The 57,671-nt window shown below is 62.5% G+C and carries 46 protein-coding genes and 3 pseudogenes (1 of these 49 running past the window's edge); 24 read left to right on the forward strand and 25 right to left on the reverse strand.

Annotated features, from left to right (window positions below; translation table 11 throughout):
* Positions 1 to 800 precede the first annotated feature (800 nt).
* From IB266_RS31190 to ubiE, 14 genes and pseudogenes are all read right to left on the reverse strand, one after another.
* On the reverse strand, positions 801 to 1,673 hold the full coding sequence (locus tag IB266_RS31190) for a methyl-accepting chemotaxis protein (protein WP_404942620.1): 873 nt from the start codon (positions 1,671 to 1,673) through the stop codon (positions 801 to 803).
* Positions 1,659 to 2,717, reverse strand: a pseudogene (locus tag IB266_RS31195) (methyl-accepting chemotaxis protein); the annotation flags it as partial. The pseudogene IB266_RS31195 and the gene IB266_RS31190, both read right to left, overlap by 15 nt.
* A 206-nt stretch (positions 2,718 to 2,923) precedes the next feature.
* Positions 2,924 to 3,787, reverse strand: a complete 864-nt coding sequence (locus tag IB266_RS31200) for a methyl-accepting chemotaxis protein (RefSeq protein WP_412548310.1) — start codon at positions 3,785 to 3,787, stop codon at positions 2,924 to 2,926.
* A pseudogene (locus IB266_RS31205) lies at positions 3,779 to 4,840 on the reverse strand (methyl-accepting chemotaxis protein); the annotation flags it as partial. The gene IB266_RS31200 and the pseudogene IB266_RS31205, both read right to left, overlap by 9 nt.
* A 209-nt stretch (positions 4,841 to 5,049) precedes the next feature.
* Positions 5,050 to 6,954: a methyl-accepting chemotaxis protein gene (locus IB266_RS17015; protein ID WP_192261868.1), complete on the reverse strand. Its 1,905-nt coding sequence runs from the start codon at positions 6,952 to 6,954 to the stop codon at positions 5,050 to 5,052.
* Between the two features lie 114 nt (positions 6,955 to 7,068).
* Positions 7,069 to 7,776, reverse strand: coding sequence for a 16S rRNA (uracil(1498)-N(3))-methyltransferase (locus IB266_RS17020; RefSeq protein ID WP_192261869.1), 708 nt, complete (start codon positions 7,774 to 7,776; stop codon positions 7,069 to 7,071).
* Positions 7,773 to 8,570 (reverse strand): twin-arginine translocase subunit TatC, encoded by a 798-nt coding sequence (gene tatC, locus IB266_RS17025; protein WP_192261870.1) that lies wholly within the window; start codon positions 8,568 to 8,570, stop codon positions 7,773 to 7,775. Before tatC ends, IB266_RS17020 begins: the two co-directional genes overlap by 4 nt.
* Positions 8,567 to 8,986: a Sec-independent protein translocase protein TatB gene (tatB, locus tag IB266_RS17030; RefSeq protein WP_092175263.1), complete on the reverse strand. Its 420-nt coding sequence runs from the start codon at positions 8,984 to 8,986 to the stop codon at positions 8,567 to 8,569. Before tatB ends, tatC begins: the two co-directional genes overlap by 4 nt.
* Positions 8,987 to 8,996: 10 nt before the next feature.
* The gene (locus IB266_RS17035) at positions 8,997 to 9,284 is read right to left on the reverse strand and encodes a twin-arginine translocase TatA/TatE family subunit (protein ID WP_192261871.1); all 288 of its coding nucleotides are present in this window, start codon (positions 9,282 to 9,284) and stop codon (positions 8,997 to 8,999) included.
* Positions 9,285 to 9,308: 24 nt separating this feature from the next.
* On the reverse strand, positions 9,309 to 9,641 hold the full coding sequence (locus IB266_RS17040) for a phosphoribosyl-ATP diphosphatase (RefSeq protein WP_003186671.1): 333 nt from the start codon (positions 9,639 to 9,641) through the stop codon (positions 9,309 to 9,311).
* On the reverse strand, positions 9,634 to 10,032 hold the full coding sequence (gene hisI / locus IB266_RS17045) for a phosphoribosyl-AMP cyclohydrolase (RefSeq protein WP_003196931.1): 399 nt from the start codon (positions 10,030 to 10,032) through the stop codon (positions 9,634 to 9,636). The genes IB266_RS17040 and hisI overlap by 8 nt, the downstream gene beginning before the upstream one ends.
* 81 nt (positions 10,033 to 10,113) lie before the next feature.
* Entirely contained in the window at positions 10,114 to 11,718 is a 1,605-nt protein-coding gene (ubiB, locus tag IB266_RS17050; protein ID WP_060739574.1) for a ubiquinone biosynthesis regulatory protein kinase UbiB, read from the reverse strand.
* Positions 11,715 to 12,339 (reverse strand): annotated as a pseudogene (locus IB266_RS17055) (SCP2 domain-containing protein). Before IB266_RS17055 ends, ubiB begins: the two are co-directional and overlap by 4 nt.
* Entirely contained in the window at positions 12,339 to 13,109 is a 771-nt protein-coding gene (gene ubiE, locus IB266_RS17060; protein WP_003196937.1) for a bifunctional demethylmenaquinone methyltransferase/2-methoxy-6-polyprenyl-1,4-benzoquinol methylase UbiE, read from the reverse strand. The pseudogene IB266_RS17055 and the gene ubiE overlap by 1 nt, the downstream one beginning before the upstream one ends.
* Before the next feature lie 155 nt (positions 13,110 to 13,264).
* Between ubiE and IB266_RS17065 the strand changes: the two genes are divergently transcribed.
* The 3 genes from IB266_RS17065 (at position 13,265) to IB266_RS17075 (ending at position 15,150) form a co-directional block, all read left to right on the forward strand.
* Positions 13,265 to 13,540, forward strand: coding sequence for a polyhydroxyalkanoic acid system family protein (locus tag IB266_RS17065; protein ID WP_060739573.1), 276 nt, complete (start codon positions 13,265 to 13,267; stop codon positions 13,538 to 13,540).
* A gap of 265 nt (positions 13,541 to 13,805) precedes the next feature.
* A complete protein-coding gene (locus IB266_RS17070) occupies positions 13,806 to 14,228 on the forward strand; it encodes a phasin family protein (RefSeq protein ID WP_060739572.1) in 423 nt (140 codons plus the stop codon).
* 10 nt (positions 14,229 to 14,238) lie between these two features.
* Positions 14,239 to 15,150 (forward strand): phasin family protein, encoded by a 912-nt coding sequence (locus IB266_RS17075; protein ID WP_192261987.1) that lies wholly within the window; start codon positions 14,239 to 14,241, stop codon positions 15,148 to 15,150.
* Between the two features lie 145 nt (positions 15,151 to 15,295).
* On the opposite strand, the gene IB266_RS17080 is transcribed toward IB266_RS17075, so the two are convergent.
* The 10 genes from IB266_RS17080 to IB266_RS17125 all read right to left on the reverse strand — a co-directional run bounded on the left by IB266_RS17080 (position 15,296) and on the right by IB266_RS17125 (position 28,481).
* The gene (locus IB266_RS17080; protein WP_060739570.1) at positions 15,296 to 15,916 is read right to left on the reverse strand and encodes a TetR/AcrR family transcriptional regulator; all 621 of its coding nucleotides are present in this window, start codon (positions 15,914 to 15,916) and stop codon (positions 15,296 to 15,298) included.
* A gap of 60 nt (positions 15,917 to 15,976) precedes the next feature.
* Positions 15,977 to 17,659, reverse strand: coding sequence for a class II poly(R)-hydroxyalkanoic acid synthase (phaC, locus tag IB266_RS17085; protein ID WP_192261872.1), 1,683 nt, complete (start codon positions 17,657 to 17,659; stop codon positions 15,977 to 15,979).
* Positions 17,660 to 17,771: 112 nt separating this feature from the next.
* On the reverse strand, positions 17,772 to 18,629 hold the full coding sequence (phaZ, locus tag IB266_RS17090; RefSeq protein ID WP_003186648.1) for a poly(3-hydroxyalkanoate) depolymerase: 858 nt from the start codon (positions 18,627 to 18,629) through the stop codon (positions 17,772 to 17,774).
* A gap of 260 nt (positions 18,630 to 18,889) precedes the next feature.
* Positions 18,890 to 20,569: a class II poly(R)-hydroxyalkanoic acid synthase gene (phaC, locus tag IB266_RS17095; RefSeq protein WP_072407362.1), complete on the reverse strand. Its 1,680-nt coding sequence runs from the start codon at positions 20,567 to 20,569 to the stop codon at positions 18,890 to 18,892.
* Positions 20,570 to 20,847: 278 nt separating this feature from the next.
* Positions 20,848 to 21,225: a gamma-butyrobetaine hydroxylase-like domain-containing protein gene (locus tag IB266_RS17100; RefSeq protein ID WP_060739567.1), complete on the reverse strand. Its 378-nt coding sequence runs from the start codon at positions 21,223 to 21,225 to the stop codon at positions 20,848 to 20,850.
* A 165-nt stretch (positions 21,226 to 21,390) separates the two neighbouring features.
* The gene (gene hslU, locus IB266_RS17105; protein WP_053117636.1) at positions 21,391 to 22,728 is read right to left on the reverse strand and encodes an ATP-dependent protease ATPase subunit HslU; all 1,338 of its coding nucleotides are present in this window, start codon (positions 22,726 to 22,728) and stop codon (positions 21,391 to 21,393) included.
* Between the two features lie 50 nt (positions 22,729 to 22,778).
* The gene (gene hslV, locus IB266_RS17110) at positions 22,779 to 23,309 is read right to left on the reverse strand and encodes an ATP-dependent protease subunit HslV (protein ID WP_003196958.1); all 531 of its coding nucleotides are present in this window, start codon (positions 23,307 to 23,309) and stop codon (positions 22,779 to 22,781) included.
* Between the two features lie 256 nt (positions 23,310 to 23,565).
* The gene (locus IB266_RS17115; RefSeq protein WP_003196959.1) at positions 23,566 to 24,261 is read right to left on the reverse strand and encodes an SPOR domain-containing protein; all 696 of its coding nucleotides are present in this window, start codon (positions 24,259 to 24,261) and stop codon (positions 23,566 to 23,568) included.
* 1 nt (position 24,262) lies between these two features.
* Positions 24,263 to 25,999 (reverse strand): arginine--tRNA ligase, encoded by a 1,737-nt coding sequence (gene argS / locus IB266_RS17120; protein WP_060739565.1) that lies wholly within the window; start codon positions 25,997 to 25,999, stop codon positions 24,263 to 24,265.
* A 262-nt stretch (positions 26,000 to 26,261) separates the two neighbouring features.
* A complete protein-coding gene (locus tag IB266_RS17125) occupies positions 26,262 to 28,481 on the reverse strand; it encodes a primosomal protein N' (protein ID WP_192261873.1) in 2,220 nt (739 codons plus the stop codon).
* Between the two features lie 289 nt (positions 28,482 to 28,770).
* Between IB266_RS17125 and rpmE the strand changes: the two genes are divergently transcribed.
* The 3 genes from rpmE (at position 28,771) to IB266_RS17140 (ending at position 31,273) form a co-directional block, all read left to right on the forward strand.
* Positions 28,771 to 28,995: a 50S ribosomal protein L31 gene (gene rpmE / locus IB266_RS17130; RefSeq protein WP_014336159.1), complete on the forward strand. Its 225-nt coding sequence runs from the start codon at positions 28,771 to 28,773 to the stop codon at positions 28,993 to 28,995.
* A gap of 41 nt (positions 28,996 to 29,036) precedes the next feature.
* Entirely contained in the window at positions 29,037 to 29,819 is a 783-nt protein-coding gene (locus IB266_RS17135) for a thermonuclease family protein (protein ID WP_192261874.1), read from the forward strand.
* A 185-nt stretch (positions 29,820 to 30,004) separates the two neighbouring features.
* The gene (locus IB266_RS17140; RefSeq protein WP_053117649.1) at positions 30,005 to 31,273 is read left to right on the forward strand and encodes a malic enzyme-like NAD(P)-binding protein; all 1,269 of its coding nucleotides are present in this window, start codon (positions 30,005 to 30,007) and stop codon (positions 31,271 to 31,273) included.
* A 247-nt stretch (positions 31,274 to 31,520) separates the two neighbouring features.
* Here the strand turns inward: IB266_RS17140 and IB266_RS17145 are convergent, their stop codons facing one another.
* A complete protein-coding gene (locus IB266_RS17145; RefSeq protein ID WP_412548311.1) occupies positions 31,521 to 33,965 on the reverse strand; it encodes a penicillin-binding protein 1A in 2,445 nt (814 codons plus the stop codon).
* Between the two features lie 207 nt (positions 33,966 to 34,172).
* On the opposite strand from IB266_RS17145, the gene IB266_RS17150 reads away from it, so the two are divergent.
* From IB266_RS17150 to gspG, 18 genes are all read left to right on the forward strand, one after another.
* Entirely contained in the window at positions 34,173 to 35,237 is a 1,065-nt protein-coding gene (locus tag IB266_RS17150) for a pilus assembly protein PilM (RefSeq protein WP_060739561.1), read from the forward strand.
* The gene (locus IB266_RS17155; protein WP_192261876.1) at positions 35,237 to 35,803 is read left to right on the forward strand and encodes a PilN domain-containing protein; all 567 of its coding nucleotides are present in this window, start codon (positions 35,237 to 35,239) and stop codon (positions 35,801 to 35,803) included. Before IB266_RS17150 ends, IB266_RS17155 begins: the two co-directional genes overlap by 1 nt.
* Entirely contained in the window at positions 35,800 to 36,423 is a 624-nt protein-coding gene (pilO, locus tag IB266_RS17160; RefSeq protein ID WP_192261877.1) for a type 4a pilus biogenesis protein PilO, read from the forward strand. Before IB266_RS17155 ends, pilO begins: the two co-directional genes overlap by 4 nt.
* Entirely contained in the window at positions 36,420 to 36,968 is a 549-nt protein-coding gene (locus IB266_RS17165; RefSeq protein WP_060739558.1) for a pilus assembly protein PilP, read from the forward strand. Before pilO ends, IB266_RS17165 begins: the two co-directional genes overlap by 4 nt.
* Positions 36,965 to 39,052: a type IV pilus secretin PilQ gene (gene pilQ, locus IB266_RS17170; protein ID WP_192261878.1), complete on the forward strand. Its 2,088-nt coding sequence runs from the start codon at positions 36,965 to 36,967 to the stop codon at positions 39,050 to 39,052. The genes IB266_RS17165 and pilQ overlap by 4 nt, the downstream gene beginning before the upstream one ends.
* A gap of 4 nt (positions 39,053 to 39,056) precedes the next feature.
* The gene (gene aroK / locus IB266_RS17175) at positions 39,057 to 39,575 is read left to right on the forward strand and encodes a shikimate kinase AroK (protein WP_060739556.1); all 519 of its coding nucleotides are present in this window, start codon (positions 39,057 to 39,059) and stop codon (positions 39,573 to 39,575) included.
* Between the two features lie 179 nt (positions 39,576 to 39,754).
* Positions 39,755 to 40,855 carry a 3-dehydroquinate synthase gene (gene aroB, locus IB266_RS17180; protein ID WP_046065075.1) on the forward strand — a complete coding sequence of 367 codons (1,101 nt, stop codon included), beginning with the start codon at positions 39,755 to 39,757 and terminating at the stop codon, positions 40,853 to 40,855.
* Between the two features lie 10 nt (positions 40,856 to 40,865).
* On the forward strand, positions 40,866 to 42,443 hold the full coding sequence (locus IB266_RS17185; RefSeq protein ID WP_192261879.1) for an AAA family ATPase: 1,578 nt from the start codon (positions 40,866 to 40,868) through the stop codon (positions 42,441 to 42,443).
* 350 nt (positions 42,444 to 42,793) lie between these two features.
* Entirely contained in the window at positions 42,794 to 47,242 is a 4,449-nt protein-coding gene (gene gltB / locus IB266_RS17190; protein ID WP_060739553.1) for a glutamate synthase large subunit, read from the forward strand.
* 33 nt (positions 47,243 to 47,275) lie between these two features.
* Entirely contained in the window at positions 47,276 to 48,694 is a 1,419-nt protein-coding gene (locus tag IB266_RS17195; protein ID WP_039592434.1) for an FAD-dependent oxidoreductase, read from the forward strand.
* A 266-nt stretch (positions 48,695 to 48,960) separates the two neighbouring features.
* Entirely contained in the window at positions 48,961 to 50,028 is a 1,068-nt protein-coding gene (hemE, locus tag IB266_RS17200; protein ID WP_092175181.1) for a uroporphyrinogen decarboxylase, read from the forward strand.
* 353 nt (positions 50,029 to 50,381) lie between these two features.
* Complete coding sequence (gene gbpA, locus IB266_RS17205) at positions 50,382 to 51,848, forward strand: N-acetylglucosamine-binding protein GbpA (protein WP_192261880.1); 1,467 nt, start codon at positions 50,382 to 50,384, stop codon at positions 51,846 to 51,848.
* Positions 51,849 to 51,914: 66 nt separating this feature from the next.
* Entirely contained in the window at positions 51,915 to 52,457 is a 543-nt protein-coding gene (locus tag IB266_RS17210; protein WP_192261881.1) for a cytochrome b, read from the forward strand.
* Positions 52,454 to 52,981: a type II secretion system protein N gene (locus IB266_RS17215; RefSeq protein ID WP_192261882.1), complete on the forward strand. Its 528-nt coding sequence runs from the start codon at positions 52,454 to 52,456 to the stop codon at positions 52,979 to 52,981. Before IB266_RS17210 ends, IB266_RS17215 begins: the two co-directional genes overlap by 4 nt.
* 8 nt (positions 52,982 to 52,989) lie before the next feature.
* On the forward strand, positions 52,990 to 54,915 hold the full coding sequence (gspD, locus tag IB266_RS17220) for a type II secretion system secretin GspD (protein WP_192261883.1): 1,926 nt from the start codon (positions 52,990 to 52,992) through the stop codon (positions 54,913 to 54,915).
* Positions 54,912 to 56,375 carry a type II secretion system ATPase GspE gene (gspE, locus tag IB266_RS17225; RefSeq protein WP_192261884.1) on the forward strand — a complete coding sequence of 488 codons (1,464 nt, stop codon included), beginning with the start codon at positions 54,912 to 54,914 and terminating at the stop codon, positions 56,373 to 56,375. Before gspD ends, gspE begins: the two co-directional genes overlap by 4 nt.
* A 4-nt stretch (positions 56,376 to 56,379) precedes the next feature.
* A complete protein-coding gene (gspF, locus tag IB266_RS17230) occupies positions 56,380 to 57,588 on the forward strand; it encodes a type II secretion system inner membrane protein GspF (protein ID WP_192261885.1) in 1,209 nt (402 codons plus the stop codon).
* 3 nt (positions 57,589 to 57,591) lie between these two features.
* A protein-coding gene (gspG, locus tag IB266_RS17235; protein ID WP_192261886.1) for a type II secretion system major pseudopilin GspG crosses the window boundary here: on the forward strand, positions 57,592 to 57,671 show its 5' portion. It continues 379 nt past the right edge of the window; 80 of the gene's 459 nt are visible here — the first part of the coding sequence; it begins with the start codon at positions 57,592 to 57,594; the stop codon falls past the right edge of the window.

Below are 57,671 nucleotides of genomic sequence, written 5' to 3' on the forward strand. Positions count from 1 at the left end.
CGGTGGACACAGATCCTGTAAACGACCAAAAACCTGTGTGGGAGCAAAGCTTGCTCGCGAAGACGGCGGTACATTCAGCATTGATGCAAGCAGGCCCACCGCTATCGCGAGCAAGCTCGGCTCCCACAGGGCTCGGCGGTGGACACAGATCTATAAGCGACCAAAAACCTGTGTGGGAGCGGGCTTGCTCGCGAAGACGGCGGTACATTCAGCATTGATGCAAGCAGACCCACCGCTATCGCGAGCAAGCTCGGCTCCCACGGGGCTCGGCGGTGGACGCTGATCCTGTAAACGACCAAAAACCTGTGTGGGAGCAAAGCTTGCTCGCGAAGACGGCGGTACATTCAGCATTGATGCAAGCAGGCCCACCGCTATCGCGAGCAAGCTCGGCTCCCACAGGGCTCGGCAGTGGACACAGATCCTATAAGTGACCAAAAACCTGTGTGGGAGCAAAGCTTGCTCGCGAGGCGGCCTGATAGTCGACCTGCTCTTACGGGTGTACCCAATCCAATTGTGGGAGCGAGCTTGCTCGCGAAGACGGCGGTACATTCAGCATTGATGCAAGCAGGCCCACCGCTATCGCGAGCAAGCTCGGCTCCCACAGGGCTCGGCGGTGGACACAGATCCTATAAGCGACCAAAAACCTGTGTGGGAGCGGGCTTGCTCGCGAAGACGGCGGTACATTCAGCATTGATGCAAGCAGACCCACCGCTATCGCGAGCAAGCCCGGCTCCCACAGGACTCGGCGGTGTGCAGGAATACTGTGCCCACTGAAGATCACGGGTATACCCACACCCAAGTTAAACCCGGAACCGTCCCACCAATGTCTGCAAATGAACCCCCAACCGTGCCAGCTCAGCACTGGAAGCCGCAGTCTCTTCACTGGACGAGGCCGTCTGCTCCGACACATCACGCACATTCAGTACGCTACGGTTGATCTCCTCAGCCACGGCACTCTGCTGCTCGGCGGCAGCCGCGATCTGCTGGTTCATCGATTGGATCGCCGAAACCGTGCGAGTAATGTTCTCCAACGAGCCTCCCGCGCGGCGGGTCAGTTCGACGCTGCTGTCGGTCAGGCTGCGGCTGTTGTCCATGATGGTCGCGACCTGTTCGGTGCCGCTTTGCAGGCCAACAATCAGTTCTGCGATTTCTTCGGTGGACTTCTGGGTGCGCTGGGCCAGGCTGCGGACTTCATCGGCCACCACAGCGAAGCCTCGTCCTGCCTCGCCGGCACGGGCTGCCTCGATGGCTGCGTTGAGCGCCAGCAGGTTGGTCTGCTGGGCCACGGACTTGATCACGTCCAGGACGCTGCCGATTTTGTCGCTTTCGCGCTTCAAATCGCCCATGGCCGCGGTGGAGTTGCCCACCTCCTTGGCCAGCCGCTCGATCTGGGCAATGGCCTCGCCCACTACTTTGTCGCCTTCGCGGGCCTGTTGGTCGGCAGCGAGGGCGGCTTCGGAGGCTTCCTCGGCGTTGCGGGCGACTTCCTGCACCGTGGCGGTCATTTCGTGCATGGCGGTGGCGACCTGATCGGTTTCCACTTTCTGGCTGTTGACCCCGGCGCTGGTCTGCTCGGTGACGGCGGAGAGTTGTTCGGCGGCGCTGGAGATCTGGGTCACACCTTCGCTGATGCCACCGATCAATTGTCGCAGGCCCACGGTCATGCTTTGCATGGCGCGTTGCAGTTGGCCCAGTTCGTCGCGACGGTCGGAGGTGAGGTTGTGGGTCAGGTCGCCGGCGGCGACGCGTTCGGCAACTTTCAAGGTCTGGCCGAGCGGGCCCACGATCTGCCGGGTGATGAATAGCGCGGCGATCACGCCAAACAGCAGCGCCAGGGCGGCCGCTACGATCAGGACCATCTTGGCTTGTGCGGCGTCGTGGTCACGCACGGCTGTCTGGGACACGGTCAGCTTCTGGCTGGCATCCATCAGTATCTGACCCTGCTCGCTCATGCGCTGGAGGGCAGCGGCGTTGTCGATTTGCGAGTCGCGGAACTGGGCGACCGCCGCGCGATAGAGGTTGAACGAGTCGCTGGCCTGCTGCAGGTTGGCGGCGTGTTCCTGGGGCAATTGGTCTGGCAGGCGCGCAAGCAGTTTGAGGACGGCGTCGATGGCATCGAGGGCGGGTTGCTGGGCGTCGCTCTTGCCGCTGTAGGTGTAGCCGCGAACCTGGTAGCGGGCTTGCTGGATGGCCTTGCTCAGGGTGACCACGTTGTTGAACGGGGTGACGTCGCCGGCTTGCAGCATCGACGTTTCAACTTCGGCGACGCGGGCCACGGCGTTGTCGGCGCTGGCGCCGAGTTTGCTGCGTGCATCTTCGCGGCTGACGGTGGCGCGGGTCATCTGGGCGAAGGCGCCTTTGTATTCGGCGACGGCGGCCAGTTGCTTGTCGATCAGCGCGACGTCGGCTGGCTGTTCGATCAATTCGCGAGCGGTTTTCAGCCCGGCCTCGAGCTTGCCAAGCAGATCGTTGACCGCTTGCGGTCCTTTCTCGCCCCGCGTGGTGTTGTAGTCGATGCTGGCCAGGTTCAAGTCTTTGCTCAAGTCGTTGAGACTGGCAATGAACCCCAGTTTGTCGCCCCGGCTGATGACATTGCCCAGGCCGGACCAACCGGTGAATGCAATCATCAAGGTGAGGAACAGCACCAGGCCGAAGCCTGCGCCGAGTTTGCGATTAACGCCTACGTTTCCCAGACCCTGGGCAAGCCACCGGAACATGCTGATACTCCCTTGTAGCGCTGATTGGTTTTATCAGGGCTATATCGGCAGTTCGGGCGGGATCTGTAGAAAAATAGACGTAATGCGTTCCCGTGGCGAGGGAGCTTGCTCCCGCTCGGCTGCGAAGCCGTCGCAAAGTCTGACGGCGCTGGTGGCCGCTTCGCGCCCAAGCGGGAGCAAGCTCCCTCGCCACGGGGGGTATATTTTTAGACCTTGAAGCGACCTACCAGCGTTTGCAAATGCACCCCCAGCCGCGCCAGTTCGGCGCTGGAGGCTGCGGTTTCTTCACTGGAAGAAGCCGTTTGTTCGGACACATCGCGAACGTTCACGACGCTGCGGTTGATCTCTTCGGCGACGGCACTCTGCTGCTCGGCGGCAGCGGCGATCTGTTGGTTCATCGACTGGATCGCCGAGACGGTGCGGGTGATGTTTTCCAGTGAGCCGCCGGCGCGGCGGGTCAATTCGACGCTGCTGTCGGTCAGGTTGCGGCTGTTGTCCAGGGTGGTCGCGACCTGTTCGGTGCCCGATTGCAGGCCGAGGATAAGCCCTTCGATTTCTTCGGTGGACTTCTGGGTGCGCTGGGCCAGGCTGCGAACTTCGTCGGCCACCACCGCGAAACCACGTCCGGCTTCACCGGCCCGGGCCGCCTCGATCGCCGCGTTGAGGGCCAGCAGGTTGGTTTGCTGGGCCACGGACTTGATCACGTCCAGGACGCTGCCGATCTTGTCGCTCTCGCGTTTGAGATGGCCCATGGCTTCGGTGGAGTTGCCCACTTCCTTGGACAGGCGTTCGATCTGGGCAATGGCTTCGCCCACGACTTTTTCGCCTTCGCGCGCCTGTTGGTCTGCGGCGACGGCGGCTTCGGAAGCTTCCTCGGCGTTGCGCGCCACTTCCTGCACGGTGGCGGTCATTTCGTGCATGGCGGTGGCGACCTGGTCGGTTTCCACTTTCTGGCTGTTGACCCCGGCGCTGGTCTGTTCGGTGACGGCGGAGAGTTGTTCGGCGGCGCTGGCGATTTGCGTGACGCTGTCGCTGATACCACCGATCAGTTGCCGCAAGCTGATCACCATTCGCTGCAGGCTGCCCTGTAATTGGCCCATGTCGTCACGGCGGGTGACCACCAGGTTATGGCTCAAGTCACCGGAGGCGACACGTTCGAGGGCAACCAGGGTCTGTTGCAGGGGAGCAACGATCTGCCGGGTAATGATCCATGCGGCAAGCAGGCCAAACGCTAACGCCAGAATGGCGACGGTAATCAGGACCTCTTTCGCATGAATCGTCTCCAGGTCGCGCTTCTCAATCTGTGAGGCCGTCAAATGATCGTTCAGGTCATGCAAGCGGGTGTCTTGCTCCACCATTCTCTTGAGAGCTGAGGCGCTGGCGACCTGCGAGTCGCGGAACTGGCTGACAGCGGCGCGATAGGCTTTCATCGATTCGCTGGCTTGTTGCAGATTGGCGGCGTGCTGTTCCGGCAGTTTGCCCGGCAAGCTCTCAAGGTTTTTCAAGACGTTTTCGATAGCATCCAGCGCAGGCTGCTCGGCGTCGGCCTTACCGCTGTAGGTGTAGCCGCGGACTTGGTAACGCGCTTGCTGGATCAGTTTGCTCAGTTCAACCACGTTGTCGAATTGAGGGACGCTGTCGCCTTGTCGCAAGGCATTTTCGACGTCTGTCACTTTGGCGACAGCGTTGTCGGCGTTGGCGCCAAGCTTGGATCGGGCCGATTCGCGGTTCTGCGTCGCTTGGGTCAGGTCCACGAAGGCGCGTTTGTATTCATCGACGTTAGCCAGTTGCTGATTGAGCAACGCCTGGTCAGCCGGTCGCACAAACTGTTTGAGGGCCGCTTGTATGCTCTCTTGAAGCTTGCCCAAGAGCTCGTTGACGGCTGTTGGCCCTTGTTCGCCGCGCCGCATCTCGTAGTCGAGGCGGGCCACCCGCAGATCCTTGGCCGCCTCGTTGAGACTGGCGATGGACGCCTGTTTATCCGAGCGGCTGATCACACTGCTCAGACTGTTCCAGCCGGCGAAGGTGCTCAAGAGGGTCATGAGCAGTACCAGGCCAAAACCGAAACCCAGTTTGCGATTGACGCTTACGTTTCCCAGCTTTTCGGTTAGCCAACTGAACATGCTGATACTCCCGCGAACCTTTTTATAGGCCTTATGAGAGGAGTATCGACCATATGACGGGGTTCTGTAGAAATTAGGCGGGACTCTTGCGTGGCGCGAAGGCTTGCTCCTGCTCGGTTGCGAATGGGTCGCAAGTCTGTCCGTCGCCGATGGCCGCTGCGGGCCCAAGCGGGAGCAAGCTCCCTCGCCACCGGGGCGGTGTTCGCCGATCAGACCTTGAAGCGTCCCACCAGCGTCTGCAAATGAGCCCCCAGCCGCGCCAGTTCGGCACTGGAGGCGGCGGTTTCTTCGCTGGAGGCGGCAGTCTGTTCGGACACGTCGCGAACATTCAACACGCTGCGGTTGATCTCTTCGGCCACGGCGCTCTGTTGCTCGGCCGCGGCGGCGATCTGTTGGTTCATCGACTGGATCGCCGAGACGGTGCGGGTGATGTTTTCCAGTGAGCCACCGGCACGGCGGGTCAATTCGACGCTGCTGTCGGTCAGGCTGCGGCTGTTGTCCAGGCTGGTCGCGACCTGTTCGGTTCCGGTCTGCAGGCCAAGAACCAGTTGCTCGATCTCTTCAGTGGACTTCTGGGTGCGCTGGGCCAGGCTGCGCACCTCGTCGGCCACCACCGCAAACCCACGCCCGGCTTCACCGGCCCGGGCCGCCTCGATGGCCGCGTTGAGGGCCAGCAGGTTGGTTTGCTGGGCCACGGACTTGATCACGTCCAGGACGCTGCCGATCTTGTCGCTCTCGCGTTTGAGGTGGCCCATGGCTTCGGTGGAATTGCCCACCGCGCTGGAAAGACGCTCGATCTGGGCGATGGCTTCGCCCACGACTTTTTCGCCTTCGCGAGCCTGTTGGTCCGCGGCGGCCGTTGCTTCGCTCGCTTGTTCGGCATTGCGCGCCACTTCCTGCACGGTGGCGGTCATTTCGTGCATGGCGGTAGCGACCTGATCGGTTTCCACTTTCTGGCTGTTGACCCCGGCGCTGGTCTGTTCGGTCACGGCCGAGAGCTGTTCGGCGGCGCTGGCGATTTGCGTGACGCCGTCGCTGATGCCGCCGATCAATTGCCGCAGGCCCACGGTCATGCTCTGCATGGCCCGTTGCAGTTGGCCCAGTTCGTCGCGGCGCTCGGAGCTGAGGTTGTGGGTCAGGTCGCCTGCCGCCACGCGTTCGGCGACCTTGAGGGTCTGTTCCAGCGGGGTGACGATCTGCCGGGTGATCGCCAGGGCGGCGATCACCCCGAAGAAGAAGGCCAGGGCGGCGGCCGATGCCAGCAAAATCTTGGCTTCGCTGGCTTCATGGTCGCGCACGATGGTCTGGGACTGGGTGAGATTTCCGCTGGCCTCGCGTAGCACCACCCCTAAATCGGACATGCGCTTGATCGCGGCAGCGCTTGCGGTCTGGGCATCACGGAACTGGCCGACCACTGCACGATAAGTCTTGAACGATTCGTTGGCCTGTCGCAGGTTGGCGGCGTGTTCGTCTGGTAGTTGGGTCGGCAGGCTGGCGAGGGTTTTCAACGCGCTATCGATGGCATCCAGGGCAGGCTGTTCGGCGTCGGCCTGGCCGCTATAGGTGTAGCCGCGAACCTGATAGCGGGCTTGCTGGATGGCCTTGCTCAGGCTGACCACACTGTCGAATTGAGCAACGTCGGCGCTTTGCCGCATGGCGTTTTCAACGTTGGCGACACGGGCTACGGCGTTGTCGGCATTGGTGCCCAGTTTGCTGCGTGCATCCTCGCGACTGGCAATGGCGCGGGTCAAATCGGCGAAGGCAACCTTGTAGTCGGCGATAGCCCCCAGTTGTTTGTCGAGGAGCACCATGTCGGCTGGCTGTTCGATCGATTGACGGGCGGTTTGTAGCCCAGGCTCCAATTTTCCGAGCAGATCGTTGATTTCCCCTGGGCCCTTTTCACCGCGGGTCGAAAAATAGTCCATGCGCGCGGTACGCAGGTCCTTGGTCTGGTCGTTCAGGCTGGCAATGAGCCCGAGCATGTCACCGTGGGCAATCACGCGGCTCAGGCCGATCCATCCGGTGAAAGCGATCATCAAGGTCAAGAACAGCACCAGGCCGAAACCGAAGCCAAGTTTGCGATTGACGCCTACGTTACCTAGCCATTGGAACATGCTGATACTCCCTTGAAGGGCGGAACTGCTTTGTGTAAAGCACTATCGGCCCATAAAGGAATAACAGGAGAAATGAGTTAGATGCGTTTGGAATACCGTGGCAAACCAAAAGGATCAGAACAGCCGGGCGAGCAGCGCCGTAACCGCAGTCTCGACCCGCAGGATTCGCTCGCCCAGCTGAACCGGTTGCAGGCCGGCCTTGCCCAGCAGGTCGATCTCGTAGGGAATCCAACCGCCTTCGGGGCCGATGGCCAAGGTCACCGGTTCTGTTAGCGCTCGCGGGCAGGGCCGGTGGTTGCCAGGGTGGCCGACCAGGCCGAGGGTGCCATTCGCGATGGCCGGCAGGCGGTCCTCGACGAAGGGTTTGAAGCGTTTTTCGATGATGATTTCCGGCAGCACGCTGTCCCGGGCTTGTTCCAGGCCCAGGATCAGTTGCTCACGGATGGCCTCGGGCTCCAGGAACGGCGTCTGCCAAAAGCTCTTTTCCACGCGATAGCTGTTGACCAGCACCACCCGTGGCACGCCCATGGTGGCGACCGTCTGGAACACTCGCCTGAGCATTTTCGGACGCGGCAGCGCCAGCACCAGGGTCAACGGCAACTTGGCCGGTGGCGGTTGGTCGAGGGCCACTTGCAGTTCGGCCTCGCGAGCTTCCAGGCGCAGCACCTGGGCCGAGCCCATCAACCCACCGATGCGCCCGACCCGCAGGCTGTCACCGACGACACTGCGATGGACTTCCTGCATGTGGGTCAACCGGCGATCGCTGAGGATGACGCGGTCAGGCCCGATGAAATCGGCCTCTTCGAGCAGCAGCAGGTTCACGCTTGGGTCGCTGGCGGCTGATCGTTGTGGTCATCGACTGGCTGGTCCTCGGGTTCTTCTTCCCGGCGCTTGCGCACCAGCCCACCGAACAGGATGCCGATCTCGAACAGCAGCCACATCGGCACCGCCAGCAGGGTCTGGGAGAAAATGTCCGGCGGGGTCAGGATCATGCCGACCACAAAGCAGCCGATGATCACGTAGGGGCGGATTTTCTTCAGGTAGGCCACGTCGACCACGCCGATCCACACCAGCAGCACCACGGCCACGGGGATTTCGAACGCCACGCCGAAGGCGAAGAACAGCGTCATGACGAAATCCAGGTAGCTGCTGATGTCGGTCATCATCTCCACGCCCGCCGGGGTGGCGGCGGCGAAGAACTTGAAGATCAGCGGGAACACCAGGTAATAGGCGAAGGCCATGCCGGTGTAGAACAGCAGGATGCTGGACACCAACAGCGGCACGGCGATGCGCTTTTCATGCTTGTACAGGCCCGGTGCGATGAAGCCCCAGATCTGGTGCAGGATCACCGGGATCGCCAGGAACAGCGAGACCATCATGGTCAGTTTCAATGGCGTCAGGAACGGCGACGACACGTCGGTGGCGATCATTGTCGCGCCTACCGGCAGATACTGGCGCAGTGGCGTGGAGACGAATGTGTAGATCTGCTGGGTGAAGGAAAACAGCCCGGCGAAGATGATGAACACCGACGCGACGCAACGCAGCAGGCGGGTGCGCAACTCGGTGAGGTGCGATACCAGCGGCATCGGCTGGTCGTTTTCAGGAATATCGCTCATGGGGCTCGCGGCGGCAAAGTAGGATCGTTAGGCGCAGGGACGGCCGGGGGCGCTGTATCCGCGACCGTCGGTGTCACTGGCGCCGGTTCAGCCACCGGCGCGCCACCTTCTGGCGCTTGGGAAGCTACCGTCGGCTCGGCCACAGGCTGAACTGGCGTCGGTTCCTGCTGGGTGGGCGTGAAGATTTTCCGCGCCTCCTGCTCCAGGGACAGAATGTGTTCGTTGTGCAGTTGCCGACGGATGTCGTCGGCACCGATTTCACGTTCAACTTCCTGTTTGATCGCATTGAAGCTGCGCTTCAGGCGCCCGATCCAGAGACCGGCGGTGCGCGCAGCACCCGGCAGGCGCTCGGGGCCCAGCACCAGCAGGGCGACGAGGCCGACGAGCAGCAGTTCAGTGAAGCTGATCCCAAACATTAGTCAGTGCTCACGAGTCTTTGCGGATGGGCTCTTCGACTTTTTGGGCCTGCACGTCGATGGTATTCGGCGCATTCACAGGCTGAGTGGCCTGTGGGTGTACCGGTTGGGTCGGTTGTGCGGGCTGAGCCTGGTTTGTCGTCGGATCGGCCGCTTTCTCGTCATCGTTCATGGCCTTGCGAAAACCCTTGATCGACTCGCCGACATCGGTGCCGAGGTTCTTCAGTTTCTTGGTACCGAACACCAGCACCACGACGACCAGGATGACGACCCAGTGTTTCCAGTCAAAGATACCCATGTGGCTACTCCTCTCAAAAATTGATCAGGCGGACGGGCGCGAGGCTTTCTCGACGTGCCCGGACAGACCGAAGCGACGGTCCAGTTCATCCAGTACGGCCTGCGGATGCTGCCCCAGTTGGGCCAGCATGACCAGGCTGTGGAACCACAGGTCGGCGGTCTCGTAGATCACGTCGCTGCAGTCGCCGCTGATGGCGGCGTCCTTGGCGGCGATGATGGTCTCGACGGATTCTTCGCCGACCTTTTCCAGAATCTTGTTCAAGCCCTTGTGGTACAGGCTGGCGACATAGGAGCTGTCGGCCGCGGCGCCCTTGCGCTCTTCCAGCACCTGGGCCAGGCGGGTCAGGGTGTCACTCATGGGTATGTCCTGAATAAATGGCATGCGGGTCCTTGAGCACCGGGTCGACGGTTTTCCAGTCGCCGTTCTCGAAGACGCGATAGAAGCAGCTTTGACGGCCGGTGTGGCAGGCAATCTCACCGACCTGCTCGACCATCAGGATGATGACGTCGCCGTCGCAGTCCAGACGCATCTCATGCAGATGCTGCACATGCCCGGACTCTTCACCCTTGCGCCACAGCTTGCCACGGGAACGTGACCAATAGATGGCTCGGTTCTCGGCGGCGGTGAGGGCCAGTGCTTCACGGTTCATCCAGGCCATCATCAATACGCGCCCGGTCTTGTGGTCCTGGGCGATGGCCGGCACCAGGCCGTCAGCGTCCCACTTGATCTCGTCCTGCCAGTTTTTCATCGTTGACTCCGACCATGGGCCGCGCACCTGACGTCGGCGGGCCCAGCGTTGAAACAGTGTGCCAGCGCGAACCGGTGCTGGCTATCGGCGAACGACCAGATACAGACCGACCGCCATCATGATACCGGCCGGCCAGTGACCCAGTTGGCTCAACGGCCCGCCGGTCGCCAGCACTGCGCCGCCGCCCAGGTGAGCCGCGCCAAGCAGGCGCAACAGCCAGTCGTCCTTGCGTCGGTGCCACGGTGGCGCCGGGTCGTGGGCGTGGGGTTGGGACATGCGTTCGAGCAGGTCGCGGGTCATATTGGCCAGGTGCGGGATCTGCTCGAACTGGCTCTGCACGTTGCCCAGCAAGGCGCGCGGGCTGACACGCTCGCGCATCCAGCGTTCGAGGAACGGTTGGGCGGTGTTCCACAGGTCGAGGTCCGGGTACAGCTGGCGACCGAGGCCTTCGATGTTCAACAGGGTTTTCTGCAACAGCACCAACTGGGGCTGAACCTCCATGTTGAAGCGTCGCGCGGTCTGGAACAGGCGCATCAGTACCTGGCCGAAGGAAATATCTTTTAACGGTTTTTCGAAGATCGGTTCGCACACGGTACGGATCGCCGCTTCGAATTCGTTGAGCTTGGTCTCGGCTGGCACCCAGCCCGAATCGATGTGCAGTTGGGCGACACGGCGGTAATCACGCTTGAAGAAGGCGAACAGGTTGCGGGCCAGGTAGTCCTGGTCCTCGGGAGTCAGGCTGCCGACGATGCCGCAGTCGATGGCGATGTATTGCGGGCTCCACGGTTGCACGGTGCTGACGAAGATGTTGCCCGGGTGCATGTCGGCGTGGAAGAAACTGTCGCGGAACACCTGGGTGAAGAAGATTTCCACGCCGCGTTCGGCCAGCAGTTTCATGTCGGTGCGCTGGTCGGCCAGGGTCGCCAGGTCGGTGACCTGAATGCCGTAGATGCGCTCCATCACCAGTACTTTCGGCCGGCACCAGTCCCAATAGACCTGCGGCACATAGAGCAGCGGCGAGCCTTCGAAGTTGCGGCGCAGCTGGCTGGCGTTGGCGGCCTCGCGCAGCAGGTCGAGTTCGTCGTAGATGGTTTTTTCGTAGTCCTGGACCACGTCCACCGGGTGCAGCAGGCGGGCATCGGCCGACAACCGTTCGGCGGCGCGGGCGAGGATGAACAGCCACGCCAGGTCCTGGGCGATGATGGGTTTGAGGCCTGGGCGGATGACCTTGACCACCACCTCTTCGCCGCTCTTGAGCTGGGCGGCGTGAACCTGGGCCACGGAGGCCGAGGCCAGGGGCTCGACGTCGAAACGGCTGAACACTTCGCTGATCTTCTTGCCCAGTTGTTCCTCGATCAGCGCCACCGACAGCTTGGAATCGAACGGCGGCACGCGGTCTTGCAACAGCATCAGTTCATCGGCGATGTCTTCGGGCAGCAGGTCGCGGCGGGTCGAGAGGATCTGCCCGAACTTGATGAAGATCGGTCCCAGGTCCTGCAAGGCCAGGCGCAGGCGCGCGCCACGCGTCAGGTCCAGGGTTCGTCGGGGGAACCAGCGCCACGGCAGCACGAAGCGCAGCGCCAGGAGAAACCAGGGCAGCGGCAGGGCGAACAGCAGGTCATCGAGGCGGTAGCGGATCACGACGCGCTGGATGCGCAACAAACGGCGGACGGCAAGCAGCTTCATGCGTTATCGCTTGGTTTCAAGGGATCGGGAAAGGCGCTCGAAACGCGCCTCGAGACGTTCCAGGTCAAGCTTGACCTGGTCCAGTTCATCAAAACGGGCCTGGGCCTCGCGTTGGCCTACGAGGGTACGCGATTCTTCGGCCAGGTATTCACTCAGATTCTGTCCCAGGCTGGCGAAGCCCTGGCGATACCAGCGACGGCGGCTGTGCAAATGGCCGCTGAGCAACTGGGTCGCCACCGGGCCGATCCAGCGGGACACTTCGTATTCCCAGTCCAGCTCCAGGTCCTGGAGAATCGCCGCCAGCTCCAGCAGCACGCCACTGTCGCCGTCGAGCTCGACTTCGGGGCTGTGCAGCACCGCGGTCTTGTCCTTGCCCAGGGCCAGGTTCAGCAGGCTCGCGGCTGGGGCACGCAGGGTGCAATCCGCTTCGGCTTCCCAGTGGGCGGCGAGCATCAGGCCTTCGTCGCTGGGCAGGATGAACAACTGCAACGCCGGGCTGCGGCAGTCGACGGCGATCACCTTGCCGCTCAAGTGCGCCAGGCGCGCGAGCGCCGTGCTGTCCAGGCGCAATACCCGGTTGATGCCGAGTTCGACACTGGCGAGCAGGCCGGTGAGCAACATCAGGGCTTGATACCGCGGTGCAGGGCGACGATACCGGCGGTCATGTTGTGGTAGGTCACGCGGTCGAAACCGGCCTCGACCATCATCGACTTCAGGGTTTCCTGGTTCGGGTGCATGCGGATCGATTCGGCCAGGTAGCGATAGCTTTCCGAGTCATTGGTGATCAGCTTGCCCATCAGCGGCATGAAGGCGAACGAGTAGGCGTCATAGGCCTTGGACATCAGCGCGTTGGTCGGCTTGGAGAACTCCAGCACCAGCAGGCGGCCGCCGGGCTTGAGCACGCGCAGCATCGAGCGCAGGGCGTCTTCCTTGTGGGTGACGTTGCGCAGGCCGAAGGCGATGGTCACGCAGTCGAAATGGTTGTCGGGGAACGGCAGCTTTTCGGCGTCGGCCTGGACGAACTCGACATTGCCGGCCACCCCCAGGTCCAGCAGGCGGTCGCGGCCGACCTTGAGCATGGACTCGTTGATGTCGGCCAGCACCACCTGGCCGGTCGGCCCGACGATGTGGGAAAACTTCTTCGTCAGGTCACCCGTGCCGCCAGCGATGTCCAGCACACGATTGCCGCTGCGCACGCCCGACAGCTCGATCGCGAAACGCTTCCACAGGCGGTGCATGCCACCCGAGAGCAGGTCGTTCATCAAGTCATACTTGGCGGCTACCGAGTGGAAAACCTCAGCGACTTTTTCCGCTTTCTGGCTTTCCGGCACGTTCTTGAAGCCGAAGTGAGTGGTGGGTTCGGCATCGCTGCCTTTGCGCTGATCAGTCATATCGCGGTCACCAAAAAAGAATGCGGGACATTCTAATCCCGGTGGAGGGCTTTGTCTTGGCAAGGCTGAAGGTAAGATGGGCGACCGCCGGGACGTTTTGACGCAGCCAGGGTCTGAAACGTTCAGGCAAGTCCCGATAAAACAGGAGTCACCCGATGGCCCGTATAACTGTTGAGCGTGCCCATGGCCTGGGCAAGGAAGCGGCGCGAGAGAAAGCCGACAAGCTGGCGCAGAAGTTGTCCGACAGCTATGGCCTGGAGCCGCAGTGGGTGGGCGACACCCTGAAACTCAAGCGTTCCGGGGTCAAGGGCGAAGTGCATGTGGGCGAGGATTCGATCCGCGTCGACGTGGAGCTGGGCATGTTGATGTCGGCCATGAGCGGCACGATCAAGACGGAAATTGAAAAGGCGTTGGATAAGGCGTTGGCCTGATCGACCGAAAGGGTGGGGTGGAACACATCCAAGTTCACCACCTACTCCTGTGGGAGCGGGCTTGCTCGCGAAAGCGGTGGATCAGTCGACATCAATAGTGAATGGTCCACCGCATTCGCGAGCAAGCCCGCTCCCACATGAAGTCATCGCCTTCAGTGTTTGTGTCAGTTGTTAGGGTGCCGTTTCTAATTATTGTCACTACTTTGTGCCTGAGCCCGTCCATGTGCGGGCAGTTCCTCAAACCTTTTTTCGAGTGAGGTGCACCATGGCCAAAGTTATTCTGAAGAAAAAAACCGACGTTGAATCTTCCACGCTCAGCGACGTGAAAACGTACGCGCGCAAGATCTGGCTGGCTGGCCTGGGCGCCTACACGAAGGTCGGCCAGGAAGGCAGCGGGTACTTCCAGGAGTTGGTAAAGGCTGGCGAAGTTATTGAAACCAAAGGCAAAAAGAAAATTGCCGGGAAACTTGAAGCGGCCAACAGCGAATTGATTGAAGCCAAGAGTGACGTCAATACTTTCAAGGCCCGGGTTGAAGTACAACTCGATAAAGTCGAGAAGGTATTCGATGCGCGTGTTGCAAGTGCCTTGAATCGTATCGGCATTCCGTCTAAACATGACGTTGAGACACTCTCTGCTAAGCTCGATGAGCTGACAGCATTGCTCGAACGTGTCGCGCGTAAACATTAAGGAGAACGGGATGGCTGGCAAAAAAATCACAGAAAAAGAGGGCAGCTCGTGGGCCGGGAAGATTGAAAAATATTCCCGCAAAATCTGGCTTGCTGGTTTAGGCGTGTACTCGAAGATCGACACTGACGGCAGCAAGCTCTTCGAGTCCCTGGTTAAGGACGGCGAAAAGGCCGAAAAACTCACCAAGACGGCAGTCGGCAAACAGGTCGATGCCGCCAAGGACTCTGCCGAGTCCGCCAAGTCGCGCATCGGTGGCGTGAAGGATCGGGCACTGGGTAAATGGGACGAACTGGAAGGGGCTTTCGACAAGCGCCTGAACAGCGCGATCTCGCGCCTGGGCGTGCCGAGCCGTAATGAAGTCAAGGCGCTGCACAGCAAGGTCGACACCCTGACCAAGCAGATCGAAAAACTCACCGGCGCCAAAGTCGCACCCGTGGCGACCAAGACGGCTGCGGCCAAACCGGCCGCTAAAACGGCAGCCAAACCACTGGTCAAGGCTGCGGCAAAACCCGCAGCCAAACCAGCGGCCAAGCCTGCGGCTAAAACCGCAGCGGCCAAACCTGCTGCCAAGGCGACGGCCAAACCGGTAGCGGCGAAAGCGGCAGCCAAGCCCGCCGCCAAACCGGCTGCCAAGCCAGCGACCAAGGCTGCTGCAGCTAAACCCGCAGCGGCCAAGCCAGCGGCCAAGCCAGCGGCTAAGCCTGCAGCCAAGCCAGCGGCAAAAGCGGCGGCCAAACCCGCTGCGGCGAAAAAGCCTGCCGTGAAAAAACCGGCCGCGCCAAAAGCTGCCGCACCCAAGGCGCCAACCGCGGCCGCCAAACCGGCAACCCCGGCGAGCACGGCGAACTCCGCCGCCGCGCCGACCCCGGTCGCCACTCCAGCACCAACGGCGACTCCAACGACGCCTTCCACCCAGTCCTGATTCTGCGGGACATGCAAAAACGCCCGGCCTGTGAAGGTCGGGCGTTTTTGTTTGTACGCGGGTCAACCTGTGGGAGCGAGCTTTGTGGGAGCAAGCTTTGCTCCCACAAAGCTCGCTCCCACAATGGATCTTCCACTGCTGGTCGTTAGTCATGCTCTTCCAGGTACCGCAACGCCAGCCGCTCCGTCGCCACCTTGGTCGCGGGCGGCAGGTGCGGTGCCACCAGCATCATGATCTGGTAGACCACCAGTCGAACCTCGCCCTCGCGGTCCAGGATCCGCTGGTAGTCCAGGGAAAACAGCAACGTCATGGTGATCTGCTCCACCAGTTGCCCCAGGGCCTGGGTATCGCTGACCAGCAGATCCTGGGCCTTGAGCTGCGCCAGCAGTGAGGCGAGGGTTCGCTTCAGGGCGTTGAGCAATTGACGGATGCCCTTGGCCAGCTTCGGCAGGCGCCCGGCCAGGTTCGACAGGTCCTGGAACAGAAACCGGTATTGGGCCAGGCGCTCGACGATCAAGTGGAGGAACAGCCAGTAGTCTTCCGGCGCCAACTGCGCATCCGCCGGTGGGTCCAGCAGCGGTGCCAGTTCGCTCTGGAAGCGCTCGAACAACCCTAGGATCAGCGGTTCCTTGCCATGGAAGTGGTAGTAGAGGTTGCCTGGGCTGATGCCCATTTCGTTGGCAACTTCCATCGTGGATACGTTCGGTTCGCCCTTTTCGTTGAATAATTGCAGGGCACATTCAAGGATGCGGTCGCGGGTTTTCATCCGGTCTTCTTAATGATCGAGTCGTGCCACGGCCAATCGCCTGGCCGTGGGGTAGGGGCTTCAGCGCACGCGAACATAGGTGCCGGGGGCGGCGTCCAGAGGCGGGTAGTTCGCGTTGCCCAAGGTCATCTGGGTTTCGTGCTGGGCGCCGGAGCGCTCCTGGATCCAGCCCAGCCATTGCGTCCACCAACTCCCTTCGACGTGGGCGGCGTCGTAGTACCAGGCCCGTGGGTCGCTGCTCATTTTTGCACTTTCGATGTAGTTGGCCTTGGGGTTGCCCGGTGGGTTGAGAATGCTCTGGACATGGCCACTGTTGGAAAGCACGAAACGTTTGTCGCCACCGAGCAACAGCGTCGAGCGATAGACGGCGTCCCAGGGCGTGATGTGGTCGTTGATGCCGGCCACGCTGAAGCTGTCCACCGTCACTTTCTGCAGGTCGATGGGCGTGCCGCACACTTCCAGGCCGCCGGGGTGGGTCAGTGGGTTGTGCTTGAAGAAGTCCAACAGATCGCCGTGGTAAGCCGCCGGCAGCCGCGTGCAGTCGTTGTTCCAGTAGAGGATGTCGAAGGCCGGCGGCTCTTTGCCCAGCAGGTAGTTGTTGATGAAGTAGGTCCAGATCAGGTCGTTGGGACGCATCCAGGCGAACACCCGGGCCATGTCGCGACCATCGAGAATGCCCTTCTGGTAGGAGCGGCGCTTGGCGGCCTCGAGGGTCTGCTCGTCGATGAACAGCGTGGCCTGGCTGTCGATCTGACTGTCCAGCAGGCTCACCAGGTACGTCGCACTGGCGACCCGCCGCAGCTGGCGCTTGGCTTGCAGGTGGCCTTGCAGGGCGGCGATGGTCATGCCACCGGCACAGGCCCCCATCAGGTTGACCTCACGGGCGCCGGTGATCGCCCGGCAGACGTTCATGGCCTCTTCCGTGGCCTCGACATAGCTGGACAGGCCCCATTCGCGGTGGCGTACGTCAGGGTTGCGCCAACTGATGATGAACACCTGCAAGCCGTTTTTCAGGGCGTACTGAACGAAGCTGTTGGAGGGGCTGAGGTCGAAAATGTAGAACTTGTTGATCTGTGGCGGCACGATCAGCAATGGCTTGGCGTATTGCTTTTCGCTCATGGGCCGGTACTGGATCAGTTCGAGCAATTCGTTGCGAAACACCACTGCGCCGGGTGTGGTCGCCAGGGTCTTGCCGACTTCAAAGGCATGGGGCGTGGTTTGCCGCGGCAAGCCGTCGTTGTGCAGCAGGTCGTCCACCAGGTGGCTGATGCCTCGAACCAGGCTGGCGCCGCCGGAGTTGAACAGTTCCTTGACCGCCAGCGGGTTGAGCAAGGTGTTGGACGGCGATACGGCGTCGTTGAGCAGGGCGAAGGCGAAGTGGGCGCGGGCGCGGTCATCCGGGCTCATGTCGCTTTCGTCAATCCAGCTCTTGACCTGTTTTTGCCAGCTCAGGTAGGCCTGCAGGCTGCGGCGGTAGAACGGATTGAGCTGCCAGGTGGGGTCGGCGAAACGCGGGTCGTTGGGGTTGGTAGGGTGCAGGGTGTCGCCCAGCAGCACACGGCCTAGTTGACCGCCCAGTTTCAACGCATGCCGGGCACTGTGCACCGGGTTGCGCAAACCGTGTGCGGCCACGCTGCGCAAGGTGGACAGCAGGTCCCTGCCACGCAGGCCGGTGACCGCACTTTGTGCGTTGATGAAGCTGGCAGGGGCGGGCATGGAACCCTTCGCCGGTTTGTCGCGCATGAGTCAACTCCTTCGTCATCAGGCTAAAAACAAACACACCGAACCAGACAACATAGTCGCTGTTTCGGGTCGCTGCGCGATCCGGCGTCCTGCCAGGCGCAAATGGGCGGTTTCAGCCGCCGCCCAGCGGCGAGGGATGCGGATGCATCACGGCACGCTGACGTTCTTCCTCCAGGAACTTCATGATGATCGGCGCCACCGCCTCGGCCCGGGTGATCAGGAACAGATGGCCGTCATCGATGATGTGCAATTGGGCGTTGGGAATGCGCCAGGCCAGCATGCGCATGTTGATCAAGGGAATCAGCGGGTCGTCATCGCCGGCCAGCACCAGTGTGGGCTGGTGGATCTTGTGCAGCCAATGGATGCTGGTCCAGCCGAGGCCGGCGAACAGTTGCCAGTAATAACCGAGCTTGCCCGCCGAACGAACCTTGGCCGCGTGGCTGGCCGCCAGGCTCGGGTCACGGCGGAACGAACCGCCATAGATCAGCGGTGCGATACGCATCACATGGGAAGGCTGAACGTAGCGCCGGGGGCTGGCCATCATCCACAGCACCTTCGGTTTGCCCGGCACCATCACCGCCCCGGCCGCCGTGGCCGCCAGCACCAGCTTCTTGCAGCGCTCCGGGTAGTCGTAGGCAAACTGCTGGGCCAGGGCGCCCCCCCAGGACACGCCGATCACGTTGACCTGCCCGTAGTCGAGGTAATCGAGCATTCGCGCGGTGAGCTTGGCCAGGCCCGGAAAGCGATACGGCCGGTTGGGCGTCGATGAGCCGCCGACACCGGGCACGTCAAAGGCGATGACTTCCAGGTCCGGGTCCAGGGCCTGGATGAACGGGAACACCAGCTCGAGGTTGGCGCCGATGCCGTTGAAAATCAGCAAGGGCGTCAAGTGAGGCTTGCCGGGACGTACCGCGGTGCGCAAGGTCTGGCCATCCAGATCGACGGTACGGAAGATGTACGGTTGCGGCATGCTTCAAGCCCTGTGGGTTGGGTCGCTGTCTTTCATTTTTCCCCGATCCCCTGTGGGAGCGAGCTTGCTCGCGATAACGGTGTGTCAGCCTACATTGATGTTGGATGTACCGCCGTCATCGCGAGCAAGCTCGCTCCCACAGGGGGATCTGCTGTGAACATGGATTTTATGTTCGCCAGCGCTGTGGGCCTTGCATTCAGTGTCGGCTGGCGGGATGTATTCGTGAGCAAGCCCACCCCGCAGCAGACGAGTTGTATCCCTTACCGCTCATGCACATAGGTGCCGGGCGCTGCTTCACCGGCCGGATAGGCCTTGTTGCCTAGCACGGTCGGGGCTTTTTTCAGTTTGCCCGAGCGCTCGGCCTGCCAGGCCTGCCAATGCAGCCACCAGGAGTCGGTGTGCTTGGTTGAATTCTCCTGCCAGTCTTCGGCCTTGGCCGGCATGTCATCACTGGTCATGTAGCGCGACTTGGGGTTGCCTGGCGGGTTGAGGATGCTCTGGATATGCCCGCTGCTCGACAGCACGAACTCCACCTTGCCGCCAAACAACTGCGCCGACTTGTAGCAGGACTTCCACGGCGTGATGTGGTCGTTGGTGCCGGCCAGGGAGAAGATGTCGGCGGTGACCTGCTTGAGATCGATGGGCGTGCCGCACACTTCCAGTGCGTTGGGGCGGATCAGTGGATTGTTCTTGAACATTTCGATGAGGTCGCCGTGGAACGCCGCCGGCAGCCGCGTGGTGTCGTTGTTCCAGAACAGGATGTCGAACACGGGCGGTTCGTTGCCCAACAGGTAATTGTTGACCCAGTAGTTCCAGATCAGGTCGTTGGGGCGCATCCAGGCGAAGACCTTGGCCATGTCGCGGCCTTCGAGTACGCCGGCCTGGTAGGAGTGGCGCTTGGCCGCTTCGAGGGTCTGTTCGTCGACGAACAGCGCCACGTCGGTGTCCAGGGTGGTGTCGAGCACGCTCACCAGCAAGGTCAGGGCATTGACCTTTTTCTCGCCGAGGGCGGCGTAGTGGCCCAGCAGCGCGGTGCAGGTGATGCCGCCCGAGCAGGCGCCGAGCATGTTCACGTCCTTGCTGCCGGTAATGGCCGTGACCACATCCACCGCCTCCTTGAGCGCCTCGATGTAGGTCGACAGGCCCCACTCGCGCTGCTCCTTGGTGGGGTTGCGCCAGCTGACGATGAAGGTCTGCACGTTGCTGCGCAGGCAGAAGCGCGCCAGGCTTTTGTCCGGGCTCAGGTCGAACACGTAGAACTTGTTGATCTGTGGCGGTACAACCAGCAGGGGGCGCTCGTGGACCTGCTCGGTGATGGGCCGGTACTGGATCAGCTCCAGCACGTCGTTGCGAAACACCACGGCGCCTTCGGTCACGCCCAGGCTCTTGCCGACCTCGAACGCGCCCATGTTCACCTGGCTCGGCATCCCGCCGTTGTGCACCAGGTCCTTGGCCAGGTGGGACAGGCCGTCCAGCAGGCTCTTGCCGCCGGTTTCGAAGAAGCGCTTGACCGCCGCCGGGTTGGCCGCCGAATTGGTCGGGGCCATGGCTTCGGTCATCAGGTTGATCACAAAATGCCCGCGGCTGATGTCCGCGGGCGAGAGGCTGCTGTCGTCGATCCAGGCGTGCAGCTCCTTGCGCCACGCCAGGTAGGTTTGCAGGTAGCGTTTGTAGAGCGGGTTCTGGCTCCACGCCGGGTCGGCGAAGCGGCGGTCGTCGCCGGCCGGTTGCAGCTCGGATTTGCCGAACAGGACATTCTTGAGTTCGACGCCGAAATGGGCGACATGCTTGACGCTGTGCAGCGGTTGCTTGATGGCCTGGGTCAGCACCATGCGGGCAGAGGCCAGCAGGTCTTTCCTGCGCAAGCCGACGACGGGATTCAACCCCAGGGTATTTTCCGAGGCCTGGTACTTCAGGTCATCGTTGTTCTTGTTGCTCATCTACGACGCTCCATTGTCCTTCAGACGAGTACCCGGTTGGTGCCATGAAGCCACACAGCCGATACCAGGTACGCTGCTCGGGTGACCATTAATTCCGCATCGAGGGCCAATGAGGAAACGTATGCCAGGAACTCGCCGGTTCCTTTGCAGGGAACTTGCCAGCTCCATTGGTTACCCGAGTTTAATTTTTTTCGCAAGCAGGCCAGTCATTGACGTTGCTGCGCGGGCATTCAAGCAGATGAGTCTAGAAAAATCGCCCTAAAGCGCCAGCCCTTGAGCTAGAGCATCAGCTTGACGACGGACGCGTTCGGATCGCGGGTTTTTCCGGCGGCCTTGAGTTCGCCAAGATAATCGTTCCACAGGTCCTGCTGGCGCACCGCCAACTGGTAGAGATAGTCCCAGGTGAACAATCCGCTGTCGTGGCCGTCGTCGAAGGTCAGTTTCAGTGCGTACTGGCCGGCCGGTTCGACCTTGGTCAGGGCAACGTTGAGCTTGCCGTATTGCAGGATGGGTTTGCCATGGCCCTGGACCTCGGCGGAAGGCGAGTGCACCCGCAGGAATTCGGCCGGCAGGTGGTACTCCTCGTCCGGCGCGTATTTGAGCGTCAGGGTCTTGGAGGCTTTGTGCAGGTTGATGGCGGTGGGGAGTTTGGTCATGGCCTGTGATCCGTCTCGGAAGGATGCCTTCTGCAAAAGCGACACGGTCCATGTGGGAGCGAGCTTGCTCGCGATAGCGGTTTGACAGTCAACTCATGGGTTGAATGTGATGCCGCCATCGCGAGCAAGCTCGCTCCCACAGGTCCCGGGAAATCTGTCGGTGGGTTACAGGATATACCGCGACAGGTCTTCGTTCTGCGCCAATTCACCCAAGTGGCTGTTGACGTACTCGGCGTCGATGAGGATCGGCGCTTCGTTGTGGGCGCTGGCCAGGTCGCCGGCGCTGAATGACACTTCCTCGAGCAAGCGCTCGAGCAGCGTGTGCAGGCGACGGGCACCGATGTTCTCGGTCTTCTCGTTGACCTGCCAGGCAATCTGGGCCAGGCGCTTGATGCCTTCTGGCGTGAACTCGATGCTCAGGCCTTCGGTCTTGAGCAGCGCGCAATACTGTTCGGTCAGGGACGCATGGGGCTCGCTCAGGATGCGCTCGAAGTCTTCCGGCGTCAGCGCCTTGAGTTCGACGCGGATCGGCAGGCGGCCTTGCAGCTCCGGCACCAGGTCGCTCGGTTTGCTCAGGTGGAACGCACCGGAAGCGATGAACAGGATGTGGTCGGTCTTGACCATGCCCAGCTTGGTGTTGACCGTGCAGCCTTCGATCAGCGGCAGCAGGTCGCGTTGTACACCTTCGCGGGACACATCGGCACCGCCGACATTGCCGCGCTTGGCGACCTTGTCGATTTCGTCGATGAACACGATGCCATGCTGTTCGACCGCTTCCAGGGCCTTGGCCTTCAATTCTTCTTCGTTGACCAGGCGGCCGGCTTCTTCGTCGCGCACCAGCTTCAGCGCTTCCTTGACCTTGAGCTTGCGGCTTTTCTTCTTGCCCTTGCCCATGTTGGCGAACAGGCTCTGCAACTGGTTGGTCATTTCTTCCATGCCCGGCGGCGCGGAAATGTCGACGCCGGCCATCTCGGCCACTTCGATCTCGATTTCCTTGTCGTCTAGCTGGCCTTCGCGCAGGCGCTTGCGGAACAGCTGGCGGGTGTTGGAATCCTGGGTCGCGGCGGCGTCGGCGTTGAAGCCCATGCGCGCCGGTGGCAGCAGGGCGTCGAGGATGCGCTCTTCGGCGGCGTCTTCGGCGCGGTGGCGGACCTTGGTGATTTCCTGTTCGCGCAACAGCTTGATCGCGGCATCGGCCAGGTCACGGATGATTGACTCGACGTCGCGGCCGACATAGCCGACTTCGGTGAACTTGGTGGCTTCGACCTTGATGAACGGCGCGTTGGCGAGCTTGGCCAGGCGCCGGGCGATTTCGGTCTTGCCGACACCGGTCGGGCCGATCATCAGGATGTTCTTGGGGGTCACTTCGACGCGCAGCTCTTCGGGCAACTGCATCCGGCGCCAGCGATTACGCAGGGCGATGGCGACGGCGCGCTTGGCATCGTCCTGGCCGATGATATGGCGGTTGAGTTCGTGGACGATTTCGCGGGGAGTCATGGACATAATAATTGGCGGTCCTCAAGCAAGAATGAGCCGGTGCACGGGTGGCAGGCTTATTCGGCGAGGTCCTGCTCCTCAATGGTCTGGGTGTGGTTGGTGAAGACACAGATGTCGCCGGCGATGCCCAAGGCAGTCTCGACGATCTCGCGGGCCGACAGGTCGGTTTTTTTCAGCAGGGCGCTGGCCGCGGCCTGGGCGTAGGCACCGCCGGAACCCATGGCGATCAAGCCATCCTCGGGCTCAACGACGTCGCCGTTGCCGGTGATGATCAGCGAGGCGTCCTTGTTGGCGACCGCGAGCATGGCTTCGAGGCGGCTCAGGGAGCGGTCGGTCCGCCATTCCTTGGCCAGCTCCACGGCGGCGCGGACCAGATGGCCCTGGTGTTTTTCAAGCTGGCCTTCGAATCGTTCGAACAGGGTGAAAGCATCGGCGGTGGCGCCGGCGAACCCGGCGATGACTTCGCCGTGATACAGGCGGCGGACTTTTTTCGCGTTGCCTTTCATCACGGTGTTGCCCAGTGAAACCTGGCCGTCGCCGCCCATGACGACTTTGCCATGACGGCGGACTGAAACGATGGTGGTCAAGGGAGAGTCTCCACGCAGCGGGGCGAAAATGCCCGGATGGAACTCATATGGGGGTGACGTGGGGTTTTTCAACTGTGGGGTGGGGGAGGGGACGAGCGGCATCTGGCCGTTTGTGTCAAAGAAATGCTCTGTGGCGAGGGAGCTTGCTCCCGCTGGACCGCGTAGCGGTCCCAGGCTTTTGAGGGCTGCTGCGCAGCCCAGCGGGAGCAAGCTCCCTCGCCACAAAAGCCATAGCCACAGGCGTTCTCGGTGGGAATCAGCGGCTCTGGCGTTGTTGTAACAACAGGTTGCTGAAACCACTGCCCGCCAATTGTTTCTGGGCCTTGGTCAGTTCCTCGCGGTTACTGAACGGGCCGACCAATACCCGGTACCAGGTTTCGTCCTTCACCGTCCCGGATTCCACGGACACGGACTGGCCCAGCAGAATGATCTGCGCGCGGACCTTGTCGGCGTCGGCTTCCTTGCGGAACGAGCCGGCCTGCAGGAAGAACTTCGTCACCGGCGCGGCCTTCTGCACCGGAGGGGCTGGTGGCGGCGTGATGCCGGCCAGGGCCGCCTGGGCGCGAGCAGTGTCGATCTTCGCCGCTTCGGCCGGGGTCACCGGTGTGGTGGGCACTTGCGGCGTCGGCAGGGTTTTCTCCGGCACGGCATCGGGCGGCACGATGACTTCCGATTCTGGCAGCAGGGTGTAGAAGTCGTATTTCGGCTTCACCGGTTGCGTCGGGCTCGGCGGGGTCTTGTTGGCTTCGGCGATGCGCGTGGCCTTCTGCTGCTCTTGGCGGACGCGCTTGACGTCATCGCCCTGGCCCGGCTCCAGCTTCATCAAGAACACAATGAACGCGCCGACGGTCAGGCCGATGGCCATCCACAACCAACCTGGAATCGGTTTTTTGGCTGGAGGCTGGTAACGACTGGCGCCGCGCTTGGGTGCAGGTTTTTTCTTGGCGGCCAACTTACATGCGCTCCAGGGTTTCCAGGCCCAGCAGTTCCAGGCCTTGCTTGAGCGTGCGCCCGGTCAGCGCGGCGAGGCGCAGGCGGCTCTGCATTTGCTCCGGGGTTTGCGCATTGAGGATCGGGCAGTTCTCGTAGAAGCTGGAGAACAGGCCGGCCACATCGTACAGGTAGGCGCACAGGGTGTGCGGCGTGCCCTTGTCGGCGACGTTGTTCAGGACCTCGCCGAACTGCGCCAGCTTCGCCGCCAGCTCCTGTTCCTGAGGGGCCTCGAGCACAATCTGGCCGTCCACTTCGTTAAAACCCTTGCCGAGCTTGCGGAACACCCCCGCCACGCGGGTGTAGGCATACAGCAGGTACGGCGCGGTGTTGCCTTCGAAGTTGAGCATCAGGTCGAAGTTGAAGCTGTAGTCGCTGGTGCGATGCTTGGACAGATCGGCGTATTTCACTGCGTCGATGCCCACCACCTTGGCGATCTTGCGCAGTTCGTCCTCGGCCAGGTCCGGGTTCTTGCCCTTGACCAGGGTGTAGGCGCGGTCCTGGGCTTCGGTCAGCAGGTCGATCAGCTTCACCGTGCCGCCATCGCGGGTCTTGAACGGGCGGCCGTCGGCGCCGTTCATGGTGCCGAAACCCATGTGTTCCATTTCCATCGGGCGGGTCACGAAGCCGGCCAGGCGTGCCACTTCGAACACTTGCTGGAAGTGCAGGGCCTGGCGCTGGTCGACGAAATACAGCACTCGATCGGCCTTGAGCACGCTGTTGCGGTAGCGCACGGCCGCCAGGTCGGTGGTGGCGTAGAGGTAGCCGCCGTCGGCCTTGACGATGATCACCGGCAGTGGCTCGCCGTCGGCGGTCTTGAACTGGTCGAGGAACACGCACTGGGCGCCGTTGCTTTCCACCAGCATGCCCTTGGCCCTGAGGTCGTTGACCACGTTGACCAGGTCGTCGTTGTAGGCGCTTTCACCCATCACGTCGGCCATGGTCAACTTGACGTTCAGCAGCTCGTAGATTTTCTGGCAGTGGGACAGGGAGATGTCCTTGAATTTGCTCCACAGCGCCAGGCACTCGGCATCGCCGGCCTGCAGCTTGACCACCAGGCCACGGGCACGGTCGGCGAACTCGGGCGACTCGTCGAAGCGTTGCTTGGCGGCACGGTAGAAATTCTCCAGGTCCGACAGCTCGTCGCTGGTGATCGGATTTTCCTGCAGGTAGGCCATCAGCATGCCGAACTGGGTGCCCCAGTCGCCAACATGGTTCTGGCGGATCACGGTGTCGCCAAGAAACTCCAGGACCCGGGCCACGCCGTCGCCGATGATGGTCGAGCGCAGGTGGCCGACGTGCATTTCCTTGGCGAGGTTGGGGGCCGAGAGGTCGACCACGGTGCGCTGCAAGGGGCCGGCCTTGCGCACGCCAATGCGTTCGTCGGCCAGGGCCGCATCCAGGCGCGAAGCCAGGGCCTGGGTGTTCTGGAAAAAATTGATGAACCCGGGGCCGGCGATGTCAGCCTTGCTGACGTTTTCGTCGGCCGGCAGCGCAGCGATGATTTTTTCCGCCAGGTCGCGAGGTTTCATGCCGGCCGGCTTGGCGAGCATCATCGCAATGTTGCTGGCGAAGTCGCCGTGGGTCTTGTCGCGGGTGTTCTCGACCTGAATCGCCGGCGACAGGCCTTCTGGCAGCACACCTTCAGCGACGAGTTGGGCGATGGCTTGCTGGATGAGCTGGCGAATGGTGTCTTTCATGGTCTTCTCTTTCAACCGCAGGCGCGGCGGCGCTTCGATGCGCTGGTGGAAAAACTGGGCATTATCCGTGGCCCGGACGAGCTTGCCAACTGTAGCGGGTCGGTTGGGGATGTGTGGTGACTATTCTTGCTGGCCTGGATGCACGCGATCCCCTGTGGGAGCGAGCTTGCTCGCGATAGCGGTGGGTCAGTGACGGTAGTGTCGACTGTACCGTCGCAATCGCGAGCAAGCTCGCTCCCACAGGGGCAGGTTTGTGGTCCATTCAATACAAATCCACCGGATCCACATCCAGCGACCAGCGCACCGCCCGTCCGCTGGGCATCTGCTCCAGCGCCAGCAACCAGGCACTCAATAGCCGATGCAGCGGCGCCCGGGCGTTGGCCTGCAATAAAAGCTGCGCGCGATAGCGCCCGGCCCGGCGCTCCATCGGCGCCGGCACCGGCCCCAGGAGTTCGATGCCGGTGAGGCTCTGCTCTGCCAGCAAACGCTCCGCCTCGCTGCAGGCCTCATCGAGGAAACCTTCGGCCTGCCCCGGTTTGTGGGCTTCGGCCCGTAGCAGCGCCAGGTGGGAAAAGGGTGGCAGGCCAGCGCTGCGGCGTTCGCTCAAGGCCTGTTCGGCGAAGGCGAAATAACCCTGCTCGGTCAGTTGGATCAAGAGCGGGTGATCGGCCAGGTGCGTCTGGATAATCACTTTGCCCGGCTCCTCGGCCCGCCCAGCCCGGCCGGCGACCTGGACGATCAACTGCGCCATGCGCTCGCTGGCGCGGAAGTCGCCGGAGAACAGTCCGCCATCGGCATCGAGGATCGACACCAGTGTGACCCGCGGGAAGTGATGCCCCTTGGCGAGCATCTGCGTGCCCACCAATATGCACGGCTGGCCCTTCTGGATCGTCGCGAACAGCTGGTTCATCGCGTCCTTGCGCGAGGTGCTGTCGCGATCCACCCGCAAGACCGGGTAGTCCGGAAACAGGATACCCAGCCGTTCCTCGGCGCGTTCGGTGCCGGCGCCGACCGGGCGCAAGTCCACTTTGCCGCACTGCGGGCAATGCCTTGGCACGCGTTCGACGTGGCCGCAATGGTGGCAACGCAGCTCGCCATGGCGTTGATGCACGGTCATCCGCGCGTCGCAGCGTTCGCAGCCGGACATCCAGCCGCAGTCGTGGCACAGCAGGGTCGGGGCAAAACCGCGGCGATTGAGGAACACCAGGACCTGTTGCCCGGCGGCGAGGGTCTGGCCGATGGCTTGCTGCATCGGCCCGGAAATACCGCTGTCCAGTGGACGACTTTTCACGTCCAGGCGCAGGAAACGCGGTTGCTTGGCGCCGCCGGCCCGTTCGTTGAGGCGCAGCAGGCCGTAGCGGCCGGTGTAGGCGTTGTGCAGGCTTTCCAGCGAAGGCGTGGCCGAGCCGAGGACGATCGGGATGTTTTCCTGGCGGGCGCGCACCAGCGCCAGGTCGCGGGCGTGATAGCGCAGGCCTTCCTGCTGTTTATAAGAGCCGTCGTGTTCTTCGTCGATGATGATCAGACCGGGGTTTTTCATCGGCGTGAACAGGGCCGAGCGGGTGCCGATGATGATATCGGCCTCGCCGTCGCGGGCGGCGAGCCAGGCTTCCAGGCGTTCGCGGTCGTTGACTGCCGAGTGCACGAGGGCGATCCGCGCATTGAAGCGTTGCTCGAAACGCGCCAGGGTCTGGGGGCCGAGGTTGATTTCCGGAATCAGCACCAGGGCCTGCTTGCCGGCCTCCAGGGTCTGGCGGATCAGTTGCAGGTAGACCTCGGTCTTGCCGCTGCCGGTGACGCCCGCCAGCAGAAAGGCGTGATAACTGTCGAAACCTGCGCGAATCGCTTCGCAAGCGGCGCGCTGTTCGGCGTTGAGCGGCAGTTCCGGCTGGGCCAGCCAATGTTCGTGGCGGGCGCCGGGGGCGTGCCGGCGGATCTCCACCTGGACCAGGTCCTTGGCCAGCAACAGGTCGAGGCTGTCCTTGCTGAGCATCAGTTTGCTCAGCAGTTGGTGGGCCACGCCATGGGGGTGTTGGGCGAGGGTCGCCAAGGCCTCGCGCTGGCGCGGCGCGCGGGCGATGCGCGGATCGTCCAGCGAGGCCCCCGGGGCCACCGACCAGAACCGCTCCTGGCGCGCCTCGGCCAGCTCGCCCTGGCGCAGCAGCACCGGCAGCGCCCAGCTCAGGGTGTCGCCGAGGCTGTGCTGGTAATACTGGGACGTCCACAGGCACAACTTGAACAGCGCGGCGGGCAGCGGCGGCGTGGCATCGAGCAGGGCCAGGGCTGGTTTGAGCTTGTCGACCGGGACCTCGCTGTGATCGGTGACCTCCACCAGGATGCCGATCATTTCCCGCCGGCCGAACGGCACCCGCAGGCGCATGCCCGGCTGCAACTGGGCGCGCAGGACCCCGGCGGGGGCGCGGTAGTCGAACAGGCGGCGCAGAGGTGAAGGCAGGGCGAGGCGCAGGATGGCGTTGGGCACGCGGGGAATCTCGGTAAGCGGACAAGTTCGCAAGGCTGAGCGCGATTCAATGTGGGAGCGAGCTTGCTCGCGAAAGCGGCGGCACAGCCAACATCACCGCAACTGACCCATCGCTATCGCGAGCAAGCTCGCTCCCACAGGGATTGTGCTTGAGGGCGCGAGCCTAGCAGACGGTTGGTATAAGCGACAGCTTGCGCGAATGACGATGTCTGGTAGAATCCGCGGCCTAATTACGTGCGGTATTCAACAATAGTGTTGGGTGGCGGCACGCTAGCCTGAGGAAAACAGCATGAAAACCGATATCCATCCGGAATACCCAGCAATTGCCGTAACCTGCAGCTGCGGCAACAAGTTCGAAACGCGTTCGACCTATGGCAAAGCCCTGGCGATCGACGTTTGCAACGAGTGCCACCCGTTCTACACCGGTAAGCAAAAGACTCTGGATACCGGCGGCCGCGTTCAGAAGTTCGCCGATCGTTTCGGTGCTTTCGGCAAAGTTACTCCAAAAGCCTGAGGCTGATCATTTTGGATGGTCGTCTCGACTGCTCCAGATTGATGAAGAAGGCGTCCCTTGCGGGCGCCTTTTTTGTGTCTGCGATTTGGTTCTGTGGTGCCCAGGGGGCCTGTCCTTCGCCGGGCAGCCTGCCCCAGGTGGCGGTGCAGCGCGTGGTGGACGGCGACACCTTGTACCTGGAGGATGGGCGCCGCATTCGGATGATCGGTCTCAACAGCCCTGAGCTGGGCAAGCGCGGCCGCGCCGACGAACCCTTCGCCGTGGCGGCGCGCCAGCGACTCGAAGCCCTGGTGGCCGCCAACGATGGCCGGGTGGGCGTATTGCCTGGCAAGGACGACCGTGATGATTACGGTCGTACCCTGGCCCACGTCTACAACGCCCGGGGCGAGAACCTCGAGGAACGGTTGATTGCCGAGGGGCTGGGGTTTCTGGTGGCGGTTGCGCCGAACGTCGACCTGGTCAGTTGCCAGCAAGTGGCTGAGCGTCAGGCGCGGCAAGCCGGGGCAGGCCTCTGGAAGAAATCCCCTATCGTCCGGGCGGAACAGATCGATGCCCCAGGTTTCGTGCTGACGAGCGGGCGGGTAGAAAGCGTGCAGCGCAATCGCGGTGGTGTCTGGATTGAATTGCAGGGGCCGGTTGTCCTGCACATTGCACCGGGTTTGCAGAGGCGCTTCGACGCCTCGGCCCTGGAGCGGCTCAAGGGGCGGAAAATCGAGGCCCGGGGCTGGGTCGTCGACCGCGCCCGGCGTGGCGGGAACAAGGCTGGCCAGGCGCGATGGATGCTGCCGTTGACCGATCCGGCCATGTTGGAAGCGGTCCTGTAAGAAAATAATTGTAGACATTATTCGGTCATATTGTATGCATGTAGCCCTTGTGTTTCGCGGCTCTTGGTCCAAAGTCGTAGAGTAGGGCGCTTGACAGCAGTGACTGGTCAGTCTTGTAGGGACTTTGCGAGGCGCGTATCCTCGGCGGTCCGTCTGTCCAACACAGTAAAAAGCGGAATGCCCACATGTCTGATCTGAAAACTGCCGCTCTCGAATATCACGCGCATCCTCGTCCAGGAAAGCTGAGTGTCGAGCTCACCAAGGCCACCGCTACTGCTCGCGACTTGTCGCTGGCCTACAGCCCCGGCGTAGCCGAACCAGTCCGCGAAATCGCTCGCGACCCTGAACTGGCCTACAAATACACCGGTAAAGGCAACCTGGTTGCAGTCATTTCCGATGGCACCGCGATTCTCGGCCTGGGTAACCTCGGCCCATTGGCTTCCAAGCCAGTCATGGAAGGCAAGGGCGTACTGTTCAAGCGCTTCGCCGGTATCGACGTATTCGACATCGAAGTCGATTCCGAGAGCCCGCAGGCCTTCATCGACACCGTCAAGCGCATCTCCATCACCTTCGGTGGCATCAACCTGGAAGACATCAAGGCACCTGAGTGCTTCGAGATCGAGCGCGCCCTGATCGAACAGTGCGACATCCCGGTGTTCCACGATGACCAGCATGGCACCGCCATCGTCACCGCGGCCGGCATGATCAACGCCCTGGAAATCGCCGGCAAGACCCTGCCGGAAGCCAAGATCGTCTGCCTGGGTGCTGGCGCTGCGGCCATCTCCTGCATGAAGTTGCTGGTGAGCATGGGCGCCAAGATCGAAAACATCTTCATGGTCGACCGTACCGGCGTGATCCACTCCGGCCGTGACGACCTGAACCAGTACAAGGCCGTCTTCGCCCACGCGACCGACAAGCGCTCCCTGGCGGACGCCCTGGACGGTGCCGACGTGTTCGTCGGCCTGTCGGGTCCGAACCTGCTGAGCCCGGAAAACCTGCTGCGCATGGCGCCGAACCCGATCGTGTTCGCCTGCTCGAACCCGGACCCGGAAATCTCCCCGGAACTGGCTCACGCGACTCGCAACGACGTGATCATGGCCACCGGCCGTTCGGACTACCCGAACCAGGTCAACAACGTACTGGGCTTCCCGTTCATCTTCCGTGGTGCCCTGGACGTTCGCGCCAAGCGCATCAACGAAGAGATGAAAGTCGCGGCCGCCAACGCCCTGCGCGAACTGGCCAAGCTGCCGGTGCCTCAGGAAGTGTGCGACGCCTACGGCGGCATCAAGCTGGAATTCGGTCGTGAGTACATCATCCCGAAACCAATGGACGCCCGCCTGATCACCCTGATCTCCGATGCCGTGGCCAAGGCCGCCATCGAGACGGGCGTGGCCACCCTGCCGTACCCGAAGAACTACCCGCTCAAGAGCGTGGATGACGTGTTCAACGGCTAAGCCGTTGTAGCGCTTCAACAAAAAGCCCCGGCTCCTGAGAGTCGGGGCTTTTTGTTGGTCGCCGCTTTTGTATGACCATCACAGACCCCTGTGGGAGCGAGCTTGCTCGCGATGACGGCCTGGCATTCAACATTGATGCAAGCTGATCCGACGCTATCGCGAGCAAGCTCGCTCCCACAGGTAGTTGTGTCATTGAGAACAAAAGCCCCGCACTTCTTTCGAAGGCGGGGCTTTTGGATGAGACCGGTCAGAACAGATCGATCGGCGCCGCTTCGTCCGCTGGCAGCGGGCTGCCTGGTGCGACACCGTTGCCCAGCTCGTTGACCGACGGTGGCGTGTCTTCGCTCTTGAACAGCTCGAAGTACGCACCCGGGGTGCCCGGCGTGGCCGCGCGGCCGCTGACCGGGTCGACCCGCAGGCTGAGGATGCCTTCCGGTTCCGGCTGGGTGTGCGGCGGCTTGTCCTTGAGGGCGGCGCCCATGTAGGTCATCCAGATCGGCAGCGCCACAGTGCCGCCGAACTCACGGCGACCCAGGCTTTCAGGCTGGTCGAAACCGGTCCAGACCGTGGTCACGTAATCGGCGTTGTAGCCGGAGAACCAGGCGTCCTTGGACTCGTTCGTGGTACCGGTCTTGCCCGCCAGGTCGGTGCGGCCCAGGGCCAGGGCGCGACGGCCGGTGCCGAGTTTGATCACGTCCTGCAGCATGCTATTGAGAATGAAGGTAGTGCGGCCATCGACAATGCGCTCCGCGACGGCGGGTGCTTGCGGCAGGCCTGGGGCCGTGGTGGCTTCGCCTGGCGTCGCATTGACCGTGAACGTGTCGGTGGACGGTGCGGCAACGCCATCGCTGGCCTGCTCGCCCGTAGGGACCCGTGGGGGGTTGGCCACGAACAATGTCTCGCCGTTGCGGCTTTCGATCTTGTCGATGATGAACGGGGTGATCTTGTAGCCGCCGTTGGCGAAGGTGCTCCAGCCCGTGGCGATTTCCATCGGCGTCAGGGTCGCGGTGCCCAGGGCCAGGGACAGGTTGCGCGGCAGGTCCTGCTTGTTGAAGCCGAACTTGCTGATGTAGTCGATGGTGCGATCCACGCCCAGCGCCTGCAACAGGCGGATCGATACCAGGTTGCGGGATTTGTACAGCGCCTCGCGCAGGCGAATCGGGCCGAGGAACGTATTGGTGTCGTTCTTTGGCCGCCAGACCTTGTCCAGGTACTCATCGACGAACACGATCGGCGCATCGTTCACCAGGCTGGCGGCGGTGTAGCCGTTATCCAGGGCGGCGCTGTAGACGAACGGCTTGAAGCTCGAGCCTGGCTGGCGCTTGGCCTGCAGTGCACGGTTGTAATTGCTTTGCTCGAAGGCGAAGCCACCCACCAACGAACGAATGGCGCCGTCCTGTGGGTCGAGGGACACCAGGGCGCCCTGGGCAGCCGGGATCTGGCTGAACTTGAGCGTGTTGTCCGCCTGGCGCTGGACGCGGATCAGGTCACCGACCTGGGCAACGTCCGACGGCTGCCGTGGGGCGGCGCCCATGCTGTTGGTATTGAGGAACGGACGGGCCCATTTCATGGTGTCCCAGGCCACGTGTTCTTCCTGCTCGCCGTTGCGGGTCAACACCTTGATGCCGTCCTTGTCCACCGAGGTGACGATCGCCGGCTCCAGGCTGCTGATGGTGCGCTGCTTGGTCAGCTCCAGGGCCCAGGCTTCCTTGGTCTTGCCCGGCAGGCGCGATTCAGGGCCACGGTAGCCGTGGCGCTGGTCGTAGGTCATCAGGCCCTCGTGCAGCGCGGTGTTGGCCATTTCCTGCAAGTTGCTCGGCACCGTGGTGGTCACGCGGAAACCTTCGGTGTAGGCGTCGCTGCCATAGCGCCCGACCATCTCGGCACGGGCCATCTCGGCGATGTACGGGGCGTTCACTTCCGGGGTCGGCACGTGATAGCTGGCGTTCAGCGGCTCATTGATCGCGGCGGTGTAGTCGGCCTCGCTGATCTTGCCGAGCTTGTACATGCGCCCCAGGATCCAGTCGCGACGCTCCTTGCTGCGCGCCGGGTTGGCCAGCGGGTTGAAGCGCGACGGTGCCTTGGGCAGGCCGGCGATCATCGCCATCTGCGCCAGGCTCACGTCGCGGATCGACTTGCCGTAATACACCTGTGCCGCCGCCTCGATGCCGTAGGCGCGGTTGCCCAGGTAAATCTTGTTCACGTACAGCTCGAGGATTTCATCCTTGGTCAGCTGTCGCTCGATCTGCAGGGCCAGGAGGATCTCGGTGGTCTTGCGCGAGAAACTGCGCTCGCTGGTCAGGAAGAAGTTCTTGGCCACCTGCATGGTGATGGTACTGCCACCGGACTGGATGTGTCCGCTCTTGACCAACTGGCTGGCGGCGCGCATCAGGCTGCCGGGATCGACGCCATAGTGGTTGGCGAAGTTATCGTCTTCAGCACTTAGTAACGCATTGATGAAATTGGGGGGAATGTCGGCGAAACGGATCGGTGTGCGGCGCATTTCGCCAAATTCGGCGATCAGCTTGTTATCGCTGCTGTACACCCGCAAAGGAATCTGCAACTGAATACTTCTCAGTGCCTCCACGGACGGCAATCCCGGACTAAGGTAAAGAAAGGCACCGCTCAGGCCCAAGAGCAGTCCGCAGAAAACGGCGACGATGGACCATCCGAAAAATTTCAGCAGACGAATCAAGGCTTTTGGATATCCAGGCAAAGAATGAAAAAGGCGCCAGGTGCAGGGAAGAACCCGAGCTTGCAACAAAGCGAAAAAAACGCTGGGCATTATAAGCATTTTTTTTCGTCGGGAATGCCATCCGGACGTCCGTCGGACGGCCGTGATTGAACGCAATGCATATTAGAGAGTCCGTAACTCACGGATAGTCATAGGGAATTGGTAGTGCTACGACTCTTCAATAAAAAAGCCCATGCGCTTCTGGGGATCGACATCAGTTCGACGTCGGTGAAGCTGCTCGAGTTGAGTCGCCAGGGCGAGCGATACCGCGTCGAGTCCTACGCGGTCGAACCGTTGCCGGCCAACGCCGTGATCGAGAAGAACATCGCCGAGCTCGAAGGGGTGGGCCAGGCGTTGTCGCGGCTGTTGGCCAAGGCCAAGACGCCCTTGCGCAGCGTGGCGGTGGCCGTGGCGGGTTCGGCGGTGATCACCAAGATCATCGAGATGGACGCGGGCCTGTCCGATGACGACATGGAGAACCAGCTCAAGATCGAAGCCGATCAGTACATTCCCTATCCACTGGATGAGGTGGCCATTGATTTCGAGGTGGTGGGCGTTTCGCCGCGCAGTGCCGAGCGCGTCGAAGTGCTGCTGGCGGCCTGTCGCAAGGAAAACGTCGAGGTTCGCGAGGCCGCGTTGGCGCTCGCCGGGCTGACGGCCCGGGTGGTCGATGTGGAGGCTTATGCGCTGGAGCGAGCGTTTGGCCTGCTCGCCACGCAATTGGCCGCGTCCCAGGAACGGCTGACGGTGGCGGTCATCGACATCGGCGCCACCATGACCACCCTCAGCGTGTTGCACAACGGGCGCATCATCTATACCCGCGAACAGTTGTTCGGTGGTCGCCAGTTGACCGAGGAGATCCAGCGCCGCTACGGCCTGACACCCGAGCAGGCCGGCCTGGCAAAGAAGCAGGGTGGGTTGCCGGACGATTATCTCAGCGAGGTGCTGCAACCTTTTCGCGAGGCCCTGGTTCAGCAGGTCTCGCGGTCCCTGCAATTCTTCTTCGCCTCGGGCCAGTACAGTGCGGTGGACCACATTCTGCTGGCAGGGGGCACGGCTTCGGTCGCTGGCCTGGATCGGCTGATCGAGCAGCGCCTGGGCACGCCGACCCAGGTGGCCAACCCGTTTACCAACATGGCCCTGAGCAGCAAGGTCAATGCCGGTGCCCTGGCCAGTGATGCACCGGCACTGATGATTGCCTGTGGGCTGGCCCTCAGGAGTTTCGACTGATGGCGCGGATCAACCTGCTTCCCTGGCGCGAAGAGCTGCGCGAAGAGCGGCGCAAGCGCTTTCTGCTGGCCTTGGTGGCGGCGCTGGTCGGGGCGGTCGGCGTTGTTATGGTCGCCGTCCGTTACATCGACAGCGCCATCGACCACCAGGTCGCCCGCAATAGCCACCTCTCCGAGCAGATCGCCGTGCTGGACGAGCGCATCAAGCAGATCAGCGAATTGAAAGCCCGTCGCCAGCAATTGCTGGAGCGCATGCGCATCATCCAGGACTTGCAAGGGAATCGACCGGTCAGCGGGCGCATCTTCGACCAGTTGGTGAGGACTTTGCCGGACGGGGTGTATTTCACCGAAGTGAAGATGGAGGACCGGACGCTCTTCATCAAGGGGGCCGCGGAATCGAACAACCGGGTCTCGGACCTGATGCGCAACCTGGATTCGTCGGACCTGTTCGATGCGCCCAGTCTGACGGAGGTCAAGGCCACCACCGCCGGTCAGCTCGACCAGGCCAACGTTTTCCAGCTGACGGTTCGCCAGACCCGGCCGGCCGATGAGGGGGACGCCCAATGAGGCCGGGGGAATGGCTCGACGCGTTGCGCAAGATCGACGTCAGTGACCTGGACACCAACAACATCGGTTCCTGGCCTGCGCCCATCAAATGGCTGGCGGGCATCCTGCTGGTGGCCATGGTGCTGGGGCTGGGCTATAACTTTGCCTTGAGCGACCTGGAAAACCAGTTGCAGCAGGTGCGCGAGGAAGAAAATACCCTCAAGGCACAATTCGCGGGCAAGGCCCACATGGCCGCGAACCTGGAACGCTACACCGAGCAGATGAAGCAGATGGAAACGTCTTTCGGTGTACTGTTGCGGCAATTGCCCAGCGATACCGAAGTGCCGGGCCTGCTGGAAGACATTACCCGCACCGGCCTGGGCAGCGGCCTGGAGTTCGAGGAAATCAAGCTGCTGCCGGAAGTCACCCAACCGTTCTACATCGAGCTGCCGATCCAGATCACCGTGACCGGCGACTACCATGACCTGGCGACATTCGTCAGTGGGGTGGCCGGACTGCCCCGGATCGTCACGCTGCACGATTTCGAAATCGCCCCGATGGAGCCCGAGGCCGGCACGAAGCTGCGCATGAGCATCCAGGCCAAGACCTACCGCTACAACGAGCAGGAGGCGCAGCCATGAGGCCGCTGGTGTGTCGCCTCTGCCTGCTGGCGGGCCTGGTTGCGCTGGCGGGTTGCAACGACGACAACGGCTTCAGCGACCTGGACGCTTACATGAACGAAGTGCGCCTGCGTCCGCCCGGCAAAATCGAGCCGACGCCGACGTTCAGGCCCTACGAGACCTTTACCTACAGCGCCGCGAACCTGCGCAGCCCGTTTTCCCGGCAGGTCCGCGTGGACCAGGCCGACCGGCAGCGCGGCTCGCACAACGTCCGGCCCGACCCCAACCGGGTCAAGCAATACCTGGAAGGCTTCAACATCGAGCAGTTTGAAATGGTCGGTACGATCTCCAACGCCAGTGGCTCCTTCGCACTCCTGCGGGGCGCGGGCGGGGTGCATCGGCTCAAGGTCGGTGACTATCTGGGGCGCAACGACGGGCGAATCTTCGCCATCGGCGCCACCCAGGTCGATGTGATCGAAATCGTTCCCGATGGCGAGGGTGCCTGGCTGGAACGACCTCGGACCATTCCTTTGAAAGAGCACTCAATAGTGGAACCCCAACAATGAACAGGTTTTTGTCAGCCTTCGGTATTTCGCTATGGATAGCGCTGTTGTCGCCGATGGTTCACGCGGCCAGTCTGAAGACGCTGGATGTCGCGGCGTTGCCGGGCGACCGCGTCGAGTTGAAGCTCACCTTCGACGAGCCGCCGCCGCCCCCCCGGGGCTACACCACCGAACAACCGGCCCGGATTGCCCTGGACCTGCCAGGCGTGACCAATCAACTGGCCAGCAAGCGCCGCGACCTGGGCGGGGGCAATGCGCGCAGCGCCACCGTGGTCGAGGCAGGCGATCGCACCCGGTTGATCATCGGCCTGACCCAACTGGCACCGTACGACACCCGGGTCGAAGGCAATAGCCTGTTCGTGGTGGTTGGCAAGGGCGCCGCTGCGAAGAACACTGCTGGGAAGAGCGCCGCCCAGGCCCCGCGCCCGGCGCTGGCCAGCGCTGCGCCCGTGAGGGCCAGTGCACCGGTGGGCAAGGCGATTCGTGGGGTGGATTTCCAGCGGGGGACCCAGGGCGAAGGCAACGTGGTGATCGATTTGTCCGATCCTTCCATCGCCCCGGACATCCAGGAGCGCGAAGGCAAGATCATCCTCAATTTCGCCAGGACCCAATTGCCCGAACCATTGCGGGTGCGCCTGGACGTCAAGGACTTCGCCACCCCGGTGCAATTCGTCAATGCCAGCGCCGGCAGCGACCGGGCGACCATCAGCATCGAGCCCAGTGGCACCTTCGACTACTCGACCTACCAGACCGACAACAAGCTCACCGTCAGCGTCCGGCCCATGACCGTCGACGACCTGCAAAAACGCAATGCCGACCGCGCGGCCTACAGCGGCGAGAAGCTCTCGCTCAACTTCCAGGACATTGAAGTACGTTCGGTCCTGCAACTGATTGCCGATTTCACCAACCTGAACCTGGTGGCCAGCGACACGGTGCAGGGCGGCATCACCCTGCGGTTGCAGAATGTGCCTTGGGACCAGGCGCTGGACCTGGTGCTCAAGACCAAGGGCCTGGACAAGCGCAAGGTCGGTAACGTGCTGCTGGTGGCCCCGGCCGATGAAATCGCCGCGCGCGAACGCCAGGAGCTGGAGTCACAGAAGCAGATCGCCGACCTGGCGCCGCTGCGGCGTGAGCTGCTGCAGGTCAACTATGCGAAGGCGGCGGACATCGCCAAGCTGTTCCAGTCGGTGACCAGTGCCGAGGCCAAAGCCGACGAGCGCGGCACGATCACGGTGGATGAGCGAACCAACAACATCATTGCCTACCAGACCCAGGACCGGCTCGACGAACTGCGCCGGATCGTGGCGCAGCTGGATATTCCGGTGCGCCAGGTGATGATCGAGGCGCGGATTGTCGAAGCCAACGTCGACTACGACAAAAGCCTGGGCGTGCGCTGGGGAGGGTCGATCCAGAACAAGGGCAACTGGAACTCCTCGGGGGTGACCACTGGCACCTCCACCACCATCGGCACGCCGGGCAGTACCGGCACCAACCAGCCGTTCGTCGACCTGGGGGCCTCGGGCAATACGTCGGGGATCGGCATTGCGTTCATCACCGACAACGTCTTGCTGGACCTTGAGCTGACGGCCATGGAAAAAACCGGCAACGGCGAAATCGTCTCCCAGCCCAAGGTGGTGACGTCCGACAAGGAGACGGCAAAGATCCTCAAGGGCACGGAAATCCCCTACCAGGAAGCCAGTTCCAGCGGCGCCACCTCGGTGTCGTTCAAGGAGGCCTCGCTGTCGCTGGAGGTGACCCCGCAAATCACCCCGGACAACCGCATCATCATGGAGGTCAAGGTCACCAAGGATGAGCCGGACTACCTGAACAAGGTGCAGGAAGTACCGCCGATCAAGAAAAACGAAGTCAACGCCAAGGTCCTGGTCAATGATGGCGAGACCATTGTGATTGGCGGAGTTTTCTCAAATACTCAGAGCAAGGTCGTAGATAAGGTGCCATTTCTTGGCGATGTGCCGTATCTTGGCCGCCTTTTCCGGCGTGATGTGGTTTCGGAGAAAAAATCCGAGCTGCTGGTGTTCCTCACTCCGCGTATCATGAATAACCAGGCGATTGCTGTGAGTCGTTGATTCTGTGCGAAATTTGATTCTTGTTGGGCCGATGGGCGCTGGAAAAAGCACCATCGGCCGTTTGCTGGCCAAAGAGCTGCGCCTGCCGTTCAAAGATTCCGACAAGGAAATTGAATTGCGCACGGGTGCCAATATCCCATGGATCTTCGATAAGGAAGGCGAGCCGGGCTTTCGTGACCGTGAGCAGGCGATGATCGCCGAGTTGTGCGCGTTCGAGGGCGTGGTGTTGGCCACCGGCGGCGGTGCGGTGATGCGCGAAGCCAATCGTCGGGCGCTGCATGCCGGCGGACGAGTGGTCTATCTGCACGCCTCTGTCGAGCAGCAGGTCGGCCGCACCGCCCGGGATCGCAACCGGCCGCTGTTGCGCACCGCCGACCCCGCCAAGACCCTGCGGGACCTGCTGGAACTGCGTGATCCGCTGTACCGGGAGATCGCCGACCTGGTGGTGGAAACCGACGAGCGGCCGCCGCGGATGGTGGTGCTGGACATTCTCGACCGTCTGCAGCAACTGCCGCCCCGTTAATGCGCCTGGCGAAATGCGCTATCCTCGACGTCCCGTCATGGCCCGCCTGGGGCGTGGCGGATGGCCATCCCGTGGTGTCATGGCAAGCACCGGGACCTGTGGCGAGGGGATTTATCCCCGTTGGGCTCTTTCGTTAATTGCAGGCAGGACGCCTGATTCCATCTTCACTGTGGGGACACATGCAGACACTTAAGGTCGACCTGGGCGAGCGCAGCTACCCGATTCATATTGGCGAAGGCTTGCTGGACCAGCCTGAACTGCTGGCGCCGCATATCGCCGGGCGGCAAGTGGCGATCATTTCCAATGAAACCGTCGCGCCTCTGTATCTGGAACGTCTGACCCGCAGCCTGTCGGCTTTCTCGGTCATTTCCGTGGTGTTGCCCGACGGCGAAGCCTTCAAGAACTGGGAAACCCTGCAACTCATTTTCGACGGCCTGCTGACCGCACGGCATGATCGCCGCACCACGGTGGTTGCGCTGGGCGGTGGCGTGATCGGCGACATGGCCGGTTTTGCCGCTGCTTGTTATCAGCGCGGCGTCGACTTCATCCAGATCCCCACCACGCTGTTGTCGCAGGTCGACTCGTCGGTGGGCGGCAAGACCGGGATCAACCATCCGCTGGGCAAGAACATGGTCGGTGCGTTCTATCAGCCCAATGTGGTGCTGATCGACACCGCCACCCTCAATACCCTGCCGGCCCGCGAACTGTCTGCGGGGCTGGCGGAAGTCATCAAGTACGGGCTGATCTGCGACGAACCGTTCCTGGGCTGGCTCGAAGAGAACGTCGACCGCCTGCGTGCGCTGGATCAAGCGGCCCTGACCTACGCCATCGAGCGCTCCTGCGCCGCCAAGGCCGCCGTGGTCGGTGCCGATGAGCGTGAATCGGGGGTGCGCGCCACGCTCAACCTGGGTCACACCTTCGGCCATGCCATCGAAACTCACATGGGCTATGGTGTCTGGCTGCACGGTGAAGCGGTTGCGGCCGGTACGGTCATGGCCCTGGAGATGTCCGCGCGCCTGGGCTGGATCAGCGAACAGGAACGCGATCGCGGTATTCGTCTGTTCCAGCGCGCCGGGCTGCCGGTGGTTCCGCCCGAGGAAATGAGCGAGGCGGATTTTCTTGAACACATGGCAATCGACAAAAAAGTGATCGACGGTCGTCTGCGCCTGGTGCTGCTGCGCCACATGGGCGAAGCGGTGGTGACCGACGATTATCCGAAAGAAGTTCTACAGGCCACGCTGGGAGCGGACTACCGCGCCCTGGCTCAGCTTAAAGGTTAATAAGATTCCGATGACTAGTTTGCATGCCGACGAGGCTTTCCTCGGCCATTTCCAATTGAGTCATGACCCTTTTGCCCCACGGGTCCCGGGCTTCAAGTTCTTCCCCGCCCAGCGCAAGCCGGTGCTGGGCCAGTTGCATCACCTGGCGCGCTACAGCCAGTTGCTGTTGGTGGTCACCGGTCCCCAGGGCAGCGGCAAGACCTTGCTGCGCCAGGCCCTGGTGGCCAGTACCAACAAACAGTCTGTGCAAAGCGTGGTGGTGTCGGCCCGTGGCGCCGGCGATGCCGCCGGTGTGTTGCGCCAGGTGGCCCAGGCGCTGAACGTCGCCCAGGCCGAAATCGGTGCAATCCTCGATCAGATCGTGCAACTGGCGCTGACCGGGCAGGAAGTCTATCTGCTGGTGGACGATGCCGAGCAACTCGACGAGTCGGCCCTCGAAGCCCTGCTGGCCTTGGCGGCCGGTGCGCCGGAGGGCCGGCCTCACGTGTTCCTGTTCGGCGAGTCGTCGCTGATCGCCGACCTGGACCAATTGAACCTCGAGGAAGAGCGCTTCCACGTCATCGAGCTGGCGCCCTACACCGAGGAAGAAACGCGCGAATACCTGGCCCAGCGTCTTGAGGGCGCGGGCCGGGGTATCGAACTTTTCACCGCCGATCAGATCTCTGAGATTCACGAAAGCTCCGACGGTTGGCCTGGCAACATCAACCAGGTTGCCCGCGATGCTCTGATCGAAGTCATGATTGCCAGCCGCTCAGCGGTGAAGCGTCCAAGTATGGGGTTCAACATGCCGAAGAAACACGTATTGGCAATTTCCGCCGTCGTCGTGGTCGCGGTTGCCGCCGCCTGGCTGATGCCGGGTCGCACCAAGGCACCTGCCACGGGTGCCCCTGCCAACGAACAGGCGCAACTGCCCCTCGGCCAAGGTACGCCGCAACCCAACGGTGGCGCGCCGGCCGTGGAATTCGCCGGTAACACCCAACCGATGCCGCTGCCGCTGGTCGGCCAGTCGCAGCCGGTCATGCGCGGCCCGCTGGCCGAAGCGGCCGGCGGTATCACCGAAGGCGACGACGGCGCAGCGCCACCGATCGACGACAGCAGCGACACGCCGCCGACCGTGACCACCACCGCGCCGCCTGCGGGCGTGCCGGCTGGCCCGGCGCCAACGCCTGCCCCGACCGCCAAGCCGACCCCGGCCCCGACCCAGGTGGCCACCGCCAAGCCGGTTCCGGCGCCAGCGGCCAAACCAGCGGCGCCAGCAGCACCGGCGGCCAAGCCTGCTGCTGCCCCAGCCAAGGCCGCGGGCGGTAGCTGGTACGCCGGCCAGGCGCCGGGCAACTACGTGGTGCAGATCCTCGGCACCAGTTCCGAAGCCGCGGCGCAGAACTTCGTCAAGGAGCAGGGTGGCGAGTACCGTTATTTCAAGAAAGTGCTCAACGGCAAGCCGCTGTATGTCATCACCTACGGCAGCTTTGCCAACCGTGATGCGGCTGTTTCCGCCATCAAGGCCTTGCCAGCGAAGGTTCAGGCTGGTAAACCTTGGCCTCGCACTGTCGCCAGCGTCCAACAGGAACTGGCAGCAACTCGCTGAAGATTCGGCGGCCTTACCCAGGCCGCCTCTCCCGGCAACCTCAAAATTTCCGCAAGGGCGGGCGACCTTTCAGGCCGCGCGCCTTGTGGTGTCTGCGTCACAGTAGCGTTTGAGTCGTAGCGGTCAAACCCAAAAAAGTTTTGACTAGCACAGCGTATAGCTTTAAACCTTTCACAAATGCGACATGGATTTGCGACAGTTCGTCGTCAAATTTGTGAGCCTCTGTGTCGGTGTGTACAATGACCTCCCTTTTGCCCCCGCAAAGCTGGCGTACGTTCGGCGCGGCATGCAACCGGTTGAATTGAAAAGAAATTTGCCTCGATTAGAGGCAGCCTGGTGAGAAAGTGTCTATGAAAGCAGGTCTGTACCAACCAGATGAATTCAAGGATAACTGCGGTTTCGGCCTGATAGCTCATATGCAGGGCGAGCCCAGCCATACCCTTTTGCAAACGGCCATTGAGGCCCTGACCTGCATGACCCACCGCGGTGGGATCAACGCCGACGGCAAGACCGGCGACGGTTGTGGCTTGCTGATTCAAAAGCCCGACGAGTTCCTGCGTGCCGTAGCCCAGGAAACGTTCGGCGTGACCCTGCCCAAGCAGTACGCCGTGGGCATGGTGTTCTTCAACCAGGACCCGGTGAAGGCTGAGGCGGCTCGCGAAAACATGAATCGCGAGATCCTGGCCGCCGGCCTGCAACTGGTTGGCTGGCGCAAAGTGCCGATCGACACCAGCGTCCTTGGCCGCCTGGCGCTCGAGCGCCTGCCGCAGATCGAACAGGTGTTCATCGCCGGCGAAGGCCTGAGCGACCAGGACATGTCGATCAAGCTGTTCAGTTCCCGTCGTCGTTCGTCCGTGGCCAACGCCGCCGACACCGATCACTACATCTGCAGCTTTTCCCACAAGACCATTATCTACAAAGGCCTGATGATGCCGGCGGACCTCACCGCCTTCTATCCGGACCTGAGCGACGAGCGCCTGAAAACCGCGATCTGCGTGTTCCACCAGCGCTTCTCCACCAACACCCTGCCGAAATGGCCGCTGGCCCAGCCATTCCGCTTCCTCGCCCACAACGGCGAGATCAACACCATCACCGGCAACCGCAACTGGGCCGTGGCCCGTCGCACCAAGTTCGCCAACGACCTGATGCCGGACCTCGAAGAACTCGGCCCGCTGGTCAACCGCGTGGGTTCGGACTCCTCGAGCATGGACAACATGCTGGAACTGATGGTGACCGGTGGCATCGACCTGTTCCGCGGCGTGCGCATGCTGGTGCCGCCGGCGTGGCAGAACGTCGAGACCATGGACCCGGACCTGCGTGCCTTCTACGAATACAACTCCATGCACATGGAGCCGTGGGACGGCCCGGCCGGTATCGTCATGACCGACGGTCGCTACGCCGTGTGCCTGCTGGACCGTAACGGTCTGCGTCCGGCGCGCTGGGTCACCACCACCAATGGGTTCATCACCCTGGCGTCGGAAATCGGCGTCTGGAACTACCAGCCCGAAGACGTCATCGCCAAGGGCCGCGTAGGCCCGGGCCAGATCTTTGCCGTGGACACCGAGACCGGCCAGATCCTCGACACCGACGCCATCGACAACCGCCTCAAGTCCCGTCATCCGTACAAGCAATGGCTGCGCAAGAATGCCCTGCGCATCCAGGCGACCATGGAAGACAACGACCACGGCTCGGCTTTCTATGACGTCGACCAGCTCAAGCAGTACATGAAGATGTACCAGGTGACGTTCGAAGAACGTGACCAGGTGCTGCGGCCGCTGGGCGAGCAGGGCTACGAGGCGGTCGGCTCCATGGGCGACGACACGCCGATGGCCGTGCTGTCGCAGCGCGTGCGCACGCCGTACGACTATTTCCGCCAGCAGTTCGCCCAGGTGACCAACCCACCGATCGACCCGCTGCGTGAAGCGATCGTGATGTCCCTGGAGATCTGCCTGGGCGCCGAGCGCAATATTTTCCAGGAGTCGCCGGAACACGCCTCGCGGGTGATCCTCAGCTCGCCGGTCATTTCCCCGGCCAAGTGGCGCTCGCTGACCAACCTCGACCGTCCGGGCTTCGCGCGCCAGGTCATCGACCTGAACTACGACGAAAGCGTCGGCCTGGAAGCGGCGATCCGCAACGTCGCCGATCAGGCTGAAGAAGCCGCGCGCGCCGGGCGTACCCAGATCGTCCTCAGCGACCGTCACATCGCCCCGGGCAAGCTGCCGATCCACGCCTCGCTGGCCACCGGTGCGGTGCACCATCGCCTGACCGAAAAAGGCCTGCGCTGCGATTCCAACATCCTGGTGGAAACCGCCACCGCCCGCGATCCGCATCACTTCGCGGTGCTGATCGGTTTCGGTGCCTCGGCGGTGTATCCGTTCCTGGCCTATGAAGTGCTGGGCGACCTGATCCGCACCGGTGAAGTACTGGGCGACCTCTACGAGGTGTTCAAGAACTACCGCAAGGGCATCACCAAGGGCCTGCTCAAGATCCTGTCGAAGATGGGCATCTCGACCATCGCCTCGTACCGTGGCGCGCAACTGTTCGAGGCCATCGGCCTGTCCGAAGAGGTCTGCGAACTGAGCTTCCGTGGCGTGCCGAGCCGCATCAAGGGTGCGCGTTTCGTCGACATCGAAGCCGAACAGAAAGCCCTGGCCGCCGAAGCCTGGAGCCCGCGCAAGCCGATCCAGCAGGGCGGCCTGCTGAAGTTCGTCCACGGTGGCGAATACCACGCCTACAACCCGGACGTGGTCAACACCTTGCAGGCGGCCGTGCAGCAGGGCGACTACAGCAAGTTCAAGGAATACACCTCGCTGGTGGACAACCGTCCGGTGTCGATGATCCGCGACCTGCTCAAGGTCAAGACTCTCGACACGCCGCTGGACATCAGTGAAGTGGAACCGCTGGAATCGGTGCTCAAGCGCTTCGATTCGGCCGGTATTTCCCTGGGCGCCTTGTCCCCGGAAGCCCACGAAGCCCTGGCCGAAGCCATGAACCGCCTCGGTGCGCGTTCCAACTCCGGCGAAGGCGGCGAAGACCCGGCGCGCTACGGCACCATCAAGAGTTCGAAAATCAAGCAGGTGGCCACCGGCCGCTTCGGTGTGACGCCGGAATACCTGGTCAACGCTGAAGTGCTGCAGATCAAGGTTGCCCAAGGCGCCAAGCCTGGCGAAGGCGGCCAGTTGCCCGGCGGCAAGGTCAACGGCCTGATCGCCAAGCTGCGCTATGCGGTCCCCGGTGTGACCCTGATCTCGCCGCCGCCGCACCACGACATCTACTCGATCGAAGACTTGTCCCAACTGATCTTCGACCTCAAGCAGGTGAACCCGAAGGCGCTGGTCTCGGTGAAGCTGGTGGCGGAAGCCGGTGTCGGCACCATTGCGGCCGGCGTGGCCAAGGCCTATGCCGACCTGATCACCATCTCCGGCTACGACGGCGGCACCGGCGCATCGCCGCTGACCTCGATCAAGTACGCGGGTGCGCCATGGGAGCTGGGCCTGGCCGAAACCCACCAGACCCTGCGCGGCAACGATTTGCGCGGCAAGGTTCGCGTGCAGACCGACGGTGGCCTGAAAACCGGCCTGGACGTGATCAAGGCGGCCATCCTCGGCGCCGAGAGCTTCGGCTTCGGCACCGCGCCGATGATCGCCCTGGGCTGCAAATACCTGCGCATCTGCCACCTGAACAACTGCGCCACCGGCGTGGCGACCCAGAACGACAAGCTGCGCAAGGACCACTACATCGGTACCGTCGACATGGTGGTGAATTTCTTCACCTACGTGGCCGAAGAGACCCGTGAGTGGCTGGCCAAGCTAGGCGTTCGCTCGCTTGAAGAGCTGATCGGCCGTACCGATCTGCTGGACGTGATCGAGGGCCAGACCGCCAAGCAGCAGCACCTGGACCTGACTCCATTGCTGGGCAGCGATCTGATCCCGGCGGACAAGCCACAGTTCTGCCAGGTCGACCGCAACCCGCCATTCGACAAGGGCGAGCTGGCCGAGAAGATGGTCGACATGGCCGCTGCGGCGATCAACGACCTGAGCGGCGCCGAGTTCGACCTGGATATCTGCAACTGCGACCGTTCCATCGGCGCGCGGATCTCCGGCGAAATCGCCCGCAAGCACGGCAACCAGGGCATGGCCAAGGCGCCGGTGACCTTCCGCTTCAAGGGCACCGCAGGCCAGAGCTTCGGCGTCTGGAACGCCGGTGGTCTGAACATGTACCTGGAAGGCGATGCCAACGACTACGTGGGCAAGGGCATGACCGGCGGCAAGCTGGTCATCGTTCCGCCCAAGGGCAGCGTCTACAAGACCCAGGACAGTGCCATCATCGGCAACACCTGCCTTTATGGCGCCACGGGCGGCAAGCTGTTCGCCGCCGGCACCGCGGGCGAGCGTTTTGCCGTGCGTAACTCCGGGGCCCACACTGTGGTGGAAGGCACCGGCGATCACTGCTGCGAGTACATGACCGGTGGTTTTGTCTGCGTGCTGGGCAAGACCGGTTATAACTTCGGCTCTGGCATGACCGGTGGTTTCGCCTACGTGCTCGACCAGGACAACACCTTCGTTGACCGGGTCAACCACGAACTGGTGGAAATCCAGCGGATCAGCGGCGAGGCGATGGAAGCCTATCGCAGCCACCTGCAAAACGTGCTGAACGAGTACGTCGCGGAAACCGACAGCGAGTGGGGGCGTGAACTCGCCGAAAACCTCGATGACTACTTGCGTCGTTTCTGGCTGGTCAAGCCCAAGGCTGCCAACCTGAAATCGTTGCTTTCCAGCACTCGTGCCAACCCGCAGTGATATGCGCCTGAAGAGTTTGATGAGGTTTTAACAATGGCTGAACGTCTGAATAACGACTTCCAGTTCATCGATGTCGGGCGCAAGGATCCGAAGAAGAAACTGTTGCGTCAACGCAAGAAAGAGTTCGTGGAAATCTACGAGCCTTTCAAACCCCAGCAGTCGGCCGACCAGGCCCACCGCTGCCTGGGTTGCGGTAACCCGTATTGCGAATGGAAGTGCCCGGTGCACAACTTCATTCCCAACTGGCTGAAACTGGTGGCCGAAGGCAACATCCTCCAGGCCGCCGAGCTGTCCCACCAGACCAACACCCTGCCGGAAGTCTGCGGCCGGGTGTGCCCGCAGGATCGCCTGTGTGAAGGTGCCTGCACCCTCAACGACGGTTTTGGCGCGGTGACCATCGGTTCGGTGGAGAAGTACATCACCGACACCGCGTTCGCCATGGGCTGGCGCCCGGACATGTCCAAGGTCAAGCCGACCGGCAAGCGCGTGGCGATCATCGGTGCCGGCCCGGCGGGCCTGGGCTGTGCCGACGTGCTGGTACGCGGTGGCGTGACCCCGGTGGTGTTCGACAAGAACCCGGAAATCGGTGGCCTGCTGACCTTTGGCATCCCCGAGTTCAAGCTGGAAAAGACCGTGCTGAGCAATCGTCGCGAAGTCTTCACCGGCATGGGCATCGAGTTCCGCCTGAACACCGAGGTGGGCAAGGACGTGACCATGGAGCAACTGCTCGAGGAATACGATGCGGTCTTCATGGGCATGGGCACCTACACCTACATGAAGGGTGGCTTTGCCGGTGAGGACTTGCCGGGAGTCTACGACGCCCTGGATTTCCTGATCGCCAACGTCAACCGCAACCTGGGCTTTGAAAAGTCGCCGGAAGATTTCGTCGACATGAAAGGCAAGAAGGTTGTGGTGCTTGGCGGTGGCGACACGGCGATGGACTGCAACCGCACGTCGATTCGCCAGGGCGCCAAGTCGGTGACCTGCGCCTATCGTCGCGACGAAGCGAACATGCCCGGCTCGCGCAAAGAGGTGAAGAACGCCAAGGAAGAAGGCGTGAAATTCCTCTACAACCGCCAGCCGATCGCCATTGTCGGTGAAGACAAGGTCGAAGGCGTGAAGGTGGTCGAGACCCGTCTCGGCGAACCGGACGCCCGCGGCCGTCGCAGCCCCGAGCCGATCCCCGGTTCCGAAGAGATCATCCCGGCCGACGCCGTGGTCATCGCCTTCGGCTTCCGCCCGAGCCCGGCGCCGTGGTTCGAGCAGTTCAGCATCCAGACCGACAGCCAGGGCCGCGTCGTGGCCCCGGAGCAGGGCCAGTACAAGCACCAGACCAGCAACCCGAAGATCTTCGCCGGTGGCGACATGGTCCGGGGTTCCGACCTGGTGGTGACGGCGATCTTCGAAGGCCGCAATGCGGCGGAAGGGATTCTGGATTACCTGGGGGTCTGATCAAGCGACACAAAACCCTGTGGGCGAGCTTTGTGGGAGCAAAGCTTGCTCGCGATCCAGGCGCCTCGGTACTCAAGAGACCGCGGTGTTTTCATCGCGGGCAAGCCTTGCTCCCACAAAAAAAGCTCCCACAATTGTTTTGTGGTGTTGCTGAATATTGCATGGCACCGCGACAAATTGCCCCGATAGATAAAAGGCACGGCTCTTGCCGTGCCTTTTGCGTCGCGCTCTGAGAAAATGCCCGCACTTTTTTTCCGGATGCCGACATGACTGCCCTGAAGAACGACCGTTTCCTTCGCGCCCTGCTCAAGCAACCTGTGGACGTCACCCCCGTATGGATGATGCGCCAGGCCGGTCGCTATCTGCCGGAGTACCGCGCCAGCCGCGCCAAGGCCGGTGACTTCATGAGCCTGTGCATGAACCCCCAGTTCGCCTGCGAAGTCACGATGCAGCCGCTGGACCGTTATCCGCAGTTGGACGCGGCGATCCTGTTCTCCGACATCCTCACCATTCCCGACGCCATGGGGCAGGGTTTGTACTTCGAGACCGGCGAAGGCCCGCGCTTCAAGAAAGTCGTCAGCACCCTGGCCGATATCGAGGCCCTGCCGATTCCCGATCCGCAGAAGGACCTGGGCTACGTCATGGACGCGGTCAGCACCATTCGCCGTGAACTCAACGGGCGCGTGCCGCTGATCGGTTTCTCCGGCAGCCCGTGGACGCTCGCGACCTACATGGTCGAAGGCGGTTCGTCGAAGGACTTCCGCAAGACCAAGGCCATGCTCTACGACAACCCCCAAGCCATGCACCTGTTGCTGGACAAGCTGGCCCAGTCGGTCACGTCTTACCTCAACGGTCAGATCCTGGCCGGCGCGCAAGCGGTGCAGATCTTCGATACCTGGGGCGGCAACCTGTCGGCGGCGGCATACCAGGAATTTTCCCTGGCCTACATGCGCAAGATCGTCAGCGGCCTGATCCGCGAGCACGAAGGTCGCAAAGTCCCGGTGATCCTGTTCACCAAGAACGGCGGCCTGTGGCTGGAAAGCATTGCCGAGGCCGGTGCCGACGCCTTGGGCCTTGACTGGACCTGCGACATTGGCAACGCCCGCGAACGTGTCGGTCATAAAGTCGCCCTGCAAGGCAACATGGACCCGACCGTGCTCTACGCCAAGCCTGAAGCCATCCGCGCTGAAGTCGGACGCATCCTGGCCAGCTACGGCAGTGGCAGCGGGCATGTGTTCAACCTCGGCCATGGCATCACCCCGGAAGTCGACCCCGAACACGCCGGCGCCTTCCTGCGGGCGGTGCATGAGTTGTCGGCGCAATATCACGTCTGATTGCGGCCTCTGTCACCCAGCCTGTCCGGACCTGTTCCGGACAGGCTTTTTATTGCTCGCGTGTTTAACGATCCGTCATAAACCCAGTCGGTAGTTATGCCTGACGTGTTTGTTTGTGTTTATTTGTCTTTTTTTCGATAGTTATTTCTATTCGTAAGAAGTTTCTCAAGTTATGTAGGGGAAATTGATTCAGAGATCATTCCTTCTAAGTTGAGAGATTTGTCCTACACATGAAATATTCAACTTTCTATAAGGTTCCGGGCACTTGCAAGGGCAGGCGCTGAGCGGTCTGGCGCACCTTTCAAGAGGACGGTGATACGTCTTTCATTTTTGATGACTAGTCTGGAATTTATATGAAGAACAACTTCAACAAGAGCAATGTATTAACGGGGTGTGCGTCCTCGCTAGTTCTGTTGTCGGCCATGGCGGCATCCCAAAGTGTGCTGGCCCACGGTTTCGTCGAAGTACCGCCTTCTCGTGCATTGTTGTGCCAGAGAGGTGTCAACCAGCACTGCGGCGACGCGCAATACGAGCCGCAGAGTACCGGCGAAACCTTCAAGGGTTTCCCGAATGGAGCCGGTGGCGGACCATTGCAAGGCCCTGTCGATGGCAAGATCGCCAGCGGCGGCAGTGCCCTGTTTTCTGCCCTTGATGCGCAATCGGCTTCGCGCTGGCACCTGACTGAAATCAAGGACCGCAACATTGTCTTCCAATGGCAATACTCCGCAGCGCACCCGGCGACCAAACATGAATATTTCATTACCCGCGACGGTTGGAACCCGAACGAAGTACTCAAGCGTGCCTCGTTCGACACCACGCCGTTCTGTACGGTGGATGGCGGTAATCAAGTCCCGGTAGCAGGTGCCCCGCACAACTGCGTCATTCCCGACAGCAAGACAGGTCATCACGTCGTCCTGGCGGTCTGGACGGTGGGCGACACGGACAACGCGTTCTACAACCCGATTGATGTGAACATCCTCGCCGAAGCTGCGTTGCCGGGCGGCTGGTCGGCGGTGGGCAGCATTGCGCCATCGACCCCGTTGCTGGTGGGCGACAAGGTCAAGGCCCGGGCATTCTCCGCCAGCGGCGAAAATGCCGAGTACAGCCTGGAAATCAGCATCGACAACGCTGAGGAAGGCAAGGCGGAAAACTGGTCGTTCAAACTGGCCGAGGCCCTCAACAAGGCTTATCCGCTCATTCGTGCCGGTGTTCGGGACGAGGACGGCAACATCGCGCCAGTCAAGGGCGCCAACAGCCTGTATGCCCAGAAAGAAAGCGCTGTGACGCGCTACGAAGTGCAACTGGACATGCGCGAAGACGCCAGCGCCAATATGGAGATTTCCTCCCTGCAGCCCGAGTACGTCCTCGACAAAGGTCGGGTCAGCATGGCGTTCACTGCGCAGACCAACCGCAGCATGAATCTCGAAGCCACTCTGTTCGATGAAAAGAACAAGCAGGTGGGTGTCGTGAGCCAGACCGTGGGCGCAGGCAGCACCGGCCTGAACCTGGACGTGCGCAGCGCCCCAGGCGCGCACACCCTGACGCTGGTGGGGACTACCGTAGACGGCCGTACCACTCGCCAGGAGACCCAAGCGGTCACCCTGACCGGCGAGGGCGCAGGCATCGAGTACGACTTCATCTTCCCAGCGGGCATCAGCGAGTACACCGCCGGCACGAAAGTGCTGCAACCCAAGACTGACGAAGTCTTCGAATGCAAGCCGTTCCCAGCGTCCGGCTACTGCAAGCAATACACCCCGACATCGAACGGTTTCGAGCCAGGTGTCGGTGCGTCGTGGCAAAGCGCCTGGGACAAGCTGTAAGTCCTGACAGGCACGGCCCCAGGCGACTCGCAAGGTTGCCTGGGGCCTTCAGACGAGAGCGCAGTGATGTCTATCAATTACTCAAGGCGGCGGGTGCTGCTGCACTGGCTGTCGGCGGTCATTATCTTGTGGGCGTTGGCGTCCGGTTTTTATGTGGCGTTCAACCCGGTGTCCGCTTCGACCCAACAATGGGTCGGGTCATTCAATGTGTCGCTGACCACGCTGTTCATTCCGTTTTTCGTATGGCGGGCCTGGCTGTTCGTGTGCGAGCGGGAGCCCCAGGGGACGGCGCTTTCCTTGAACAAGAGGCTGGCCTTGGCGGTGCACGCGCTGATCTACCTGGTGATCGGCGTCGTGCTGGTGACCGGCGTGCTGATGATGAAAAGCGCCATCAGTGTCTTCGGCCTCGTTCGATTTCCTCAGCCATTGGCTGATCCGGCGTTGATCGAACTGGCCAACACGATCCACGTGCAGTCTTGCATGGTGCTTTCGATGCTTGTCGCGTTGCACCTGTGCGCGGTGCTCTGGCATGAGTTTTCCGGGCGTAGGGTGGTGCGCCGGATGTCCTTCGCCAAGCCGGCGGTCACCCTCCCGCGGGTGCAAAGTTGAGTCTGTCGTTGCGGGTCGGCAGGCGTTTACCGAGGCTGGCGCTGCTGCTCGTGCCGCTGCTCTACGGGGCATTGCTGGCCGGGCAGGAATGGCGTTTTCGCCAGGCATTGGGCCGTGACGTGCCGGTGGTGAGCGACTCGCCGGTGGCGCCGCATCGCGACTTGCCCAACGTCCAAGCGGTGGCGACTGTGCTCGGCTTGGCGCCTGAAGGTGCCCAGGCACCAAGCGCCGAACCGATCACATTGCAAGCCAGTTTTGTCGCTGGCCAAGGTTTGTCGCGGGCCTTGCTGGCGGACGCCGCTGGCCCGCGCATTTACCAGGTGGGCGAGCGTTTGCCAGGTGGCAGCGTGCTGCGCCGGGTCGAGGCCAGCCATGTGACGTTGTGGCGCAACGGACGTGAAGAGCGCTTGGCCCTGCAACCCGCAGCCAAGCCCTTGCTGCGCCGGCTGAGCCTCGAAGACGGGGGCCATGCCGCGCTGCATTCCTCGCAATACCTACGCCCGGTGGCCGGGCAATCAGAGTGATCGAATTCATGAACAGCTTTATCCGGGGCCGTGTTTCGCGTGTCCTGTTCTGCCTCGTCGCGTCTTGCCTGCTGACGCCCGCCGGTTGGCTGCAGGCCGAAGAGGCCCAGTGGCAACTGGCGATGAACAACGCGGAACTGCGCGACGTGGTCGAAGAGTTTTCCGCGATCCTGGGCAAAACCGTGGTGCTCGATCCCCGGGTGTCGGGGCGTATCACGGTCATGTCCCGTGAGGCGCTGGACCGCGAAGGGGTGCGGCGGTTGTTCTATTCGGTACTCGACGCCCATAACTTCACCGTGATCGACGAAGGCGAGCGGATCCTGATCACGCCGGTCAGCGATGCCAAGACGCGTGCCGGTGTCGCCGATGAACACAGCGCCACACCGTCGCAGTTCGTCACCCGGGTTCTCGACCTGCAATCGAGCATCGCTGCCGACGTCGCCGGGCTGATCCGCCCCTTGGTATCGGCCAATGGTTACGTCGGTCCTTCGGTATCGTCCAACGCCCTGGTAGTCACCGACACCGCCGCCAACGTCCAGCGCATCGCCGGCGTTGTGCAACGGTTGGATTCAGGACGCAACCGCAATCACGTGGTGGTGCGCTTGAAGCACGCCCAGGCCGGGGACATCGCCCCACTCGTGGAAGCCTCCGGCGGCAAGCGCGAGGGGGATACGGCGGGCGTGGTGATCGCCGATGCCCGCAGCAATCGGCTGGTGATCATCGGCGCGCCAGCGGTGCGTCAACGCCTGGTCGACCTGGCCCGGACCCTGGACGTGCCGGCAGCCGCCTCCCAGGACAATGCGCGGGTCATCCGTCTGCGTCACAGCGATGCCAAACAGTTGGCCGAGGTATTGGAAGGTGTCGGCCAGGATAGGAAATCCACACCCGCCCTCGCTGGCCAACGGGAAACCGCAGGTGCCAGCCCATTCAGGATCAAGGCCGATGAAAGCCAGAATGCCTTGGTCCTGATCGCCGAACCGGCCCAGGTCCGCATCATCGAAAACATCGTCCGGGAGCTGGACCAACCCCGGGCCCAGGTGCTCATTCATGCGGCCATCGTCGAGGTGAGCGGAGATATTTCCGAAGCGCTGGGGGTGCAGTGGGGACTCAAGAGCGGCAGCGCGACAGGGAGCATCAACTTCCCGGGAACCGACATCCCGATCATCGGCCTGGACTTCAACAAGCTGGATAAAACCAAGGAAAGCGCATTCCTGCGCCTCGGTGGCGATCGCTTCAGTGCGCTGGTCTCGGCGCTGGCGAGCAATGCCCACAGCAACCTGCTGTCCACCCCCAGCCTGCTGACCCTGGATAACCAGGAGGCGGAAATCATCGTGGGCCAGAACGTTCCGTTCAAGACGGGTTCCTACGCCACCAGCGGCAACGGCGCGGACAATCCGTTCACCACAGTGGAGCGCAAGGATGTGGGTATCAGCCTCAAGGTCAAGCCTTACATCAACGAAGGCTCGACCTTGCGCCTTGAAGTCGAGCAGGAGGTGTCGGACATCGCGCCGTCGGTCTCCGGTGTGGACTCCTCGGACCTGATCACCAACAAGCGCGCCTTGAAGAGCACGATCCTGGCGGACGATGGCGAGATCATCGTGATCGGCGGCCTGATCCGCGACAGTGTCCGCAGCCAGCAAAGCGGTGTGCCGCTGCTGCGTAGTATTCCCTACCTGGGCGCGTTGTTTCGCTGGAACCGCGACACCCAGACCAAAAGCAACTTGATGGTGTTCCTGCGCCCGACCATCGTGCGCAGCAGCGAAGACCTGGCCGATGTGAGCCGGCAACGCTACGACGCGCTCCGAGAGTTGAGCAAACCTGGCTCGCGGAAAAACAATTCGCTGCTGCTGCCCCGGGACGCCCGCCAGTTGTTCGAATCGTCTGCGCAGGAGCCGGTGGTCGACCTGCTTGCACCGCAGCCGGAGGGCCTGTGAGCGAGCCGTTGCCCTTTGGTTTCGCCAGGCGCCTGGGCGTGCTGCTGGAAGGCGCGGGGCCGACCTTGAGCCTGGCGATGCGCAGCGACACGCCCCTGACTGCCGTGGCTGAAGTCCGGCGTCTGTGTGGGCGGGATCTACCTGTCCAGGTCCTGGAGCCGGCGCAGTTCGCCGCGCGCCTGGCCAGCGTCTATCGCCAGGGCCAGAGCGCCGCCGAGCAGGTGGCCCAAGGCCTGGACGAGGAACTGGACCTGCTCAGCCTGGCCGACCAGATGCCGCAGACCACCGATCTGTTGGAGCAGCAGGGTGATGCGCCGATCATTCGCCTGATCAATGCGCTGCTCAGCGAGGCGGTCCGCGAGCACGCTTCGGATGTGCACCTGGAAACGTTCGAGCAATACCTGTCGGTGCGCATGCGTATCGACGGGCAGTTGCAGGAAATGCTGCGCCCGCGCCGGGAACTGGCGAACCTGCTGGTGTCGCGGATCAAGGTCATGGCGCGCCTGGACATCGCCGAAAAACGCGTGCCCCAGGACGGCCGGATGGCGTTGCGCCTGGCTGGGCACGAGGTCGATGTGCGAGTCTCGACCCTGCCTTCGGCCCATGGCGAGCGGGTGGTGTTGCGCTTGCTCGACAAGCAGGCCGGGCGTCTGGATCTGCAACGCCTGGGCCTGCCCGACGACACCCTGGCGAGCCTGCGCCAGTTGCTCGGCAAGCCCCACGGCATCGTGTTGGTCACCGGGCCCACGGGGTCGGGGAAGACCACCAGCCTGTACGCGGCGCTGAGCAGCATCAACGACCAGAGCCGCAACATCCTCACGGTCGAAGACCCCATCGAATATCACCTGCCGGGCATCGGCCAGATGCCGGTCAACCCGAAAGTCGACATGACCTTCGCCCGCGGCCTGCGGGCCATTTTGCGCCAGGATCCGGACGTGGTGATGGTCGGCGAAATACGCGACCGCGAGACCGCCGAAATCGCCGTCCAGGCGTCGCTGACCGGGCACCTGGTGCTCTCGACCCTGCACACCAACACCGCCGTCGGCGCGGTCACGCGGCTGGTGGACATGGGCGTGGATGCGTATCTGCTGGCGTCGTCTCTGGCCGGCATCGTCGCCCAGCGTTTGTTGCGCTGTCTGTGCCCCTCCTGCAAAGCCCCTTATGTGGCCGACGCCGCCACGTGTCGGCGCCTGGGCCTCGACGCCGATGCCGCGCCCAGGCTGTTCAAGGCCCAGGGCTGCGAGCGATGCCAGAAAGGTTATCGCGGGCGCTTCGGCATCTATGAGCTGGTGCATGTCAACGCCGCCCTGTCGCAGTTGATTCACCAGGGCACCACCGAGCAGGCGCTAGCCGCCGAGGCCCGCAAGACCTCCCGCAGCCTGTTCCAGGACGGTCGCCAGCGCGTGCTGGAAGGCCTGACCAGCGTCGACGAACTGCTGCGCATTACCCAGGAGGATTAGCGCCATGCCGACCTTCGATTATCGTGCCGAAAACACCCAGGGCCGACGCTGCAAGGGCCGCGTGGAAGCCGACAGCCCCCGCCATGCTCGACAGTTGTTGCGCGAGCGCGGCTTGCTGCCCAGCGAGCTGGCGCAAGCCAAGGAACAGCGAGTCCTGGGCGGGCACCATGCCGGGGGGCGCCTGGGCCCGGCGGATCTGGCGTTGCTGACGTTGCAGCTGTCCACCTTGATCCAGGCCGGCCTGCCCCTTGAGGAATCCCTGGGGGCGGTGGCGCAACAGAGCCAGAAACGGCGCGTTGCCCACCTGCTGGCGGCGGTGCGCAGCCGGGTGATGGAAGGCCACGCGCTGGCGACGGCACTGAGGGCCTTCCCTCAAGCGTTTCCTGAACTGTTCTGCGCCACGGTCGCGGCGGGCGAGCAGTCGGGTCACCTGGGCCAGGTGTTGGAGCAACTGGCGAGCTACACCCAGGCGCGCCAGGCCTCGCGCCAGCGCATTCAACTGGCGTTGGTGTACCCGCTGATCCTGATGCTGGCCTGTGTCGCGATTGTCGCGTTCCTGCTGGGTTATGTGGTGCCGGATGTGGTGAAGATTTTCATCGACAGCGGTCAGCCGTTGCCCTGGCTGACCCAGGCGCTGATCGCCGTGAGCGATGGCTTGCGCCGCCATGGCCTGGTGCTGCTCGGTGCCCTGGCTGGGCTGTTCGGGTTGTGGCGCTGGAGCTTGCGCCAACCGGCGTGGCGCCTGCGCTGGCATCGCTTGTTGCTGCGGCTGCCGCTGCTGGGCGAGGTGCTGCGGGCGATGGAAGCGGCGCGATTCGCCAGCACCTTGGCGATCCTGAGCAAAAGCGCGGTGCCGCTGGTGGAGGCCTTGCACATCGCCGCCCAGGTGATCGGCAACCTGACGATCCGCGCCCGCATGGCAGACGTTGCACGTTCGGTGCGTGAGGGCGGGACCCTGACCCGTGGCCTGGAGCAGGGCGGGGATATTCCGCCGCTGATGCTGCACATGATCGCCAGCGGCGAACGGGCCGGCGAACTCGACAACATGCTGGCCCGGGCCGCCGAACAACAGGAAGCCAGCCTCGCGGCGCGCATCGCGCTGGTGGTGAGCCTTTTCGAACCGGCCATGTTGGTGCTGATGGGCGGCGTCGTGCTGCTGATCGTCATGGCCATTCTCCTACCGATCCTGAGCCTCAACCAATTGGTGAACTGAACGATGAAACTCCAAAGCAACCGACCCGCACGCCAGCAACAACGTGGTTTTACCCTGATCGAAATCATGGTGGTGGTGGTCAT

This window comes from Pseudomonas sp. Pdm06, from assembly GCF_014851795.1.
Classification (GTDB): Bacteria; Pseudomonadota; Gammaproteobacteria; order Pseudomonadales; family Pseudomonadaceae; genus Aquipseudomonas; species Aquipseudomonas fluorescens_AA.

Bases quoted from the DNA above. Each gene is read 5' to 3' on its own strand.
- IB266_RS31190 (WP_404942620.1), bottom strand. From the start codon at position 1,673: ATGCAAAGCATGACCGTGGGCCTGCGACAATTGATCGGTGGCATCAGC.
- IB266_RS31200 (WP_412548310.1), bottom strand. From the start codon at position 3,787: ATGGTGATCAGCTTGCGGCAACTGATCGGTGGTATCAGCGACAGCGTC.
- IB266_RS17015 (WP_192261868.1), bottom strand. From the start codon at position 6,954: ATGTTCCAATGGCTAGGTAACGTAGGCGTCAATCGCAAACTTGGCTTC.
- tatC (WP_192261870.1), bottom strand. From the start codon at position 8,570: ATGAGCGATATTCCTGAAAACGACCAGCCGATGCCGCTGGTATCGCAC.
- tatB (WP_092175263.1), bottom strand. From the start codon at position 8,986: ATGTTTGGGATCAGCTTCACTGAACTGCTGCTCGTCGGCCTCGTCGCC.
- IB266_RS17035 (WP_192261871.1), bottom strand. From the start codon at position 9,284: ATGGGTATCTTTGACTGGAAACACTGGGTCGTCATCCTGGTCGTCGTG.
- IB266_RS17040 (WP_003186671.1), bottom strand. From the start codon at position 9,641: ATGAGTGACACCCTGACCCGCCTGGCCCAGGTGCTGGAAGAGCGCAAG.
- hisI (WP_003196931.1), bottom strand. From the start codon at position 10,032: ATGAAAAACTGGCAGGACGAGATCAAGTGGGACGCTGACGGCCTGGTG.
- ubiB (WP_060739574.1), bottom strand. From the start codon at position 11,718: ATGAAGCTGCTTGCCGTCCGCCGTTTGTTGCGCATCCAGCGCGTCGTG.
- ubiE (WP_003196937.1), bottom strand. From the start codon at position 13,109: ATGACTGATCAGCGCAAAGGCAGCGATGCCGAACCCACCACTCACTTC.
- IB266_RS17065 (WP_060739573.1), top strand. From the start codon at position 13,265: ATGGCCCGTATAACTGTTGAGCGTGCCCATGGCCTGGGCAAGGAAGCG.
- IB266_RS17070 (WP_060739572.1), top strand. From the start codon at position 13,806: ATGGCCAAAGTTATTCTGAAGAAAAAAACCGACGTTGAATCTTCCACG.
- IB266_RS17075 (WP_192261987.1), top strand. From the start codon at position 14,239: ATGGCTGGCAAAAAAATCACAGAAAAAGAGGGCAGCTCGTGGGCCGGG.
- IB266_RS17080 (WP_060739570.1), bottom strand. From the start codon at position 15,916: ATGAAAACCCGCGACCGCATCCTTGAATGTGCCCTGCAATTATTCAAC.
- phaC (WP_192261872.1), bottom strand. From the start codon at position 17,659: ATGCGCGACAAACCGGCGAAGGGTTCCATGCCCGCCCCTGCCAGCTTC.
- phaZ (WP_003186648.1), bottom strand. From the start codon at position 18,629: ATGCCGCAACCGTACATCTTCCGTACCGTCGATCTGGATGGCCAGACC.
- phaC (WP_072407362.1), bottom strand. From the start codon at position 20,569: ATGAGCAACAAGAACAACGATGACCTGAAGTACCAGGCCTCGGAAAAT.
- IB266_RS17100 (WP_060739567.1), bottom strand. From the start codon at position 21,225: ATGACCAAACTCCCCACCGCCATCAACCTGCACAAAGCCTCCAAGACC.
- hslU (WP_053117636.1), bottom strand. From the start codon at position 22,728: ATGTCCATGACTCCCCGCGAAATCGTCCACGAACTCAACCGCCATATC.
- argS (WP_060739565.1), bottom strand. From the start codon at position 25,999: ATGAAAGACACCATTCGCCAGCTCATCCAGCAAGCCATCGCCCAACTC.
- rpmE (WP_014336159.1), top strand. From the start codon at position 28,771: ATGAAAACCGATATCCATCCGGAATACCCAGCAATTGCCGTAACCTGC.
- IB266_RS17135 (WP_192261874.1), top strand. From the start codon at position 29,037: ATGAAGAAGGCGTCCCTTGCGGGCGCCTTTTTTGTGTCTGCGATTTGG.
- IB266_RS17140 (WP_053117649.1), top strand. From the start codon at position 30,005: ATGTCTGATCTGAAAACTGCCGCTCTCGAATATCACGCGCATCCTCGT.
- IB266_RS17155 (WP_192261876.1), top strand. From the start codon at position 35,237: ATGGCGCGGATCAACCTGCTTCCCTGGCGCGAAGAGCTGCGCGAAGAG.
- pilO (WP_192261877.1), top strand. From the start codon at position 35,800: ATGAGGCCGGGGGAATGGCTCGACGCGTTGCGCAAGATCGACGTCAGT.
- IB266_RS17165 (WP_060739558.1), top strand. From the start codon at position 36,420: ATGAGGCCGCTGGTGTGTCGCCTCTGCCTGCTGGCGGGCCTGGTTGCG.
- pilQ (WP_192261878.1), top strand. From the start codon at position 36,965: ATGAACAGGTTTTTGTCAGCCTTCGGTATTTCGCTATGGATAGCGCTG.
- aroB (WP_046065075.1), top strand. From the start codon at position 39,755: ATGCAGACACTTAAGGTCGACCTGGGCGAGCGCAGCTACCCGATTCAT.
- IB266_RS17185 (WP_192261879.1), top strand. From the start codon at position 40,866: ATGACTAGTTTGCATGCCGACGAGGCTTTCCTCGGCCATTTCCAATTG.
- gltB (WP_060739553.1), top strand. From the start codon at position 42,794: ATGAAAGCAGGTCTGTACCAACCAGATGAATTCAAGGATAACTGCGGT.
- IB266_RS17195 (WP_039592434.1), top strand. From the start codon at position 47,276: ATGGCTGAACGTCTGAATAACGACTTCCAGTTCATCGATGTCGGGCGC.
- hemE (WP_092175181.1), top strand. From the start codon at position 48,961: ATGACTGCCCTGAAGAACGACCGTTTCCTTCGCGCCCTGCTCAAGCAA.
- gbpA (WP_192261880.1), top strand. From the start codon at position 50,382: ATGAAGAACAACTTCAACAAGAGCAATGTATTAACGGGGTGTGCGTCC.
- IB266_RS17210 (WP_192261881.1), top strand. From the start codon at position 51,915: ATGTCTATCAATTACTCAAGGCGGCGGGTGCTGCTGCACTGGCTGTCG.
- gspD (WP_192261883.1), top strand. From the start codon at position 52,990: ATGAACAGCTTTATCCGGGGCCGTGTTTCGCGTGTCCTGTTCTGCCTC.
- gspF (WP_192261885.1), top strand. From the start codon at position 56,380: ATGCCGACCTTCGATTATCGTGCCGAAAACACCCAGGGCCGACGCTGC.